55 protein-coding genes and 2 pseudogenes are annotated in these 56,772 nt (G+C 53.2%); 29 read left to right on the top strand and 28 right to left on the bottom strand.

Translation table 11 applies throughout. The features are described from left to right. Positions 1-79: 79 nt before the first annotated feature. From ACRPFF_RS03350 to ACRPFF_RS03260, 19 genes are all read left to right on the top strand, one after another. Complete coding sequence (locus ACRPFF_RS03350; protein WP_432673782.1) at positions 80-880, top strand: competence/damage-inducible protein A; 801 nt, start codon at positions 80-82, stop codon at positions 878-880. A 39-nt stretch (positions 881-919) separates the two neighbouring features. Next, a complete protein-coding gene (locus tag ACRPFF_RS03345; protein ID WP_432673781.1) occupies positions 920-1,906 on the top strand; it encodes a S49 family peptidase in 987 nt (328 codons plus the stop codon). A gap of 482 nt (positions 1,907-2,388) precedes the next feature. Further along, positions 2,389-2,745 carry an NADH-quinone oxidoreductase subunit A gene (locus tag ACRPFF_RS03340; RefSeq protein ID WP_002215607.1) on the top strand — a complete coding sequence of 119 codons (357 nt, stop codon included), beginning with the start codon at positions 2,389-2,391 and terminating at the stop codon, positions 2,743-2,745. Further along, complete coding sequence (locus ACRPFF_RS03335; protein ID WP_002215610.1) at positions 2,736-3,218, top strand: NuoB/complex I 20 kDa subunit family protein; 483 nt, start codon at positions 2,736-2,738, stop codon at positions 3,216-3,218. Before ACRPFF_RS03340 ends, ACRPFF_RS03335 begins: the two co-directional genes overlap by 10 nt. 12 nt (positions 3,219-3,230) lie before the next feature. Beyond that, positions 3,231-3,824, top strand: coding sequence for an NADH-quinone oxidoreductase subunit C (locus ACRPFF_RS03330; RefSeq protein WP_050895681.1), 594 nt, complete (start codon positions 3,231-3,233; stop codon positions 3,822-3,824). Further along, positions 3,814-5,070, top strand: coding sequence for an NADH dehydrogenase (quinone) subunit D (nuoD, locus tag ACRPFF_RS03325; protein WP_009310869.1), 1,257 nt, complete (start codon positions 3,814-3,816; stop codon positions 5,068-5,070). Before ACRPFF_RS03330 ends, nuoD begins: the two co-directional genes overlap by 11 nt. Next, positions 5,070-5,543, top strand: coding sequence for an NADH-quinone oxidoreductase subunit NuoE (nuoE, locus tag ACRPFF_RS03320; protein WP_004467713.1), 474 nt, complete (start codon positions 5,070-5,072; stop codon positions 5,541-5,543). Before nuoD ends, nuoE begins: the two co-directional genes overlap by 1 nt. A 116-nt stretch (positions 5,544-5,659) precedes the next feature. Then, a complete protein-coding gene (locus ACRPFF_RS03315) occupies positions 5,660-6,235 on the top strand; it encodes an excalibur calcium-binding domain-containing protein (protein WP_304671930.1) in 576 nt (191 codons plus the stop codon). Positions 6,236-6,296: 61 nt separating this feature from the next. After that, entirely contained in the window at positions 6,297-6,419 is a 123-nt protein-coding gene (locus ACRPFF_RS03310) for a hypothetical protein (RefSeq protein WP_257618636.1), read from the top strand. After that, complete coding sequence (gene nuoF, locus ACRPFF_RS03305) at positions 6,395-7,690, top strand: NADH-quinone oxidoreductase subunit NuoF (RefSeq protein WP_049335752.1); 1,296 nt, start codon at positions 6,395-6,397, stop codon at positions 7,688-7,690. Before ACRPFF_RS03310 ends, nuoF begins: the two co-directional genes overlap by 25 nt. 58 nt (positions 7,691-7,748) lie before the next feature. Beyond that, positions 7,749-10,010 carry an NADH-quinone oxidoreductase subunit NuoG gene (gene nuoG, locus ACRPFF_RS03300; protein WP_432673780.1) on the top strand — a complete coding sequence of 754 codons (2,262 nt, stop codon included), beginning with the start codon at positions 7,749-7,751 and terminating at the stop codon, positions 10,008-10,010. Positions 10,011-10,012: 2 nt separating this feature from the next. After that, positions 10,013-11,089 carry an NADH-quinone oxidoreductase subunit NuoH gene (gene nuoH, locus ACRPFF_RS03295; RefSeq protein ID WP_002233452.1) on the top strand — a complete coding sequence of 359 codons (1,077 nt, stop codon included), beginning with the start codon at positions 10,013-10,015 and terminating at the stop codon, positions 11,087-11,089. 80 nt (positions 11,090-11,169) lie between these two features. Next, positions 11,170-11,649, top strand: coding sequence for an NADH-quinone oxidoreductase subunit NuoI (gene nuoI / locus ACRPFF_RS03290; protein WP_002216341.1), 480 nt, complete (start codon positions 11,170-11,172; stop codon positions 11,647-11,649). 11 nt (positions 11,650-11,660) lie between these two features. Continuing rightward, positions 11,661-12,332 (top strand): NADH-quinone oxidoreductase subunit J, encoded by a 672-nt coding sequence (locus ACRPFF_RS03285; protein ID WP_432673779.1) that lies wholly within the window; start codon positions 11,661-11,663, stop codon positions 12,330-12,332. Further along, complete coding sequence (nuoK, locus tag ACRPFF_RS03280; RefSeq protein ID WP_002215628.1) at positions 12,329-12,634, top strand: NADH-quinone oxidoreductase subunit NuoK; 306 nt, start codon at positions 12,329-12,331, stop codon at positions 12,632-12,634. Before ACRPFF_RS03285 ends, nuoK begins: the two co-directional genes overlap by 4 nt. 2 nt (positions 12,635-12,636) lie before the next feature. Next, positions 12,637-14,661, top strand: a complete 2,025-nt coding sequence (gene nuoL / locus ACRPFF_RS03275; protein ID WP_432673778.1) for an NADH-quinone oxidoreductase subunit L — start codon at positions 12,637-12,639, stop codon at positions 14,659-14,661. A gap of 95 nt (positions 14,662-14,756) precedes the next feature. Continuing rightward, positions 14,757-16,253: an NADH-quinone oxidoreductase subunit M gene (locus ACRPFF_RS03270; RefSeq protein ID WP_411712583.1), complete on the top strand. Its 1,497-nt coding sequence runs from the start codon at positions 14,757-14,759 to the stop codon at positions 16,251-16,253. A gap of 9 nt (positions 16,254-16,262) precedes the next feature. Then, a complete protein-coding gene (gene nuoN / locus ACRPFF_RS03265) occupies positions 16,263-17,705 on the top strand; it encodes an NADH-quinone oxidoreductase subunit NuoN (RefSeq protein WP_411712582.1) in 1,443 nt (480 codons plus the stop codon). A 115-nt stretch (positions 17,706-17,820) separates the two neighbouring features. Then, on the top strand, positions 17,821-18,120 hold the full coding sequence (locus ACRPFF_RS03260; RefSeq protein WP_411712581.1) for a DUF2818 family protein: 300 nt from the start codon (positions 17,821-17,823) through the stop codon (positions 18,118-18,120). Between the two features lie 93 nt (positions 18,121-18,213). Here ACRPFF_RS03260 and ACRPFF_RS03255 read toward each other — a convergent pair whose 3' ends face one another. The 13 genes from ACRPFF_RS03255 to ACRPFF_RS03195 all read right to left on the bottom strand — a co-directional run bounded on the left by ACRPFF_RS03255 (position 18,214) and on the right by ACRPFF_RS03195 (position 28,430). Beyond that, positions 18,214-19,710 (bottom strand): subtype B tannase, encoded by a 1,497-nt coding sequence (locus ACRPFF_RS03255; protein ID WP_411712635.1) that lies wholly within the window; start codon positions 19,708-19,710, stop codon positions 18,214-18,216. Between the two features lie 143 nt (positions 19,711-19,853). After that, positions 19,854-20,750 (bottom strand): polyprenyl synthetase family protein, encoded by an 897-nt coding sequence (locus tag ACRPFF_RS03250; protein WP_432673777.1) that lies wholly within the window; start codon positions 20,748-20,750, stop codon positions 19,854-19,856. Next, on the bottom strand, positions 20,734-21,042 hold the full coding sequence (locus ACRPFF_RS03245) for an exodeoxyribonuclease VII small subunit (RefSeq protein WP_003676973.1): 309 nt from the start codon (positions 21,040-21,042) through the stop codon (positions 20,734-20,736). The genes ACRPFF_RS03250 and ACRPFF_RS03245 overlap by 17 nt, the downstream gene beginning before the upstream one ends. Before the next feature lie 27 nt (positions 21,043-21,069). Continuing rightward, on the bottom strand, positions 21,070-21,936 hold the full coding sequence (gene rsgA / locus ACRPFF_RS03240) for a ribosome small subunit-dependent GTPase A (RefSeq protein ID WP_432673776.1): 867 nt from the start codon (positions 21,934-21,936) through the stop codon (positions 21,070-21,072). Between the two features lie 61 nt (positions 21,937-21,997). Continuing rightward, positions 21,998-22,489 carry a surface-adhesin E family protein gene (locus tag ACRPFF_RS03235; protein ID WP_349273047.1) on the bottom strand — a complete coding sequence of 164 codons (492 nt, stop codon included), beginning with the start codon at positions 22,487-22,489 and terminating at the stop codon, positions 21,998-22,000. Position 22,490: 1 nt separating this feature from the next. Continuing rightward, entirely contained in the window at positions 22,491-23,138 is a 648-nt protein-coding gene (locus ACRPFF_RS03230; protein WP_432673775.1) for a hypothetical protein, read from the bottom strand. 125 nt (positions 23,139-23,263) lie between these two features. Continuing rightward, entirely contained in the window at positions 23,264-25,120 is a 1,857-nt protein-coding gene (locus ACRPFF_RS03225; RefSeq protein ID WP_432673786.1) for an ABC transporter ATP-binding protein, read from the bottom strand. Between the two features lie 25 nt (positions 25,121-25,145). Next, complete coding sequence (locus ACRPFF_RS03220; protein ID WP_432673774.1) at positions 25,146-25,283, bottom strand: hypothetical protein; 138 nt, start codon at positions 25,281-25,283, stop codon at positions 25,146-25,148. Continuing rightward, positions 25,283-25,867, bottom strand: coding sequence for a Holliday junction branch migration protein RuvA (ruvA, locus tag ACRPFF_RS03215; RefSeq protein ID WP_432673773.1), 585 nt, complete (start codon positions 25,865-25,867; stop codon positions 25,283-25,285). Before ruvA ends, ACRPFF_RS03220 begins: the two co-directional genes overlap by 1 nt. An 81-nt stretch (positions 25,868-25,948) precedes the next feature. Next, positions 25,949-26,275 (bottom strand): PepSY domain-containing protein, encoded by a 327-nt coding sequence (locus ACRPFF_RS03210; protein WP_025458240.1) that lies wholly within the window; start codon positions 26,273-26,275, stop codon positions 25,949-25,951. Positions 26,276-26,328: 53 nt separating this feature from the next. Continuing rightward, positions 26,329-27,048, bottom strand: a complete 720-nt coding sequence (locus tag ACRPFF_RS03205; protein WP_411712576.1) for a septal ring lytic transglycosylase RlpA family protein — start codon at positions 27,046-27,048, stop codon at positions 26,329-26,331. A gap of 127 nt (positions 27,049-27,175) precedes the next feature. After that, entirely contained in the window at positions 27,176-27,640 is a 465-nt protein-coding gene (gene trmL, locus ACRPFF_RS03200) for a tRNA (uridine(34)/cytosine(34)/5-carboxymethylaminomethyluridine(34)-2'-O)-methyltransferase TrmL (RefSeq protein ID WP_432673772.1), read from the bottom strand. A gap of 64 nt (positions 27,641-27,704) precedes the next feature. Beyond that, positions 27,705-28,430, bottom strand: coding sequence for a ComF family protein (locus tag ACRPFF_RS03195; RefSeq protein ID WP_432673771.1), 726 nt, complete (start codon positions 28,428-28,430; stop codon positions 27,705-27,707). Between ACRPFF_RS03195 and bioH the strand changes: the two genes are divergently transcribed. From bioH to ACRPFF_RS03180, 3 genes are all read left to right on the top strand, one after another. Beyond that, complete coding sequence (bioH, locus tag ACRPFF_RS03190; protein WP_309485648.1) at positions 28,429-29,172, top strand: pimeloyl-ACP methyl ester esterase BioH; 744 nt, start codon at positions 28,429-28,431, stop codon at positions 29,170-29,172. The two genes, ACRPFF_RS03195 and bioH, sit on opposite strands and share 2 nt — an antisense overlap. A 1-nt stretch (position 29,173) precedes the next feature. Further along, positions 29,174-29,962, top strand: coding sequence for a class I SAM-dependent methyltransferase (locus ACRPFF_RS03185; RefSeq protein ID WP_432673770.1), 789 nt, complete (start codon positions 29,174-29,176; stop codon positions 29,960-29,962). An 81-nt stretch (positions 29,963-30,043) separates the two neighbouring features. Beyond that, positions 30,044-31,540: a gliding motility protein gene (locus ACRPFF_RS03180; protein WP_432673769.1), complete on the top strand. Its 1,497-nt coding sequence runs from the start codon at positions 30,044-30,046 to the stop codon at positions 31,538-31,540. Between the two features lie 36 nt (positions 31,541-31,576). Here ACRPFF_RS03180 and recQ read toward each other — a convergent pair whose 3' ends face one another. The 4 genes and pseudogenes from recQ to murJ all read right to left on the bottom strand — a co-directional run bounded on the left by recQ (position 31,577) and on the right by murJ (position 37,397). Further along, positions 31,577-33,877, bottom strand: a complete 2,301-nt coding sequence (recQ, locus tag ACRPFF_RS03175; RefSeq protein WP_432673768.1) for a DNA helicase RecQ — start codon at positions 33,875-33,877, stop codon at positions 31,577-31,579. A gap of 64 nt (positions 33,878-33,941) precedes the next feature. Continuing rightward, the gene (trpC, locus tag ACRPFF_RS03170) at positions 33,942-34,724 is read right to left on the bottom strand and encodes an indole-3-glycerol phosphate synthase TrpC (protein ID WP_432673767.1); all 783 of its coding nucleotides are present in this window, start codon (positions 34,722-34,724) and stop codon (positions 33,942-33,944) included. A gap of 50 nt (positions 34,725-34,774) precedes the next feature. Then, positions 34,775-35,731 carry a YheT family hydrolase gene (locus tag ACRPFF_RS03165; RefSeq protein ID WP_432673766.1) on the bottom strand — a complete coding sequence of 319 codons (957 nt, stop codon included), beginning with the start codon at positions 35,729-35,731 and terminating at the stop codon, positions 34,775-34,777. A 131-nt stretch (positions 35,732-35,862) separates the two neighbouring features. Further along, a pseudogene (gene murJ, locus ACRPFF_RS03160) lies at positions 35,863-37,397 on the bottom strand (murein biosynthesis integral membrane protein MurJ). Between the two features lie 203 nt (positions 37,398-37,600). Here murJ and ACRPFF_RS03155 point away from each other — a divergent pair. Further along, a complete protein-coding gene (locus ACRPFF_RS03155) occupies positions 37,601-38,323 on the top strand; it encodes a thiol:disulfide interchange protein DsbA/DsbL (protein WP_432673765.1) in 723 nt (240 codons plus the stop codon). 32 nt (positions 38,324-38,355) lie between these two features. Here ACRPFF_RS03155 and amgK read toward each other — a convergent pair whose 3' ends face one another. Continuing rightward, entirely contained in the window at positions 38,356-39,360 is a 1,005-nt protein-coding gene (gene amgK, locus ACRPFF_RS03150) for an N-acetylmuramate/N-acetylglucosamine kinase AmgK (protein ID WP_432673764.1), read from the bottom strand. Positions 39,361-39,429: 69 nt separating this feature from the next. On the opposite strand from amgK, the gene ACRPFF_RS03145 reads away from it, so the two are divergent. After that, positions 39,430-41,838 (top strand): LPS-assembly protein LptD, encoded by a 2,409-nt coding sequence (locus ACRPFF_RS03145; RefSeq protein WP_432673763.1) that lies wholly within the window; start codon positions 39,430-39,432, stop codon positions 41,836-41,838. 101 nt (positions 41,839-41,939) lie between these two features. Next, the gene (locus ACRPFF_RS03140; protein ID WP_432673762.1) at positions 41,940-42,935 is read left to right on the top strand and encodes a peptidylprolyl isomerase; all 996 of its coding nucleotides are present in this window, start codon (positions 41,940-41,942) and stop codon (positions 42,933-42,935) included. Between the two features lie 510 nt (positions 42,936-43,445). Here ACRPFF_RS03140 and ACRPFF_RS03135 read toward each other — a convergent pair. Together ACRPFF_RS03135 and ACRPFF_RS03130 are read right to left on the bottom strand one after the other, a co-directional pair. Next, positions 43,446-43,610, bottom strand: a complete 165-nt coding sequence (locus ACRPFF_RS03135) for a hypothetical protein (protein WP_432673761.1) — start codon at positions 43,608-43,610, stop codon at positions 43,446-43,448. After that, positions 43,600-45,480, bottom strand: coding sequence for a ribonuclease catalytic domain-containing protein (locus tag ACRPFF_RS03130; protein WP_432673760.1), 1,881 nt, complete (start codon positions 45,478-45,480; stop codon positions 43,600-43,602). The genes ACRPFF_RS03135 and ACRPFF_RS03130 overlap by 11 nt, the downstream gene beginning before the upstream one ends. A gap of 155 nt (positions 45,481-45,635) precedes the next feature. Between ACRPFF_RS03130 and ACRPFF_RS03125 the strand changes: the two genes are divergently transcribed. From ACRPFF_RS03125 to ACRPFF_RS03115, 3 genes are all read left to right on the top strand, one after another. After that, positions 45,636-46,268, top strand: a complete 633-nt coding sequence (locus ACRPFF_RS03125) for a TIGR00730 family Rossman fold protein (protein WP_432673759.1) — start codon at positions 45,636-45,638, stop codon at positions 46,266-46,268. A gap of 71 nt (positions 46,269-46,339) precedes the next feature. Beyond that, the gene (gene purB, locus ACRPFF_RS03120; protein ID WP_432673758.1) at positions 46,340-47,710 is read left to right on the top strand and encodes an adenylosuccinate lyase; all 1,371 of its coding nucleotides are present in this window, start codon (positions 46,340-46,342) and stop codon (positions 47,708-47,710) included. 80 nt (positions 47,711-47,790) lie between these two features. Continuing rightward, complete coding sequence (locus ACRPFF_RS03115; protein WP_432673757.1) at positions 47,791-49,662, top strand: acyltransferase family protein; 1,872 nt, start codon at positions 47,791-47,793, stop codon at positions 49,660-49,662. 228 nt (positions 49,663-49,890) lie between these two features. On the opposite strand, the gene ACRPFF_RS03110 is transcribed toward ACRPFF_RS03115, so the two are convergent. The 8 genes and pseudogenes from ACRPFF_RS03110 to ACRPFF_RS03075 form a co-directional block, all read right to left on the bottom strand. Next, positions 49,891-50,505 (bottom strand): tellurite resistance TerB family protein, encoded by a 615-nt coding sequence (locus ACRPFF_RS03110; RefSeq protein ID WP_432673756.1) that lies wholly within the window; start codon positions 50,503-50,505, stop codon positions 49,891-49,893. Positions 50,506-50,540: 35 nt separating this feature from the next. Then, on the bottom strand, positions 50,541-52,691 hold the full coding sequence (dinG, locus tag ACRPFF_RS03105) for an ATP-dependent DNA helicase DinG (RefSeq protein ID WP_432673755.1): 2,151 nt from the start codon (positions 52,689-52,691) through the stop codon (positions 50,541-50,543). Between the two features lie 28 nt (positions 52,692-52,719). Next, a complete protein-coding gene (locus ACRPFF_RS03100; protein WP_432673754.1) occupies positions 52,720-53,022 on the bottom strand; it encodes a hypothetical protein in 303 nt (100 codons plus the stop codon). Between the two features lie 77 nt (positions 53,023-53,099). Then, a pseudogene (locus ACRPFF_RS03095) lies at positions 53,100-53,270 on the bottom strand (IS5/IS1182 family transposase); the annotation flags it as partial. Between the two features lie 135 nt (positions 53,271-53,405). Continuing rightward, complete coding sequence (locus tag ACRPFF_RS03090) at positions 53,406-54,137, bottom strand: hypothetical protein (protein WP_301667579.1); 732 nt, start codon at positions 54,135-54,137, stop codon at positions 53,406-53,408. 24 nt (positions 54,138-54,161) lie between these two features. Beyond that, entirely contained in the window at positions 54,162-54,560 is a 399-nt protein-coding gene (locus ACRPFF_RS03085) for a hypothetical protein (RefSeq protein WP_432673753.1), read from the bottom strand. Between the two features lie 13 nt (positions 54,561-54,573). Then, complete coding sequence (locus tag ACRPFF_RS03080; RefSeq protein WP_314169840.1) at positions 54,574-55,161, bottom strand: hypothetical protein; 588 nt, start codon at positions 55,159-55,161, stop codon at positions 54,574-54,576. A 14-nt stretch (positions 55,162-55,175) separates the two neighbouring features. Next, a complete protein-coding gene (locus ACRPFF_RS03075; RefSeq protein WP_308032202.1) occupies positions 55,176-56,090 on the bottom strand; it encodes a lysozyme inhibitor LprI family protein in 915 nt (304 codons plus the stop codon). 121 nt (positions 56,091-56,211) lie between these two features. Here ACRPFF_RS03075 and ACRPFF_RS03070 point away from each other — a divergent pair, with 121 nt between their 5' ends. Further along, positions 56,212-56,616, top strand: a complete 405-nt coding sequence (locus ACRPFF_RS03070; protein ID WP_196428296.1) for a helix-turn-helix domain-containing protein — start codon at positions 56,212-56,214, stop codon at positions 56,614-56,616. Positions 56,617-56,772 lie beyond the last annotated feature (156 nt).

Below are 56,772 nucleotides of genomic sequence, written 5' to 3'. Positions count from 1 at the left end.
CTAACCCTCTCCCACGGGAGAGGGAACAAATCACAGCACCATCGACATTTTCAGACGGCATCGGTAAAGAAACCCATCTATGAACGCGTTCAACCTTATCATCATCGGCGACGAAATCTTACACGGCAGCCGCCAAGACAAGCATTTCGTCTTTTTCAAATCCCTGCTCGAATCCAAAGGGCTGAAGCTCAATCAGGTGCAATATCTGCCCGACGAACCCGATTTGCTGGTCAGGCAACTGCGCCGCAGCTTTTCAGACGGCATACCGACGTTCGTTACCGGCGGCATCGGCGCCACGCCCGACGACCACACGCGCCAAGCCGCAGCGGCTGCTTTGGATTTGCCCGTCGTCCGCCATCCTGAAGCCGCCAAGTTTATCGAAGGCGTAACCCTGAAACGCGGCGAGCCGCTTGATTCGCCGGAACACGCCCAACGCCTGAAAATGGCAGATTTTCCCGAAGGCGCGGAATTGGTGCCCAATCCGTTCAACAACATCGCCGGATTTTCCATCCGCGAGCATTATTTCTTCCCCGGCTTCCCCGTGATGGCGCACCCGATGGCCGAATGGGTTTTGAATACTTATTACGCCGACCGCTTCAACCAAACCGAACGCGGCAGCCGCAGCGTGTATGTGTTTGAGCAGCCCGAATCGCGCATTACGCCGATTATGGAGCATATCGAGCAAACTTATCCCGGCGTGCGTTCGTACAGCCTGCCCAGCGTCGGTTGGACGCATTCAGACGGCACGCACGTCAAACCGCACATTGAGTTCGGCATCAAAGCCGAAGGAGAAGCCGTCAACCTTTTGGACGCGGCGTGGGCGGAAGTGTTGCACAGCTTGGACGGATTGGGAGCAGAGCTGAAAAATCGGGTAAACTGAAAACCGTTTGCCCAAATCGGACGATATTTAAGGAAAACCATGCAATACCGAATCAGAAGAGAAAACGAAGCACCCGAAGCAAAAAATGCGGGGGAAACCTTATGGGAGCGCGACATTATGCGCGAAGTGCTGCTGTCCGCCTATCGGGACAGGCGCAGGGAGCGGATGTGGAAAAACATCTGGCGCGCCGTTAGCACCCTGATTCTGGTTGCCCTGATTGCAGGCATTTTCCAAAAAGACGAAGGCGCATTGCAGTTGACGGGCAATACGCCGCATACGGCAGTCGTCAACCTGTACGGCGAAATCGGCAACGGCGTAGAAGACCAGGTCAAAAAACTCAAAGACGGTATGGAGGCCGCCTATAAAAACCCGCAGGCAAAAGCCATCATCATCCGCGCCAACAGCCCCGGCGGTTCTCCCGTCGTCTCCAACACCGCTTTTGAAGAAATACGCCGTCTGAAGGCGCAGCACCCCGGCATCCCCGTTTATCTCGTGGCGGAGGATATGTGCGCGTCCGGCTGCTACTACATCGCGGCGGCGGCGGACAAAATCTATGCCGACCCGTCCAGCATCGTCGGCAGCATCGGCGTTATCGGCAGCAGTTTCGACGCGACCGGCCTGATGGAAAAAATCGGCGTGAAACGCAGGGTTAAAATTGCGGGCAGCAACAAAGGCATGGGCGATCCGTTTTCTCCCGAAACGCCCGAACAGTCGAAAATCTGGGAAGAAATGCTGACCGGCATACACGGCGAGTTCATCAAAGCCGTCAAAACCGGACGCGGCGGCCGCCTCAAATTCCGACAATATCCCGACGTGTTCAGCGGCAGGGTGTACACGGGTGCGGATGCGCAGAAAGTCGGGCTGGTGGACGGACTCGGCAATATTTACAGCGTGGCGCGAGACGTGGTCAAAGCCCCTGATGTGGTGGATTACACTCCGAAGGACGATTTCGGCAGAATCTTGGGCAGACGCTTCGGCGCAGAACTCAAAGCAAGCGTTTCGGAAGCCCTGCAATCCCTCCGATAACGCTTTCCGCCGGATATAGTGGTTTAAATTTAAACCACTATACCGATGCCGTCTGAAAGGTTTTCAGACGGCATTTTTTTGCATGGTAGGGTGATATTTGTGAAACGGTAATATGAAAACAGAACGCTTGTCGCGCGGTTTGTACCGTGCCGGTCTGTACGATGGCAGCAATATAGTGGATTAACAAAAACCAGTACAGCGTTGCCTCGCCTTGCCGTACTATTTGTACTGTCTGCGGCTTCGTCGCCTTGTCCTGATTTTTGTTAATCCACTATAAAGATAGAAACGTTTTGTTTTTATAGGATTGGCACGAAATAGACGGTCCGGCGTTCGTGAAATCAAATAAGAATCGTTATCATAATATAATTGTATTTATTGGGTTTTTTTGGGCGTTTTGCCGATATTTACCTTTTAATGGTTTTTGAAATTCGCTAAAATACGAAATTATTGTAGAAATTTTGTTAACGGATTTGGGTGTAACCATGTTGTCCGCTTACTTTCCCGTCTTTGTCTTTATCCTCGTCGGCCTCGCGGCCGGCGTACTGTTTATCCTGCTCGGCACCATTTTGGGCCCGAAACGCCACTACGCCGAAAAAGACGCGCCTTACGAATGCGGTTTTGAAGCCTTTGAAAACGCGAGGATGAAGTTCGACGTGCGCTATTACCTCGTCGCCATCCTCTTTATCTTGTTTGATTTGGAGGTCGCGTTTATGTTGCCGTGGGCAGTCGTGTTCAAAGATTTGGGCGCGTACGGCTTCTGGTCTATGCTGGTGTTTATCGTCGTTCTGACGGTAGGCTTTATTTACGAATGGAAAAAAGGTGCGCTGGAATGGGAATAGAAGGCGTTTTGAAAAAAGGTTTCATCACCACCAGCGCGGATACGGTGTTGAACTATATGCGTACCGGTTCATTGTGGCCGGTTACTTTCGGATTGGCCTGCTGCGCCGTGGAAATGATGCATGCGGGTATGGCGCGTTATGACCTTGACCGTTTCGGTATCATTTTCCGTCCGTCCCCACGTCAGGCCGACCTGATGATTGTGGCAGGTACGCTGACCAACAAAATGGCGCCAGCCCTGCGCCGTGTATACGACCAGCTTGCCGAGCCACGCTGGGTATTGTCTATGGGCTCGTGTGCCAACGGCGGCGGTTATTATCACTATTCTTATTCCGTTGTGCGCGGTGCCGACCGCGTCGTGCCGGTAGACGTTTATGTGCCGGGTTGTCCGCCGACTGCGGAAGCCCTGATTTACGGCCTGATTCAGCTCCAACAAAAAATCAAGCGCACTTCCACCATCGCGCGTGACGAGTAAGGGGAGGACGATATGGCAAGTATTCAAAACTTATACGAAACCGTCAGCCGCGTTTTAGGCGATCGGGCAGGCAAAGTTATTTCCGCTTTGGGAGAGATTACCGTCGAGTGTCTGCCCGAACACTATATTTCAGTCATGACCGCATTGCGCGACCATGAAGAGCTGCATTTCGAGCTTCTGGTCGATTTGTGCGGTGTCGATTACAGCACTTACAAAAACGAAGTATGGCAGGGCAAACGCTTTGCCGTCGTCAGCCAGCTTCTTTCCGTTAAAAACAATCAACGCATCCGCGTACGCGTCTGGGTTTCAGACGACGACTTCCCCGTAGTCGAATCTGTAGTTCCCGTTTACAACAGCGCGGATTGGTACGAGCGCGAAGCCTTCGATTTGTACGGCATCATGTTCAACAACCATCCCGACTTGCGCCGCATCCTGACCGATTACGGTTTCGTCGGACATCCGTTCCGCAAAGATTTCCCGATTTCCGGCTATGTGGAAATGCGTTACGACGAAGAGCAAAAACGCGTGATTTACCAACCTGTTACCATTGAGCCGCGCGAGATCACGCCGCGTATCGTCCGTGAGGAGAACTACGGTGGCCAATAAATTAAGAAACTACACCATCAACTTCGGCCCGCAACACCCTGCGGCGCACGGCGTATTGCGTATGATTTTGGAGTTGGACGGCGAACAAATCGTCCGTGCCGACCCGCATATCGGCCTCCTGCACCGAGGCACCGAAAAACTGGCGGAAACCAAAACCTACCTGCAAGCCCTGCCTTATATGGACAGGCTGGACTACGTTTCCATGATGGTCAATGAGCAGGCGTATTGTTTGGCAGTAGAAAAACTTGCCGGTATCGATGTGCCTATTCGCGCCCAATATATCCGCGTGATGTTTGCCGAAGTAACGCGCATCCTCAATCACTTGATGGGCATCGGTTCGCACGCCTTCGACATCGGCGCGATGACCGCTATCCTTTACGCCTTCCGCGACCGCGAAGAGCTGATGGACTTGTACGAAGCCGTGTCCGGCGCGCGTATGCACGCAGCCTACTTCCGTCCCGGCGGTGTTTACCGCGACCTGCCCGACTTCATGCCCAAATACGAGAGCAGCAAATTCCGCAACGCCAAAGTATTGAAGCAGCTCAACGAATCCCGCGAAGGCACCATGCTCGACTTCATCGACGCCTTTTGCGAACGCTTCCCCAAAAACATCGACACACTCGAAACCCTCCTGACCGACAACCGTATTTGGAAACAGCGTACCGTCGGCATCGGCGTCGTCTCCCCCGAACGCGCCATGCAAAAAGGCTTTACCGGTGTGATGTTGCGCGGTTCGGGCGTGGAATGGGACGTGCGTAAGAAACAGCCGTATGAAGTGTACGACCAAATGGATTTCGACATCCCCGTCGGCGTCAACGGCGACTGCTACGACCGTTACCTCTGCCGTATGGAAGAAATGCGCCAATCCGTACGCATCATCAAACAATGCGCCGACTGGTTGCGTGTCAATCCGGGTCCGGTCATTACTACAAACCACAAATTCGCTCCGCCCAAACGTACCGAAATGAAAACAGGCATGGAAGACCTGATTCACCATTTCAAACTCTTTACCGAGGGTATGCACGTTCCCGAGGGCGAGACCTACACAGCTGTCGAACATCCGAAAGGTGAGTTCGGCGTTTACATCATTTCAGACGGCGCAAACAAACCCTACCGCCTGAAAATCCGCGCACCCGGCTTCGCCCACCTGCAAGGCATGGACGAAATGGCAAAAGGCCACATGCTCGCCGACGTTGTTGCCATCATCGGTACGCAGGACATCGTATTCGGGGAGGTTGACCGATAATGTTATCCGCAGAATCTTTAAAACAAATTGATATTGAGTTGGCAAAATATCCTGCCGACCAACGCCGCTCCGCCATTATGGGCGCATTGCGTATTGCCCAAACCGAAAAAGGCTGGCTTGCTCCCGAGACCATCGCCTTTGTCGCAGACTATATCGGCATCTCGCCTGCGCAAGCCTACGAAGTCGCTACTTTCTACAATATGTACGACCTTGAGCCTGTCGGCAAATACAAACTGACCGTTTGTACCAACCTGCCTTGTGCCCTGCGCGGCGGTATGGCTACCGGCGAATACCTCAAACAAAAACTCGGTATCGGCTACGGCGAAACTACCCCTGACGGCAAGTTTACCCTTGTCGAAGGCGAATGCATGGGTGCATGCGGCGACGCTCCCGTTATGCTGGTAAACAACCACAGCATGTGCAGCTTTATGACCGAAGAAGCGATTGAGAAGAAACTGGCGGAGTTGGAATAAACTGGGGAAATGCCGTCTGAAAACAGGAAAACCGGTAGGGTAGACATTCCCGTCCGCCGTTTCAGACCGATTGGACAAATCAAATCGGGAATAAAGAAAACAGGGAAACCGAATCAATGAAGGGAAAAATCGTCCGATGGCATGATGACAAAGGATACGGATTTATACGTACAGAAAGCGGGGAAGGAGAGATTTTCTGCCATATTTCCGACTTCCTGCAAAGAAATCCGCGGCCCGGGCTTGACGAGCAGGTTTCTTTTGAAGTGGTTTCAGATGGCAAGGGAAGATTTTCTGCAAAACAGATACGCTATCTGAATCGGGAGCGAGCAGTTTCTCCCGGATACCGCAAGCAACATCGAAAAGACGAGGAATCTCTCACTTCGATTGTTCAAGTTGTGCTGTCTTTGTTGGTCGGTTTGCTGCTTGTTTCGGTAATCGGCTATAAGGCGTATCAATATGCGTCAGAGAAGCTGACTCCGAAACAGGAAAATACGCCGGTTAAAACGCAAGTATTGCCCGAAATAAAACGGCAGCAGCCCGATAGCAGCCCATACCGTTGCGACGGCAGGCAACATTGCTCACAAATGACTTCGTGCGAAGAAGCCAAATGGTTTGTAAGGAACTGTTCCGATACCAAGATGGACGGCGATGGCGACGGCATTCCGTGTGAAAATATGTGCAGCGGATGGTAATTTTGATTGATGACGGGAAGAACAAACACAGGTTTGGTTCAGATTAAACGAAGACAGGAAAATGCCGTCTGAAAACAGACAAACCGTTTCAGACGGCATCAGGAACATTGAGACGGCAGGCAGCCGCAAACGATACGAAAACAAACAGGCACACCAAAAATGGCTATTTACCAATCAGGCGTGATTTTTGACCAAGTGGATACCGCCAATCCCGATTGCTGGACATTGGACGAATACGTCAAACGCGGCGGTTATACCGCCCTGCGTAAAATCCTGTCCGAAAACATCTCGCAAACCGATGTGATTGACGAAGTCAAAACCTCCGGCTTGCGCGGTCGCGGCGGTGCTGGCTTCCCGACCGGTTTGAAATGGAGCTTTATGCCCCGTTCCTTCCCGGGCGAAAAATATGTGGTTTGCAACACCGACGAAGGCGAGCCCGGTACATTTAAAGACCGTGACATCATCATGTTCAATCCCCATGCCCTGATCGAAGGCATGATTATCGCCGGTTACGCGATGGGTGCGAAAGCCGGTTACAACTATATCCACGGCGAAATTTTTGAAGGCTACCAACGCTTTGAGGCCGCTTTGGAGCAGGCGCGTGCCGCAGGCTTTTTGGGTAAAAATATTTTGGGTTCGGATTTTGAATTTGAACTCTTCGCCCACCACGGCTACGGCGCATATATTTGCGGCGAAGAAACCGCATTGCTCGAATCGCTGGAAGGCAAAAAAGGCCAGCCGCGCTTTAAACCGCCGTTCCCTGCTTCGTTCGGCCTGTACGGCAAACCGACCACCATCAACAATACCGAAACGTTCTCTTCCGTCCCATTTATTATCCGCGACGGCGGTCAGACGTTTGCCGATAAAGGCATTCCGAATGCAGGCGGTACCAAATTATTCTGTATTTCCGGTCATGTCGAGCGTCCGGGCAACTATGAAGTGCCGTTGGGTACGCCGTTTGCCGAAGTCTTGAAAATGGCGGGCGGTATGCGCGGCGGTAAAAAACTTAAAGCCGTTATTCCCGGCGGTTCGTCCGCACCCGTATTGCCCGCCGACATCATGATGCAGACCAATATGGATTACGACTCGATTTCCAAAGCCGGCTCCATGCTCGGTTCCGGTGCGATTATCGTGATGGACGAAGACGTATGCATGGTGAAAGCCCTTGAACGCCTGAGCTACTTCTACTATGACGAGTCTTGCGGCCAATGTACGCCTTGCCGTGAAGGTACGGGCTGGCTCTACCGCATCGTCCACCGCATTGTAGAAGGCAAAGGCCGTATGGAAGACTTGGATTTGCTGGATTCTGTCGGTAACCAAATGGCAGGCCGCACCATCTGCGCCCTTGCCGATGCCGCCGTCTTCCCTGTCCGCAGCTTTACCAAGCATTTCCGTGATGAGTTTGTGCATTACATCGAACACGGCGGACCTATGAAACCGAATAAGTGGTGCTAAGTTTTCAGACGGCCTCTAAAAGAATTATTTATTAAATACCCGTAACTAGGAACGAACCATGTTACAAATCGAAATCGACGGCAAACAGGTATCTGTGGAGCAGGGTGCGACGGTGATTGAAGCCGCGCACAAGCTCGGTACTTATATCCCGCATTTCTGTTACCACAAAAAACTTTCCATCGCCGCCAACTGCCGTATGTGTTTGGTGGACGTGGAAAAAGCCCCCAAACCTCTGCCTGCCTGCGCTACGCCGGTTACAGACGGCATGATTGTGCGTACGCATTCGGCAAAAGCCCGAGAGGCGCAAGAAGGCGTGATGGAGTTCCTGCTCATCAACCATCCGCTTGATTGTCCGACCTGCGACCAAGGCGGCGAATGCCAGTTGCAGGATTTGGCGATGGGCTACGGCAAAACCACCAGCCGTTATACCGAAGAAAAACGTTCCGTCGTCGGCAAGGACATGGGTCCTTTGGTTTCCGCCGAGGAAATGAGCCGTTGTATCCACTGTACCCGTTGCGTCCGTTTCACTGAAGAAATCGCCGGCGTGCAAGAAATCGCCATGGCCAACCGTGGCGAGCATTCCGAGATCATGCCTTTTATCGGTAAAGCAGTAGAAACCGAATTGTCAGGCAACGTCATCGATTTGTGTCCTGTCGGCGCATTGACCAGCAAACCGTTCCGCTTCAACGCGCGTACTTGGGAATTGAACCGCCGTAAATCCGTTTCCGCTCATGACGCTTTGGGCAGCAACCTGATTGTACAAACCAAAGACCATACCGTCCGCCGTGTGTTGCCGCTGGAAAACGAAGCCATCAACGAATGCTGGCTGTCCGACCGCGACCGTTTCGCCTACGAAGGCCTGTATCACGAAAGCCGTCTGAAAAACCCGAAAATCAAACAGGGCGGCGAGTGGATGGACGTGGATTGGAAAACCGCGTTGGAATATGTCCGCAGCGCGATTGAATGTATCGCCAAAGACGGCAATAAAAACCAAGTCGGTGTTTGGGCCAATCCGATGAATACGGTTGAAGAGCTGTATTTAGCGAAGAAATTCGCCGACGGACTGGGCGTTAAAAATTTCGCTACCCGCCTGCGCCAACTGGACAAACGTCTTTCAGACGGCATTAAGGGTGCGCAATGGTTGGGGCAAAGTATTGAATCGCTGGCGGACAACGATGCCGTATTGGTGGTCGGCGCGAACTTGCGCAAAGAACAGCCGCTCCTGACCGCCCGCCTGCGCCGCGCCGCCAAAGACCGTATGGCCTTGAGCGTATTGGCCAGCAGTAAAGAAGAATTGTTTATGCCGCTTCTGTCTCAAGAAGCCGCACATCCCGACGAATGGGCAGGCCGTCTGAAAAAACTGTCTGGCAATGCGGAACACACGATTACCGCGAGCCTGAAAAACGCTGAAAAAGCAGCGGTGATTTTGGGCGCGGAAGTGCAAAACCATCCTGATTACGCCGCGATTTATGCCGCCGCTCAAGAGCTGGCAGATGCGACCGGCGCAGTGCTGGGTATTTTGCCGCAAGCCGCCAACAGCGTTGGTGCGGATGTCTTGGGCGTGAACTCGGGCGAGAGCGTTGCCGAAATGGCAAACGCGCCGAAACAGGCAGTCTTGCTACTCAACGTCGAGCCGGAAATCGATACGGCGGACGGTGCGAAAGCCGTGGCCGCGTTGAAACAGGCGAAAAGCGTGATGGCGTTTACACCGTTTGTCAGCGAAACGCTGCTGGATGTGTGCGACGTGTTGTTGCCGATTGCGCCGTTTACCGAAACATCGGGCAGCTTCATCAATATGGAAGGCCGTCTGCAATCTTTCCACGGCGTGGTACAAGGCTTCGGCGATTCACGTCCGTTGTGGAAAGTGTTGCGCGTATTGGGCAACCTGTTTGACCTGAAAGGTTTTGAATACCACGATACCGCTGCGATTCTGAAAGATGCGCTGGATGCAGAAAGCCTGCCGTCCAAACTGGACAACCGCAGCACATGGGCAGGGGAGGGCGTTCAGACGGCCTCAGACCGCCTTGTCCGTGTCGGCGGCGTCGGTATTTATCACACTGATTCTATCGTGCGCCGTTCCGCACCGTTGCAAGAAACCAGCCATGCCGCCGTGCCTGCCGCACGTGTAAATCCAAACACTTTGGCGCGCTTAGGCCTGCAAGACGGACAAACTGCTGTCGCCAAACAAAACGGCGCAAGCGTATCGGTTGCAATCAAAGCCGATACTGGTTTGCCTGAAAACGTGGTGCATCTGCCGCTGCATACCGAAAATGCCGCGCTGGGTGCGTTGATGGACACTATTGAACTGGCGGGAGCTTGATCATGCAAGAATGGTTCCAAAACCTCTTTGCCGCAACGCTCGGTCTGGGCGATTTGGGTATTACCGTAGGCTTGGTGGTATCCGTCATCGTCAAAATCGTGATTATCCTGATTCCGCTGATTCTGACCGTTGCCTACCTGACGTATTTCGAACGTAAAGTCATCGGCTTTATGCAGCTTCGTGTCGGCCCGAACGTAACCGGCCCGTGGGGCCTGATTCAGCCGTTTGCCGACGTGTTCAAACTCTTGTTTAAAGAGGTAACCCGTCCGAAGCTGTCAAACAAAGCCCTGTTCTATATCGGCCCGATTATGTCGCTTGCACCGTCTTTCGCGGCGTGGGCAGTGATTCCGTTCAACGAAGAATGGGTGCTGACCAACATCAATATCGGCCTTTTGTATATCCTGATGATTACCTCGCTGTCGGTTTACGGCGTGATCATCGCGGGCTGGGCTTCCAACTCCAAATATTCGTTCTTGGGCGCAATGCGTGCTTCCGCGCAAAGCATTTCCTACGAAATCGCCATGAGTGCCGCGCTGGTGTGCGTCGTGATGGTGTCGGGCAGCATGAACTTCTCCGACATCGTTGCCGCACAAGCCAAAGGTATTGCCGGCGGTTCGGTATTCTCTTGGAACTGGCTGCCGCTCTTCCCAATCTTCATCGTTTATCTGATTTCCGCCGTTGCCGAAACCAACCGCGCGCCGTTTGACGTGGCAGAGGGTGAGTCTGAAATCGTTGCCGGACACCACGTTGAATATTCCGGCTTCGCATTCGCGCTGTTCTTCCTTGCCGAATACATTTTCATGATTCTGATTGCCGCACTGACATCGCTGATGTTCCTCGGCGGTTGGCTGTCCCCCTTCCCGCAAAGCTGGGGCCTTATCGGTACGCCTTCCGCATTCTGGATGTTCGTGAAAATGGCGGCGGTGCTGTACTGGTACCTGTGGATTCGTGCAACCTTCCCACGCTACCGCTACGACCAAATCATGCGTTTGGGCTGGAAAGTGCTGATTCCGATCGGCTTCGCCTACATCGTGATTTTGGGTCTGTGGATGATTTCACCGCTGAATTTGTGGAAATAAGTTTCAGACGGCATCTTGAGGCCGTCTGAACAAAGTGATTTTGAATACCTAACGAAATCCCTGTTGTGAGGGAACAGAATATGGCTAACTTAGTAAAAACTTTCTTGCTCGGCGAATTGGTAAAAGGTATGGGCGTAACGCTCAAAAACTTTTTTGCCCGCAAAGACACAATTTATTTCCCCGAAGAGAAAACGCCGCAATCCGTGCGTTTCCGCGGCCTGCACGCGCAACGCCGTTATCCGAACGGCGAAGAGCGCTGTATTGCATGTAAATTGTGTGAGGCAGTTTGTCCGGCAATGGCGATTAACATCGAATCGGAAGAACGCGAAGACGGCACCCGCCGCACCAAGCGTTACGACATCGACCTGACCAAGTGCATCTTCTGCGGTTTCTGCGAAGAGGCCTGCCCGACTGATGCGATTGTGGAAACGCATATTTTTGAATACCACGGCGAGAAAAAAGGCGATTTGCACATGACCAAGCCGATTCTTTTGGCCATTGGCGACAAATACGAAGCCGAAATCGCCAAACGCAAAGCCGCTGACGCGCCGTATCGTTAAGGAGCAGACGAATGACTTTTTCCGCGATTCTGTTCTATATCCTTGCCGCCATCGTTTTGTACGGTGCGGTTCGTACCGTCACCGCTAAAAACCCTGTTCACGCCGCTTTGCATCTGGTGCTGACCTTCTGCGTGAGCGCGATGATTTGGATGCTGATGCAGGCAGAGTTTTTGGGCGTTACGCTGGTGGTCGTGTATGTCGGCGCCGTGATGGTGTTGTTCCTGTTCGTCGTGATGATGCTGAATATCGACATTGAAGAGATGCGCGCCGGTTTCTGGCGTCAGGCGCCTGTTGCCGGTGTGGTCGGNACATTGTTGGCGGTTGCTTTGATNCTGATTCTGGTCAACCCGAAAACCGACCTTGCCGCGTTTGGTTTGATGAAAGACATTCCAGCCGATTACAACAATATCCGCGATTTGGGCAGCCATATTTATACCGACTACTTGTTGCCGTTTGAATTGGCGGCGGTATTGCTGCTGTTGGGTATGGTGGCGGCGATTGCGCTGGTTCACCGTAAAACCACCAATCCGAAACGTATGGATCCTGCCGACCAAGTTAAAGTACGCGCCGACCAAGGCCGTATGCGTCTGGTGAAAATGGAAGCGGTCAAACCGCAAGTTGAATCTGCCGAAGAAAGCGAAGTTTCAGACGACCTCAAACAGAAAGAGGAGGGCAAAGCATGATTACCTTGACGCATTATCTGGTATTGGGTGCGCTTCTGTTCGGTATCAGCGCAATGGGTATCTTTATGAACCGCAAAAACGTGCTGGTATTGCTGATGTCGATCGAGCTTATGCTCTTGGCGGTGAACTTCAACTTTATCGCCTTCTCGCAACATTTGGGCGATACTGCCGGACAAATTTTTGTATTCTTCGTATTGACCGTTGCTGCTGCCGAATCCGCCATCGGTTTGGCGATTATGGTGCTGGTGTACCGCAACCGACAAACAATCAACGTTGCCGATTTGGACGAGTTGAAAGGGTAATCATGAACGATATGACTTTATATTTGATAATTGCCCTTGTTCCGTTGGCAGGCTCGCTGATTGCGGGTTTGTTCGGCAACAAAATTGGACGTGCCGGTGCGCATACGGTTACGATACTCGGCGTAGCGGTGTCTGCCGTGCTGTCGGCTTATGTGCTGTGGGGCTTTATCGACGGCAGCCGTGCCAAGTTTGACGAAAACGTCTATACCTGGCTGACAATGGGCGGCTTGGATTTCTCTGTCGGCTTCTTGGTCGATACGATGACGGCGATGATGATGGTCGTGGTCACGGGCGTGTCGTTGATGGTACACATCTATACCATCGGCTATATGCACGACGAAAAAGTCGGCTACCAACGCTTCTTCAGCTATATTTCTTTGTTTACTTTCAGCATGTTGATGCTGATTATGAGCAACAACTTCATCCAGCTCTTCTTCGGCTGGGAGGCTGTGGGCTTGGTGTCGTATCTCTTGATCGGTTTCTATTTCAAACGTCCAAGCGCAACATTTGCCAACCTGAAAGCCTTTTTGATCAACCGTGTCGGCGACTTCGGCTTTTTGCTCGGTATCGGCTTGGTGCTTGCCTATTTCGGCGGCAGCCTGCGCTATCAAGATGTATTCGCTTATCTGCCCAACGTGCAAAATGCCACCATCCAGCTTTTCCCCGGTGTGGAATGGTCTTTGATTACCGTAACCTGCCTGCTCCTGTTTGTGGGTGCGATGGGTAAATCGGCACAATTCCCACTGCACGTTTGGCTGCCTGATTCGATGGAAGGCCCGACCCCGATTTCTGCATTGATTCACGCCGCGACGATGGTTACCGCCGGTTTGTTTATGGTGTCGCGTATGTCGCCGATTTATGAGATGAGTAGCACTGCGCTGTCTGTCATCATGGTGATTGGTGCGATTACCGCCCTGTTTATGGGTTTCTTGGGCGTGATTCAAAACGACATCAAACGTGTGGTTGCGTATTCCACCCTGTCGCAACTGGGCTACATGACCGTGGCTTTGGGCGCGTCCGCCTATTCCGTGGCGATGTTCCATGTGATGACCCACGCCTTCTTTAAGGCCTTGCTGTTCTTGGCGGCAGGCAGCGCGATTATCGGTATGCACCACGACCAAGACATGCGCCACATGGGCAATCTGAAAAAATATATGCCGGTTACTTGGCTGACCATGCTGATCGGTAACTTGTCGCTGATCGGTACGCCGTTCTTCTCCGGCTTCTACTCCAAAGATTCGATTATCGAAGCGGCGAAATACAGCACCCTGCCGGGCAGCGGCTTTGCCTATTTTGCCGTCCTCGCCAGCGTGTTAGTTACCGCGTTTTACGCGTTCCGCCAATACTTTATGGTGTTCCACGGTGAAGAGAAATGGCGCAGCTTGCCTGAGCATCATGACGATCATCATGGTGAAGAGCATCACGGCTTGGGCAAAAACGACAATCCGCACGAAAGCCCGCTGGTCGTTACCCTGCCTTTGATTTTGCTTGCCATTCCGTCCGTCATCATCGGCTATGTTGCCATCGAGCCTATGCTTTACGGCGATTTCTTCAAAGACGTGATTTTTGTCAACGCCGACGCGCATCCGACCATGCACATCATGAAGGAAGAGTTCCACGGCGCATTGGCAATGGTGTCGCACAGCCTGCATTCGCCTGTACTCTACCTTGCTATCGCAGGCGTGTTGAGCGCATGGCTTTTGTACGTCAAACTGCCGCACCTGCCACCGAAAATTGCACAGACGTTCCGTCCGGTTTACGTTTTGTTTGAAAACAAATACTACCTCGACGCCCTGTATTTCAACGTTTTCGCCAAAGGCACACGCGCATTGGGTACTTTCTTCTGGAAAGTCGGCGATACCGCCATTATCGACAACGGCATCGTCAACGGCTCCGCCAAACTGGTCGGTGCGATTGCCGCTCAGGTACGCAAAGCCCAAACAGGCTTTATCTACACCTACGCCGCCGCTATGGTATTCGGCGTATTGATACTGCTCGGCATGACCTTCTGGGGATTGTTCCGATAAGAATAAGGTTTCAGACGGCCTTAAACCTTCAGGCCGTCTGAAACGAAGAAATATCCACATAAACACATTTTTATTTTAACCACAGGTTAACCACTATGTTTTCCAACTACCTACTCAGCTTGGCAATATGGATACCCATCGCCGCAGGTGTGCTGGTTTTGGCGACCGGTAAAGACAGCCGTGCGCCGCTGGCGCGTGTGCTTGCCTTCATGGGAGCGCTTGCCGGTTTCTTGGTAACGCTGCCCCTGTTTACCGGTTTCGACCGTTTGAGCGGCGGCTATCAGTTTACCGAGTTCCACGAGTGGATTCCGCTTCTGAAAATCAACTACGCATTGGGCGTGGACGGTATTTCAGTGCTCTTTATCATCTTGAATGCGTTTATTACGCTGTTGGTGGTATTGGCTGGTTGGGAAGTCATTCAGAAACGTCCGGCGCAGTATATGGCCGCTTTCCTGATTATGTCGGGTTTGATTAATGGTGCGTTTGCCGCGCAGGATGCGATTCTGTTTTATGTGTTCTTCGAGGGTATGCTGATTCCGCTGTACCTGATTATCGGTGTATGGGGCGGCCCGCGCCGTGTCTATGCGTCGGTCAAGCTGTTCCTCTATACGCTGATGGGTTCGCTCTTGATGCTGGTTGCCATGGTTTACCTGTACTATCAAACAGGCAGCTTCTCTATTGTCGATTTCCAAAACATCAAACAGATTCCGTTGGGCGTACAGCAGCTTTTGTTTGTGGCATTCTTCCTGTCATTTGCCGTAAAAGTGCCGATGTTCCCTGTGCACACTTGGTTGCCGGATGCCCACGTTGAAGCCCCGACCGGCGGTTCGATGGTGTTGGCGGCCATTACGCTGAAACTGGGTGCGTATGGTTTCTTGCGCTTTATCCTGCCGATTATGCCGGATGCGGCACGCTATTTTGCCCCTGTAATCATCGTGTTGAGCCTGATTGCCGTGATTTATATCGGTATGGTGGCTTTGGTGCAAACCGATATGAAAAAACTGGTGGCGTATTCGTCCATCAGCCATATGGGTTTTGTAACGCTTGGGATGTTTTTGTTTGTTGACGGCCAATTGAATGACTGGGCATTGAAAGGCGCAATCATTCAAATGATTTCCCACGGTTTTGTGTCCGCCGCGATGTTTATGTGCATCGGTGTGATGTACGACCGCCTGCACACGCGCAATATTGCCGATTATGGCGGCGTGGTCAATGTGATGCCTAAGTTTGCGGCGTTTATGATGTTGTTCGGTATGGCCAATGCCGGTCTGCCTGCAACTTCCGGCTTCGTGGGCGAGTTTATGGTGATTATGGGCGCGGTTAAAGTGAATTTCTGGGTAGGCGCGCTGGCGGCTATGACGCTGATTTATGGCGCGTCTTATACCCTGTGGATGTACAAACGCGTTATTTTTGGTGCGATCCACAATCCGCACGTTGCCGAAATGAAAGACATCAATTGCCGCGAATTTGCGATTTTGGCGATTTTGGCGGTTGCTGTATTGGGCATGGGTCTGTATCCGCAAGCGTTTATCGAAGTGGTGCATCAAGCGGCAAACGATTTGATTGCCCATGTGGCACAAAGCAAGATTTGAGGTGTGTAAATGAACTGGTCTGATTTGAATTTAATGCCCGCCATGCCCGAAATCGTGCTGCTTGCGCTATTGGGTGTCGTATTGCTGGCAGACTTGTGGATTTGCGATAAAAACCGCTATTTGACCCATCTGATGAGTTTGGGAACGGTCATTGTCGTGGCCATTACCCAATTGGCGGTATGGGAGCAGGGCAGTGTCGATGCCTTTCACGGTATGTATATTGCAGACGGCATGTCCCGTTTGGCAAAGCTGGTGCTGTATGCACTGACGTTTGGTTTGTTTATTTACAGTAAACCGTACAACCAAGACCGCCAAATCTTTAAAGGCGAGTTTTATACCCTGTCGCTGTTTGCCCTGTTGGGTATGAGCGTCATGGTCAGCTCGGCACATTTCTTGACCGCGTATATTGGTTTGGAATTGTTGTCTTTGTCGCTGTATGCCATGATTGCCCTGCGCCGCGATTCCGGCCGCTCTGCCGAGGCCGCGCTGAAATACTTCGTATTGGGTGCGTTGGCTTCTGGCCTGCTGCTCTATGGTATTTCCATGGTTTACGGAGCCACCGGTTCTCTTGATTTTGCTTCCGTCTTGGCTTCTGCTTTCAATGAGCAGGCCAACGAGTGGTTGTTGAAATTGGGTATGGTGTTTATTGTGGTCGCCATTGCATTTAAATTGGGTGCGGTTCCATTCCATATGTGGGTGCCCGATGTGTACGATGGCGCGCCGACCTCTGTTACCGCCTTTGTGGGTACGGCTCCGAAAATTGCCGCCGTTGTCTTTGCGTTCCGTATCCTTGTTACCGGTATGGGTACCATACATTCAGACTGGGCACCGATGTTGGCTATCCTTGCCGTTGCTTCTTTGGTGGTCGGCAACCTTGCCGCCATCATGCAGACCAATATCAAACGTATGCTTGCCTATTCCACCGTATCGCACATGGGCTTTATCCTGTTGGCGTTTATGGCAGGCGCAGTCGGCTTTACCGCTGGTTTGTATTACGCCATTACCTATGCTGTGATGGCAGCAGTCAGCTTCGGTGTTTTGATGGTATTGTCCACCAAAGACATTGAGTGTGAAAACATTAAAGACCTCGCGGGTCTTAACCAACGCCATGCATGGTTTGCCTTCCTGATGTTGCTGTCTATGTTCTCCATGGCGGGTATTCCGCCGCTGATGGGTTTTTACGCCAAATTCGGCGTGATTATGGCACTCTTGAAACAAGGCCATGTTTGGTTGTCTGTATTTGCCGTTATCATGTCTCTGATTGGCGCGTTCTACTACCTGCGCGTGGTCAAAGTCATCTACTTCGATGCACCTGACCATGACCAGCCGGTCGGCAGCAACTATGCCGCCAAATTTGTCCTGACGGTCAATGCCTTCCTGTTGCTCCTCTGGGGTATCATGCCGCAAACCGTTATCGACTGGTGCGCCAAGGCGCTGGAAAATACGCTGTAATATTCGGTATCATCACGGCAGCCGTATCAGAGGTTGCCGTTTTATTTAAGGTTGCCGCCGTATTCCAGACGGCATGGGAAACGGCTATGCCGTCTGAAAGCGGAGAAAGAAGATTATGACCGCATCTATGTACACACTCTTGCTGCTTACCTTAATTTTTGCCAATGCTCCGTTTCTTACGGTCAGGCTGTTCGGTATTGTTCCGCTCAAGCGCAAACATTTCGGACATCACCTGATCGAGTTGGCGGTAGGTTTCGCACTGACCGCCATTCTTGCTTATATTCTCGAATCCCGTGCAGGATCGGTACACGATCAGGGTTGGGAGTTTTACGCCACAGTCGTCTGTCTGTACCTGATTTTTGCGTTTCCATGTTTTGTGTGGCGGTATTTCTGGCATACGCGCAACAGGGAATAGGGTAACAATAATGCCGTCTGAAGCCTTGTTCAGACGGCATTTTTCCAATTAAAACGGGATGCCAAATCTCATCTCAATCTATGTTGCGAACAATTATTTTGCAGAGTTGCTAACTTGTTTCATCCAGGCAAACAGTTCGTCCAAGTCATAATCGCCACCGTGGCCGACATCCCAAGGTAGGGCGTAGTCGACGGTTTGGCCGTTGTTTTGCAGTTTGGCGGCTAAGACGGCGGAGACTGCCAGTGAGGTGTCGCGGTCGTTGGTGCCGACGCGGATGCGCCAGTTTGGCGGCAGGCTTACGCCCGGTTTGCCGATGTAGTTGAGTGGGTTCATGATTTTGATGGTTTCTTCATCTGCGATTTCGGCGTTGGCGGCGGTGTTGTGTTGCATGGAGAACGCGGTAAAGTGGCGTTTATCGACGGTATTGTTACCGAAAAGCTGGTTTTCGCCCGCGCTCAAATCTACGCCGTCAAAGGCGGGCGGTGTTTTTTGCCGTCCTGCGGCTTTGGCGTAGGCATCGAAATCGACGGAGACGACTTTGCCGTTGCGGACGGTCAGCCATGTGCGGTCGCTCAGGTCTTTGCCTGCATCAAGCTGGGCTTGTGCAGATTTGGCAATTAAACCGGCAATATGGTTTTTAAAGCTGCCGTTGCCTTGGGCATCCAGCGTCAGGGGTTTGCCTTCGGGAGATTTCAGGTTCAGGCTGTTGAGATAGGCGGGGTACAGCGGTTTGAGGAGGTCGGACAGTTTTTTCTCGTCGTCGGTCAGCGTGCCGGCGACCAGCTCGCGTTTGACGCGGTAGTCGAGCATGGAAATGTTCATTTTCTTGTAGTCGTTGATACCGTTGAACTGCCATTCGTAAGCCATGTCGGCATGATCCAAATCGATAATCGGGCAGTAGGCGGATACGGCGAAAACTTTGTCGCTGCCGTCTGCCGCGCCTAAGGCTTTGAGGTGGTTTTCGTAATCTTTTTGATCGGCTGTTGCGCCTAAGAGGGCGGACATCGCGCCGCCCGCGCTTGTGCCGTTGGAAATGATTTTTTCGGCATCGCCGGGCATGACTTTGTCGTTGGCTTTCAGGTAACGGACGGCGGCTTTCAAATCGACAATGGCGGCAGGTGCTTTACCGGTGGGTTCTGTCCGGCCGCGTGCGCCGGGGGAGGCGACGACGTAGCCTTTGGAGAGGGCAACCAGGGCGGCGTTGGGCGATTTTTGGCCGTTTTCAGGCTCGCCGCGTTTGCCTTCTAAAGCAGGTTTACCCGGTTCGGCAGACATATAGCCGCCGATTTGGTTGGGCAGGAAAATCGGTGCGGTTTCGGCGTTGAAACCGTCTATCTCGCCGCCGTTGTAATAGGCTTCGGGTACATAAATATTGATGATTTCGTAACGGGTATCAACAGGATTGCGGACGTACACCACGCCTTCATAAGCGCGGAATTTGATGGTTTGACCGTTCACTTCGATGCTTTGTTCGGTGTATTTTTGTTTGGAGAAGTCTAGGTCGTAGGTGTCTGCGGTTTTGACGGAAGCGCAGGCACTCAATCCCAGAGCGACAGAAACGGATAAGATGGTTTTGTTTAGGGCATTCATCATCATACTTTCTGAAGAGGTACACGGATATGATAAGCAATACTAGAGACCTTTGTAAAACTCCAAAAATCCCCTAAATGTCTTGATGGGAATTTAGGGGATTTGGGGGAATTTTGCAAAGGTCTCGGCATATCCGAGTCTGCTCAGTATTTGCGCGCAATCGTAAATTCGGCAAGCTGCCTGAGCCGTAATGCCTTATTGCCGAAGGGTTCGAGCAGCGAGACTGCTTCGTCGGTCAGTTGGTACGCGTATGCCCGCGCACCGTCCAAGCCCATCAGTCTTACATAAGTCGGCTTGTCGTTGTCGGCATCTTTGCCCGCTGTTTTTCCCAAGGTCGCCGTGTCTGCCTCGCAGTCCAACACATCGTCGATGACTTGGAACGCCAGCCCCAGTTTTGCCGCATAATCATCCAATACCGCCAGACTGTTTTCAGACAGATTCGGGCAAGACATCGCCCCCAATAAAACCGCCGCACGAATCAACGCCCCTGTTTTCAGGCTGTGCATCTGTTCCAAATCAGTTTGGGCCATCTGCTTGCCGACATTAGCCAAATCGATAGCCTGACCGCCCGCCATGCCCCTGCTTCCGCCTGCTTTTGCCAAAACCGACAACATCGCCAGCTGCCGCGAAGCAGGCAGGCCGGACGGACGCGCCAATACATCGAAGGCTTGGGTCTGTAAAGCATCACCGGTCAGAAGGGCGGTTGCTTCTCCATACTTCACATGGCAGGTCGGTTTGCCCCGACGCAGGCTGTCGTTGTCCATTGCCGGCATATCGTCGTGAACCAACGAATAGGCATGGATCATTTCGATTGCTGCCATTGCCTGTTCTACTGCTTCATGCACGGCTTCGCCTAATTCCGAAGCTGCCAGAACCAGCATCGGCCGCAGACGTTTGCCTCCGTCCAAAGCCGCATAACGCATCGCTTCGTGCAGTGTGTGCGGTATTTCCCCCTCGGGCGGCAAAAACCGTTCAAGCAGCAGCTCCGTTTGCGCCTGCGCCCTCTGTTGCCACGTTTTCAAATCATTCGTCGGATTCAAGGTTTAACTCCTTCAGCCCGTCTGTGTCTAAAACCTGTAGCTTTTGTTCGACTTGGGCCAACTTGGTTTGGCAGTATCTGACCAGTTCGTTGCCTTCCTGATATGCCGCCAGTGCATCTTCCAACGGCATTTCCCCCTGCATGGACTGGGTCAGTGATTCAAGGCGCGACAGGGCCTCTTCAAACGATTTCGGGGTAATTTTCTTCATGGTGTCGGGAGTTTCTGTAAAAACGGAATTGTAGCATTTCTGAAAACCGGATGCCGTCTGAAACAGCAGGATTTCAGACGGCATGGTTTTTGTCCTGCAAACGGCAAGAGGTTATTTGAGCAGATCGTCGGTAATGCGTTGCAGGAAGGTCAGCCGTTCGGTGCGGATTTCACCGGTTTGTGCGGCGGCTTTGACGGCGCAGCCGGGTTCGGCGCGGTGGGTGCAGTTGTGGAAGCGGCATTGCCCGACGAGATGGCTCAGGTCGGGGAAGTATTGCAGTAGGTCGGCGGCTTCGAGGTGGTGCAGGCCGAATTCTTGCAAACCCGGGGAGTCGATTAATTGGGTTTCTTCGTTTAAATCGTAAAGCTGGGCGTGGGTGGTGGTGTGTTTGCCGGAATCGAGCGCGGTGGAAATGTCGCCAGTGCGGGCGGTTTGGTTGCCCAAGAGGGCGTTGGTCAGGGTGGATTTACCCATGCCGCTTTGTCCGAGCAGAATGTTGCTATGCCCTTGCAGGACGGGGCGCAGGATGTCGGCGTTTTCCAGCGCGCGGGTTTCGATGACGAGATAACCGAGCGTTTCGTAGAATTTGAGTTTTTCACGCCAGAGGGCGGTTTCAGGCAGGTCGGCTTTGTTCAGGATGATGACAGCTTGGATGCCCGCGGCTTCAGCGGCCAGGAGGGCGCGTTGCAACAAGGCTTCGCTGGGCGAGGGAACGGCGGCGGTAACGATAAGGAGCTGGGTAACATTCGCAGCGATAAGTTTGGTTTTCCAAGCGTCTTGGCGGTAGAGCAGGCTTTCGCGCGGCAGGTAGTCTTCGATGACGGCTTGTTCGGCGTTGATGTTTTGGATATGCACGCGGTCGCCGCAGGCGAAATCGACCCGCTTTTTGCGCGTGCTGGCTTCGTAGGTTTTGCCGTCGGGCGTGCGCACGATGTAGCGGCGGCCGTAGCTGGTGATGATTTGGGCGGTATTGGTCATGGTTTTGACGGGTGGGGGAACGGGAAGGCTGTCTGAAAATGTTTTCAGACGGCCTTGAGATTTATCTTTTCCGACCTTTCTTTTGCTCCATTTTATCCAACGCTTTTCCCATATCTTCTAAAGCATTCGGATTACCACCAAAATCATGACCTCCGACACTACACACAGCAGCAGATAGTATACTCATCATCGAAATCTCTTTCATTTCAAACCGTTCAGATTCCCTTGGGATCTCATGCAATAATTTCCCCTTTCCAAAATGACGACTGTATATCTTTGCCGGCTCCGGATTCATAATATCAATCCTGTTCAGACAATCCAGATAGTGCTTCTCTATCATGGAAATACCTGCCAAATCTTTATCCGTATCATCAAAATTAGTTATCACATCATATACTAACAAATTTGGATTGTGAGGATGATTCTTGATACTTTCCATATCTGCATAAACACGACTCTGAGCATCCTCCAGCATCGGCAAAAATCTTGGCTTATCGGCAAATACTGAGATTGGTAAACAAATTGTCATTAAAAAAACAGCTAACTTTTTCATTTTACTTTCCCCCGATTAGATCAAGTCGTTCACGACGAATCAGTTTATCATTCGGATAACCCTGAATAGTACAGATGAGAGAAGTTTTACCGTCACTCTCTTCCAATATCAGCGATTTTTCTACTGTATTTTTTGCAGGCATCGAACCAGACGTTGCTTGCATATTTGGCTGCCAACGCAAAGACTTATGACTATTAATAATAATTTGCGGAGAAGTCACAAAATACTCTCCCATCGGTTTCAATCCCCATTGAGGGAACTTTGCTACCACATCAGCAGCCTGAGCTTTTTTAAGCTCGAACCCCCAGAAATAAAAGACAGGATTTTTACCCGTCTCATTAACCGGCAGTTCCGAATATGCTGCCGAAAAACTACTAAAATGTATGCCGTTTACTATTATCGGTTTATTGAAGATAACCTGTCTTTTCCCATCTTCATCGGCACTACCTAACTGAAAACGTGCAGTCTTTCTTACTTTCTCAATCGGAGCATATTTACTCAATTGCTCCTGCTTGTTTTTCAAGATATCAAACATAGATGCATCACATTTTACAAATGCATTCAGCAACTCTTCTTCCGCACTTCCTGCCCATGCATTTGCTGCAAGTGCAAATACAGCCATACTCAAATATTTGATAGATCGTTTCATATTGTCTTTCTAAAGTTAGCGTAAATTATCGTTGAATTACATAACCATTTTAATTCATGACATCAAATTAAGCACGATCTAAATTATTGTTTTTTCAGACGGCCTTTTATCTTCTTTCCAAGCGTTTAATTGTTTTCCCACTCAACATGTTCACTCAAGAAGCCGCCACTTTGGTGCGCCCAAAGTTTGGCATACAGGCCTTGTTTCTCGAGCAACTCGGTATGGCTGCCTTCTTCGATGATGCGGCCTTTGTCTAAGACGATGAGCCTGTCCATCGCGGCGATAGTGGAGAGGCGGTGGGCGATGGCGATGACGGTTTTGCCGTCCATCATTTTGTCGAGACTTTCTTGGATGGCGGCTTCGACTTCGGAGTCGAGCGCGCTGGTGGCTTCGTCAAGCAACAGAATCGGCGCGTCTTTGAGCATAACGCGGGCGATGGCGATGCGTTGGCGCTGGCCGCCGGAAAGTTTCACGCCGCGTTCGCCAACGTGTGCGTCATAGCCGCGTCGGCCTTTGGCATCGCTTAAGTTAGGAATAAAACCGGCGGCCTCGGCGCGTTCGGCGGCGGAAATCATCTCGGCTTCGGTCGCATCGGGACGGCCGTAGATAATGTTGTCACGGACGGAGCGGTGCAGCAGGGAAGTATCTTGCGTCACCAAACCGATTTGGGCGCGCAGGCTTTCTTGGGTAACGCTGTCCACGTTTTGGCCATCGATCGAAATCGTGCCGCTTTGCGGTTCGTAAAAGCGCAGGAGCAGGTTGACGATGGTGGATTTTCCTGCGCCGCTGCGGCCGATCAAGCCGACTTTTTCGCCGGGTTTGATGTTCAGATTAAAGCCGTTGAGCAGCGGTTTGCCTGCTTCGTAGGAAAAATCGACGTGATCAAACTTGATTTCGCCTCGGGTAACTTTCAGCGGCAGGGCGTGCGGTTTGTCGAGGATGGTGTGGGGTTTGGACAGGGTCGCCATGCCGTCGTTGACGGTGCCGATGTTTTCAAACAGCCGCGCGGATTCCCACATAATGTATTGCGACAGCCCATTGACGCGCAACGCCATCGCGGTGGCGGTGGCGACCGCGCCCACGCCGACCTGTCCGTTGTGCCAGAGCCAGATGCCCAGTGCGGTCGTGCCGGCGGTCAGCGAGCTGTTGACGATGAAGCTGCAGGTGTGCAGAAGCGTTGCCAAACGCATTTGGGCGTGTACCGTCACCATAAATTCTTCCATCGACTGCTTGGCGTAGGCCGCTTCGCGCGCGCCGTGGGAGAAGAGTTTGACGGTGGTGATGTTGGAATAGGCGTCGGTAATGCGGCCGGTCATCAGCGAGCGGGCATCCGCCTGCCGCGCGGCGGTTTGCCCCAATTTGGGAATCAGCAGGCGCATTACCGAAGCGAAACCGATTATCCAGCCGATAAAGGGCAGCAGCAGCCATGAGTCGAGCGAGGCGAGAATCACGCCCGAAGTGATGAAATACACCGACACATAAACCACCATATCGGCAACCGTCATCACCGCGTCGCGCAACGCCAGCGCGGTCTGCATGACTTTGGCGGACACGCGGCCGGCAAATTCGTCCTGATAAAAACCGAGGCTCTGGTTCAGCATCAGGCGGTGGAAGTTCCAGCGCAGGCGCATAGGGAACACGCCCTGAAGGGTTTGCAGGCGCACGTTGGACGCGGCAAACGCCCACACGACCGAAAACACCATCATGGCCGCCATTGCCGCCAACTCCCAACCTTTTTCGGCAAACAGTTCGGCGGGCGCGTATTTGCCGAGCCATTCCACGATTTTGCCCATAAATTGAAAAATCAGGGCTTCCATAATGCCGATGCCGGCGGTCAGCGCAGCTAGGGCGGCTATCCATTTCCGCACGCCGGTCATACTGCTCCAGACAAACCGCCACAAGCCTTTTTCTGGCGTTTTCGGCGCGGCTTCGGGGTAGGGGTCGATTCGGGACTCGAACCAGGAAAATATTTTGTTCAACATTGTTTTCGATTTCGGTAAAACAGTTTCAGACGGCATCAAACACAATGCCGTCTGAAAGGAAGGACAATAACGCCATTTTACGGGAAAAGCCGTCGGGAAGACAGCGCGGGGTGGAAACGCAGGATTTCGTCAGGGCAAACGCCGCGCCGCCTTCAGACGGCATTATTTCAGCAGGTTTTTCAAAGCAAGGCGCACGCCTTCGCCCACGTTCGTCCCTTTCGGAACGCCTTTGACCGCCGCTTTTGCCTCGCGTTCGCTGTAACCCAGCGCAAGCAGCGTGCTGACGATGTCATTGGTTTCGTCATTCTCGGACGGGGCGGCAAACAGCCCGTCTGTTACCGTATGCGCGACCAGCTTGCCGCGCAGTTCCAAGACCATGCGTTCGGCGGTTTTTTTGCCGATTCCCGGAGCGGAGGAGAGGCGTTTGACATCTTCTTCTGCAACCGCCTGCGCCAGTTCGTCGGCAGTCATTGCCGATAAAATCCCCAAGGCGGTTTTTGCCCCGATGCCGCTGACCTTAATCAGTTGGCGGAATGTTTTGCGCTCTTCCGCAGTGGCAAAACCAAATAAAAGATGTGCGTCTTCCCGAATGATAAGCTGGGTAAACAGTTGTACGCTTTCACCCACGGGCGGCAGGTTGTAGAAGGTCTGCATCGATACGTCGGCTTCATAACCGACACCGTTGACATCGATGACGATTTGCGGAGGGTTTTTTTCAACCAGTTTGCCGGTCAGTCTGCTGATCATGTGTGCCGAATCCTGAAGTGTCGGGTGCAAAATGCCGTCTGAAACCGGTTCGGGCTTCAGACGGCACGGATTGTATCAAATTCAGTCGTCGTGGCGGGAGGAAATCACGCGGCCGGTATGGGCATCGACAACGACTTTGTATTCCTGTCCGTTTTTGACGATTTCGACATCATAGTGCGGACGGCCGTCGTCGTGTTCGAGATCGATGTCGGTGATTTTGCCGCCGACACGCGCCAACGCTGCTTTTTCGGCTTGGGCGCGGCTGATGATTTTGTCTTGTTTGTTGTGTTGGTGTGCGGCGTGTCCGTGGTCGTCATCGCCGTGTCCGTCGTGGTGGGCGAGTGCGGGGGCGGAAATGCCCAGCAGTGCGGTTGTGGCGGCGGTCAAGAGAAGGCGTTTGAAGTTCATGTTTTGTTCCTGCGAAGTATCTGGTGGTATTTGAAGGACGTAAAGGCGGGACATCAACCGGCGGTCAATGCCGTCTGAATCATACCGCGTGCCTGAGCTTCGGCTTCGGCGGCACGTTCCTGCGAGGAAAACGGCCCCATTTTGACGACATATTCGTAATGGCGTTTTTCAACCGATAGGTTCGGGTTTGATGCTGATGAAGCCAGGTTTTGGGCGGCTTGGTTCAGATAGGCTTGTGCTTCGTGTTCCGTACCGAAAGATTTCAAGTCGATAAAGATGTCTTTGTTTTCGGCAACCGGTGCGGATTGGCCCGGGACGATTTGTTCGATTTTGACATGTGCCGTACCTTGGCTGACAAAGCCCAATTGTTGGGCCGCCGCTTTGGATACGTCGATGATGCGGTTGCTGTGGAAGGGGCCGCGGTCGTTGATGCGGACGACGACGCTTTTGCCGTTTTTTGTATTGGTTACGCGCACATAGCTGGGAATGGGCAGTGTTTTGTGGGCGGCGGTGAAGGCGTTCATGTCGTAGCGGTCCCCGCCGGAGGTTTTGCGCCCGTGAAATCTGCCGCCGTACCACGAGGCGTTGCCGGTTTGCGTGAACTCGGCGACTTGGTTTATCGGCGTGTAGCGTTTTCCGGCGACTTTGTAGCTGCGGTTGGCGGAGGCGTGCAGTTTTTCTGCCTTGACCACTGCGTCGGCGGATGCCGTCTGAAAGGAATGTATGCCGAATGCGGCGGTGAGGAGGAAAAGGGTTTTTCGGGTTAAAGTCAAAACGTGTTCCGTTCTTGAGTTGAAGATGAATGGGCATCATGCCCTACGGACACATTCCGAACCGCCGCACGCTGCGGCAGCGGTTCGGAATGCGTCCGAACGGTTTTCAGACGGCATGAACTTGCGTTCAAACGCCGCCTGCGTAACCGTGTTGCCGCCATGCTTCGAAGAGAATCACGGCAACGGTGTTGGACAGGTTCATACTCCGGCTGCCGGGCTGCATCGGCAGGCGGATTTTTTGCGCGGCGGGCAGGCTGTCGAGGATGTCGGCAGGCAGTCCGCGCGTTTCCGGCCCGAACAGTAAAACGTCGCCTTTTTGAAACACGGTTTCATCGGGGCGCGCCGTGCCTTTGGTGGTCAGGGCGAAAATACGTCGGCCTGCCAGCGACTTGAGGCAGTCGTCGAAGTTTTCGTGCACCGTCAGGCTGGCGAACTCGTGGTAGTCGAGCCCGGCGCGTTTCATTTTGGCGGAATCCAATGGGAAGCCGAGCGGTTTGACAAGGTGCAAATCCGCGCCGGTATTGGCGCACAGGCGGATGATATTGCCNGTATTCGGGGGGATTTCCGGCTGGTATAAAACAATGGTAAACATAAATATCAATCACTTATAGGCGCGTAACCTTGCCATAAGGCGGCATGGGTGTCAAAAAATTTAGTTATTTTTTCATTGGCGTGCGTGCCAGCGTCCAGCAGCAGATGCGGTTTGCGCCTGANTTTTTCAGCNTCTTCGCCAGNTCGCCCAGCGTCGCGCCGGTGGTAAAGACATCGTCGATTAACAAAATATTACAGCCTTTCGGCAGCGGTTCGCGGATTTCAAAGGCATTTTTGATGTTTTTCAGTCGGTCGCCGCCTTTGAGCGTGCTTTGAGGCGGGCGGTGGTGTCGGAATACGGTGTGTCGGGGCAGTATCTGCCAGCCGTAGCGTTGCGCCAGCAGCTCGACGATACTTTCGCTTTGATTGAAGCCGCGTTGAAGCAGCCGTTCTTTGCCCAGCGGTACGGGCAGGACGAAATCGAAACATTCGTCTGAAAGCCAGTTGGGCGGGTTTTGTACCATCAGGTTTGTCAACGGGCGCGCCATACTCAAATCTGCCAAGTGTTTCAGCGCGCGTATCATATTGCTGACGGGCGGTTCGTAATACAGCGAAGCCCACATCCGGTCGAATGCGGGCGGTTCTTTCTGGCACGCGCCGCACACCGATCCGCCTTGGATGTGTCTGAAACACAGGGGGCAGCTGTTTGCCGCGTCGGTGCGGTATGCTGCCAAATCGTCGCGGCAGCCGGCGCAGATGCCGTCTGAAACGCCGGACGAACCGTGGCATAATACGCAACGCCTGATAGTGGGCGCGTCTGCGATGCGCTGCCAACAAGAGAGAAAATCCATGCCTGATGCCGTCAAAAAAGTTTACCTGATACACGGTTGGGGGGCGAACCGCCATGTGTTCGACGATTTGATGCCGCGCCTACCCGCAACGTGGCCGGTGTCCGCCGTCGATTTGCCCGGACACGGCGACGCGCCCTTCGTGCAACCCTTCGATATTGAGGCAGCCGCCGATGCTGTTGCCGCCCAAATTGACGCGCCCGCCGACATTCTCGGCTGGTCGCTCGGCGGATTGGTCGCGCTGTATCTGGCGGCGCGCCATCCTGACAAAGTCCGTTCGCTCTGCCTGACGGCGAGTTTCGCCCGGCTGACGGCCGCCGAAGACTATCCCGAAGGGCTTGCCGCGCCTACATTGGGCAAAATGGTCGGCGCGTTCCGAACGGATTATGCCAAACATATCAAACAGTTTCTACAATTACAGCTTCTGCACACGCCTGATGCCGCCGAAATCATAGGCAGAATCCTGCCCGATTTGGCGCGCTGCGGCACGCCCTCCGCCTTACAGGAAGCTTTGGACGCGGCGGAAAGGGCGGATGCGCGGCATTTGTTGGACAAGATAGATGTTCCGGTACTGCTGGTGTTCGGCGGCAAAGACGCGATTACGCCGCCGCGCATAGGCGAATATCTGCACCGCCGTTTGAAGGGCAGCAGGCTTGTTGTGATGGAAAAGGCGGCACACGCGCCGTTTTTGAGCCACGCGGAAGCGTTTGCCGCGCTGTACCGCGACTTTGTGGAAGGGGTTTGAGATGAACCATCAGGACGCACGCTGGCAGGTTCACCGCCATCTTGCCGAACATACCGACCAACGCCTGACACTCGTCCGCAACGTGCCCGGGCATATCCTGCTTGCCGGTGCGGATGCGGACATCAGCCGCAGCCTGCTGGCGAAACGCTATCCGCAGGCGGTATTTGAAGAATACGATTCCCGTGCGGATTTTTTGGCGGCTGCCGCAGCCGCGCGCAAGGGCGGTTTTTGGCAGAAACTGACGGGCAGGGGCGTGGTGCAACACTGCCAATCCCCGACCGTGCCGCTGCCCGAAGCGTGTGCCGATATGTTGTGGTCGAACCTCGGACTGTTGGCGGCGGAACAAATCCTTCCCGTGCTGCACAACTGGGCGCGCGCGCTGAAGACGGACGGGCTGCTGTTTTTCACCTGCTTCGGGCGCGATACCTTGGCGGAACTGAAATCCCGTCTGAAAGAAAACGGCATTGAAAGCCGCAGCGTGATGTTTCCCGATATGCACGACTTGGGCGATATGCTTGCCGAAAACGGCTTTTACGACCCCGTTACCGATACGGCGAGGCTGGTGTTGGATTACAAAAAGGCGGAAACGTTTTGGGCGGATATGGACACGCTGGGCGTTTGGCGGGCGATGTCGTGGAACGATGAAAACGCCGCGCGTTCGTGTGTCGGGACAATATTTGAACGGGAAGGCGGTTTGGGCATTACGCTGGAAACGGTGTACGGACACGCCGTGAAAAAACTGATGCTGCCGCAAGGGGAGAACGTGGTGCGTTTTTTTCCGAAGAGATGATGTGCAGATGCCGTCTGAAGCCGTTTCCAAGCTTCAGACGGCATCTGTCTGTGAAAACCGACAGAAATAAAGGAAATGCCGATGTATGCCGATGCCGGAGACGTATATTGCGTCTATAACTTCAGACTGAAGCAGTACACTGCCTGCCAGGTTACCCGAGTTGAAGAACACGGTGGCAAAAAAACACGTGCAACCCTGCTGGCTTTGGACTGGCAGGGCAACAAACCGCTTGGGGCGGCGGAACTGGCGGATTTGAAACCGCTTTACAAAGACTTTATGTATTGGGAACGCGGTCTGCACATGTATAAGGCAAGTGCCGTCGTGCCGACGGGATATGTACGGGTTGGGAATACCGCGCCGCTGGTCGGCGAAGACACGCAGCAGTATGCCTCTTTTTGGGGCGACGGCTACGACGTGTACCGTCAGTTGAGATGGCAGCAGATACCCGAAAAACAGAGAAAGGCATTCAAAAAAGCCGCCAAAAGTAAAAAGACCGTGATGTTTGCCGGACGGGAATACGGCATATCCAAACAGAATTTGAGCGATGTTTGGGACGATTTTGAAGACGCGATGGAACTGAAGGCGTTTCCCTGCCTGTCTTCGCTGTTTCTGACCAAATGGCATAAAAATCTATATGAATATCTGGAGGAATATCCGTTTATCACCCGATTGTGTCTGGAAAACCACGGTCAGACCGTGCTGGATTTCAGCAATACGCGCATAACCGACCTTTCTGTCGATATGACCGGCGTGGAATCGCTTTATTTGAACGAAGACTTGGACAGCCTGAACCTGAAAGGCGAAATCAAGGAAAACTGCAAGGTCTGTACCGCCGGAAAGGGCGCGGGTCTGATTTTGGAAGTGGGCAAAAGCGTTCCCAAAGTGCGGGGTTTGGAAAACCTGACCGCCGTCAACGTCATGGGCATTGCCGATTTCGATATGCAAAACCTGTCGGAAACGTATCCCAAGCTCAAAACCATACGGCTGTGGGGCAAACCGGGCAATATCGCCAATTTTTCCGCCGTATCGGGATTTGAGGATTTGGAAGTGTTCACTACCGTAGATTTGTTCGGTTTCGGCGCGGACGACATCCCGCATCCCGACCGGCTGCCGAAGCTGCACAGGCTGTGGATGAGCAGCCTGCCCGAAGAGGCGGCGAAGGCAGTGAAGAAACTTTATAAGAAACGGAAGGAAGACGGTCTAGACCTGTGGATAGAAAAAGCCCGAAAACCCGAATGGCTGGCGCAAAATTTCGACAACCCCTTCCGCGATTGGGACGGCGCGGAGCATATCCCGAAAAGCCAAGCCAAAAAAGCGGCGGAGCTGTACCGGAAAACCCGTGCCGGCGTGGTCAAACTGCTCGGCAATCCGCCTGAAAACATAGGAGAGGAGCTGGCAGAGGCGGTCAAAGCCTATACCGGAGGTTTCAACAAAATGGACAAAAAACTCTTTATCGACACGGTAGAGCGGGAAGATATTGCCGAGGCGTTGGAAACGATATTGAACCTGATACCGGAGGGGTCTTGTGCTGACAAGGAAAAACTGTTTGAAATATTTGATAAAAACAGGAATTTTTAAATAGAGGCAATGCCGTCTGAAACTTGGTAACGGGCTTCAGACGGCATTTTGTCCCAACACTGCCAACACCGCCGCACCGTAACGTGCGGCTTTTTCTTCGCCCACGCCGTATACGGCGGCAAGCTCCGCCAAATCTTCCGGCTGTTTGGCGGCAATGGCGCGCAGGGCGGCTTTGCTGAGAATGCGGTAGGGTTCGGACTGTTCGTGTTTTGCCGTTTCGTTGCACCATTGAATCAGGGCGCGCATCAGGCGGCGTTTGTGTTTGGCGGCTTCATCGATGCCGTCTGAAAACGGACGGCAGACGGTGAGGATGTCCCGTCCGTATTTGGTGGCGCGTACGCTGCCCAAGCCGTGCACACCTTCGAGGTCGGTTTCGGTTTCGGGCGTGGCGGCAAGCATATCGGCAAGGCTTTCGTCGGAGAGGACGGCATGCAGGGCGCAGTTTTCCGCCCTTGCCTGTTCATACCGCCAGGCTTCGAGTTTTTGACGCAGTTGTTGTTCGCGTTCGGTTTGCGGACGGATGACGGCATCGTGGCTAAAGTCGGCAGCGTTTTGGCAGACTTTGAGTATGCCGTGTCCGAAACGGTCGATTTTGGCTTCGCCCAAGCCGTAGATGTCGCGCAGATCGTTGAGGTCTTGCGGCATTTTTTCGACAAGGTCGCGCAGGGTTTTGTCGCCGAAAATCATATAGGCGGGGATGCCTTCGGCTTCAGCCTGTTTCATGCGCCAAACGCGCAATGCCTGCCACAGGCGTTCTTCGCGTTCGGTACGCAGCCAGTTGTCTTTGAGGGTGCGGGTGGCGGGCTTGTCGCGCTTGAGCGGGCGCAGCATCACTTCGGTTTCGCCTTTGAGGACTTTTTTGGCGGCTTCGGTCAGTTGCAATGCCTGATATCGGGCAATGTTGACGGTGAGGTAGCCGAGGCTGATGCACTGGCGGATGACGCTGCGCCATTCTTTGTCGGACAACTCCGCACCGATGCCGAAGGTGGACAGTTGTTCGTGCCGGTTGCCGCGTATCCAATCGTCGCTTTTGCCGCGCAAAAGGTTGGTGATATAACCGGCGGCAAAACATTGTCCGGCGCGGTACACGCAGCTTAGGAGTTTTTGCACCAACACTGTGCCGTCAAACCGCACGGGCGGATGCAGGCAGTTGTCCCAATGGCTGCAGGGTTCGGATTCTTCGCCGAAATGTTTGAGCAGCAGTACGCGGCGGCAGGCGGCGGTTTCGCAGACGGAAAGCATGGCATCGAGTTTTTGCATTTCGATTTGCTTTTGCACATCGTCGCTGTTGCCTTCGGCAATCCGTTCGCGCAGCAACACCCAATCGTTCAGGCCGTAACACAGCCAGCTCGCGGCAGGCAGCCCGTCCCTGCCGGCGCGCCCCGACTCCTGATAGAAATGTTCGATACTCTGGGGCATATCGAGATGGGCGACAAAGCGCACGTCGGGTTTGTCTATGCCCATGCCGAACGCCACGGTCGCCACCACAATAATATTGTCTTCATGCGTAAAGCGGCGTTGGTTTTCCTCGCGTACGTCCATACCCAAACCGGCATGATATGGAATCGCGTTTAATCCGTTTTCACGCAAAAACCGCGCCACATCTTCCACCTTTTTGCGGCTTAAACAATACACAATGCCGCTTTGTCCCGCCATTTCTTTGCGGATAAATTCAAGCAGTTGTTTTTTGCCGTTATTTTTTTCGATAACCTGATAATAAATATTCGGGCGGTCAAAGCTGGAGACAAATTCGGGCGCATCGTCCAAGTGCAGATAATGCTTGATGTCGGCGCGCGTGGCCGCATCGGCGGTGGCGGTCAGGGCGATGCGCGGGACGTTCGGATAGCGTTCGGCAAGCATGCCGAGCTGTTGATATTCAGGGCGGAAATCGTGTCCCCATTGGCTGACGCAATGCGCCTCATCAATGGCCAACAGGCTGACGGTTTGTTGATCGAGAAAACGTAAAAAGCGGTCGGTAACCAAGCGTTCCGGTGCGACATAAAGCAGTTTCAGGCGGCCTTGGGCAAGCTTGTCGGCAATCTCGTGCGCCTCATCTGCCGATGTGCTGCTGTTGACTGCCGCCGCTTCAATCCCGGCCACATGCAGGCTGGCCACTTGGTCGTTCATCAGCGCAATCAGCGGCGATACGACAACCGCCACGCCTTCGCGCATCAGCGCCGGAATCTGGTAACACAAAGACTTGCCCCCGCCCGTCGGCATCAGCACCATCAAACTCTCGCCGCCGGCCAAAGCATTGACGATAGCCTCCTGCTTGCCGCGAAATTCGGGATAACCGAATACTTCGTGCAAAATCTGTTTGGCGGTCGGTCGGTGCATGATGGTTCCGTGCTCGGTAAGGGTGTTGATCGGTCGGCGGCAATATGCCGTCTGAAATCGGGATTTAGAAGAGTTTGCCCACTTCTGCCTCAATATCGTCGGCACGCATGAACGTTTCGCCGATCAGGAAGGTGTGCACACCGCGCGTCCACATAAATTCCACATCCGCCTTACCCGTAATGCCGCTTTCGGTAACGACGGTTTTGCCTTCCAGCGCGTGCAGCAGCGACAGGGTTTGGTCGAGGGAGACTTCAAAAGTCCTCAGGTTGCGGTTGTTTACGCCCCACAACGGCGTGGTCAGGTTGCGGCATTTTTCCAATTCGCTTTCATCGTGCAGCTCGAGCAGGACGGTCATGCCCAATTCGTGTGCCACCGCTTCAAAGCGTTCCAATTGTTCCCGTTCCAGTGCGGCGGCAATCAGCAGGACGGCATCCGCCCCCCAGGCGCGCGCCTGATAAACCTGGTATTCGTCGATGATGAAGTCTTTGCGCAGCACGGGCAGCGATACGGCTTCGCGCGCCTGTTTGAGGTATTCGGGTGAGCCTTGGAAATAGGATTCGTCGGTCAGTACGGACAAACACGCCGCTCCGGCGTTTTCATAGGCGCGTGCAATCTCGGCCGGTCGGAAGTCCGGACGGATCAGTCCTTTGCTCGGGCTTGCCTTTTTGATTTCGGCAATGACGGCGGGCAGGTTTAGGCGGTGTTTGCCGCGTATCGAATCGATGAAGCTACGGACGGGCGCGGCTTCTGCGGCAAGTGCGCGGATGTGTTCGGCGTTGACGGCGGCTTTTTGAGCGGCAACTTCCTGTGCTTTGGTGGCAAGGATTTTATTGAGGATGTCGGTCATGTCGGGTTCCGTATTCGTCTGGGGAAAGGAGGAATATTAGCATCAAACCGTTAACGCCTGTTTGTGCGGAAGCTGTCGAAATAGGACAGGATGGTCTGCGGCAGCCATTGAAGGTGCAGCCTGCCGCCGGTGCTGCTGACAAAGCCGACATGACCACCGTGTGCAGGTTGGAACAGGGTAACGGCTTCGGACACTTCGTCTGCGCGGGGCAGGGCTTCGGGCGGCAGAAAGGGGTCGTTGGCGGCATTGAGCAGGAGCAGCGGTTTGGCAACGTGTTTGAGCAGCGGTTTGCAGGAAGTTCGGCGGTAGTAGTCGTGCCGGTCGGCAAAGCCGTGCAGCGGTGCGGTGAAGCGGTCGTCAAACTCGCCCAGTGTTTTGCACCCTGCGGCAAATGCCGTCTGAAAACCTTGGAGCGACCGTGCTTTGGGTATCAGGGTGCGGAGGAAGTAGCGCGTGTAGAGCAGCCGCGTGATGCCGCTGTCGAAGCGTCTGCCTGCCGCCTCTGCATCGACGGGGGCGGAGATGACGGCGGCGGCTTGCGGCAGCGCGTTTTCGCCCTGTTCGCCCAAATATTTTGCCAGTGCGTTGCCGCCCAGCGATACGCCGACGGCGTATATTTCACGGTAACGCGCGGCGAGCGTGTCCAAAGTAAAGGCGATTTCGGCGGTATCGCCCAAGTGGTAGAACACTGGGGCGGTGTTCGCTACGCCGCCGCAGCTGCGGAAATGGACGACTACGCCGTTCCAACCCCGATCGCGTACCGCAAGCATTAGTTCAACCGCGTAATGGCTGCCACTGCCGCCCTCCAANCCGTGAAACAGCACGACCAGCGGCGCATCGGGCGAAATGCCGTCTGAAAAGTCGTAGGCGACTTTGGTTTTACCCGTGCTGTCGGGAAGCAGCTCGCGGCGGTATGCGGGTGCGGGGCGTTGCAGGAATTTGGCGGCAATCGTGTCGGCATTGCCGTTGCGGAGGAAAAGGGGCGTGTCCGGCGGTGTCAGAATCATAAGGTATCGGTTTTCTTGTTTTCAGACGGCATTGATGATGCGGCAGCCCGTCCGGCTGGTGCGGACGCGGGGGATGCGCGCTCGGATATAGGCGCGGAAAAAGCGTTTTCCGGCAAAAGGCGGTGCATCGGTCAGCTTTCCACCCGTTTGAAATGGCGCGGACGGAAGCCCAGTGCCGCCAGTGATGCGAAATACAGGCAGCCTCCGATGACAATCAGGATGAAGAGCCGGGCGGCCTTTTGCATTCCGCCGGTGTGTGTCCAGTCGAACGGCAGCCAGATTTGGGCGGCATACAGGCCGCCTCCCATCACGGCGAGCGCGAGCAGCATTTTTGCCAAGAACGCCGCCCAACCCTTGCCGGGCCGGTAAATACCATGTTTGCGCAACAGGTAAAACAACAATCCGGCATTGATACACGCGCCCAGACCGATGGCAAGCGAAAGTCCGACGTGTTTCAGTGGGCCGATAAAGGCAAGGTTCATCAACTGCGTGCAGATGAGCGTAAAGATGGCGATTTTGACGGGCGTTTTGATGTTTTGCCGCGCATAAAAGCCGGGTGCCAACACTTTAATCATGATCAAACCGATTAAACCGAAAGAATAGGCAATCAGCGCGTGTTGCGTCATCTGCGCGTCAAACAGCGTGAATTCTCGGTACATAAACAAGGTTGCCACCAGCGGGAACGACAACACCGCCAGTCCGACCGCCGCCGGCAGCGTCAGCAGCATGCACAGGCGCAAACCCCAGTCGAGCAGGGCGGAAAACTGTTCCGTATCTTGGTTTGCCGAGTGCTTGGACAAAGTCGGCAGCAAAATCGTACCGAGTGCCGCCCCCAGCACGCCGCTGGGCAGCTCCATCATGCGGTCGGCGTAATACATCCATGAAACGCTGCCCGATTGCAGATAAGACGCGAAAATCGTGTTAATCACCAAAGAAATCTGCGCCACGCTCACGCCCAAAATCGCAGGCGCCATCTGTTTCATCACGCGGTTGACCGCCGCATCTTTGAAATTCAGTTTGGGCAGTTTCAAAAAGCCCAGTTTCGCCAACCAAGGGAGCTGAAAGCTGAGCTGCAAAATACCGCCGACAAAAACCGCCCAAGCCAGCGCGGTAACGGGCGGATCGAAATACGGCACGAAAAACAGCGCGAATACGATAAACGACACGTTCAGGAACGTGGGCGTAAACGCCGGAATGCTGAATTTATGATAGGAATTGAGTACCGAGCCGACAAAAGAGGAAAGTGAAATCAATAAGATATAAGGAAACGTAATCCGCAGCAAATCGATGGAGAGCTGAAATTTGTCGGCATCTTTGGCAAAACCGGGCGCGGAAACATAAATCACCCAAGGCGCGGCAAGTATGCCCAGCGCGGTAACGATGACCAGTACAAACGACAGCATCCCCGCCACATGGCGGATAAAAGCCTCCGTCGCCTCTTTAGAACGCGTTTCCTTATATTCCGCCAAAATCGGCACAAACGCTTGGGCAAACGCCCCCTCCGCAAACACGCGGCGAGCAGGTTGGGCAGTTTGAACGCGACAAAAACGCATCCGTCGCCATCCGCGCCGAATGCCCGCGCAATGACCGTATCGCGCACAAATCCCAAAACGCGCGACACCATCGTCAGGCTGCCGACTTTTGCCAAAGCTCCAAGCATATTCATCATTGTTCCTCAACAGTCGTACCCGTTTGGGGCAACGGCGCGTATTGTACGACAGAAACCGCTTCGGATGGCATCGGGTTTGATGCCGTCTGAAGCGGTTTCCCGAAACGAAAACGTCCTTTTTCGGAGGCAAACTGTATCAACACGCGAAAATACAATAAAATACCAATATCCGATTTATTTCCAACATCACGGAGAGCTGTATGAAATCCAGACACCTGGCCCTCGGCGTTGCCGCCCTGTTCGCCCTTGCCGCGTGCGACAGCAAAGTCCAAACCAGCGACCCCGCCGACAGCGCGCCTGCCGCTTCGGCAGCCGCCGCCCCGGCAGGGCTGGTCGAAGGGCAAAACTATACTGTCCTTTCCAACCCGATTCCCCAACAGCAGGCAGGCAAGGTTGAAGTCCTTGAGTTTTTCGGCTATTTCTGCCCGCACTGCGCCCCCCTCGAACCTGTTTTGAGCAAACACGCCAAGTCTTTTAAAGACGATATGTACCTGCGTACCGAGCATGTCGTCTGGCAAAAAGAGATGCTGCCGCTCGCCCGCCTTGCCGCCGCCGTCGATATGGCTGCCGCCGAAAGCAAAGATGTGGCGAACAGCCATATTTTCGATGCGATGGTTAATCAGAGAATTAAGCTGCAAGAGCCGGAAGTCCTTAAAAAATGGCTGGGCGAACAAACCGCCTTTGACGGCAAAAAAGTCCTTGCCGCCTACGAATCTCCCGAAAGCCAGGCGCGCGCCGACAAAATGCAGGAGCTGACCGAAACCTTCCAAATCGACGGTACGCCCACGGTTATCGTCGGCGGCAAATATAAAGTCGAATTTGCCGACTGGGAGTCCGGTATGAACACCATCGACCTTTTGGCGGACAAAGTACGNGAAGAACAAAAAGCCGCGCAGTANGCCCGTTTGAAAAATGCCGTCTGAAACTTGGTTTTCAGACGGCATTTTGATTGGGTTTAGAACGTAAAGCCCGTTTCCAGTTCTTCATCGCCGACCAGTTCGACCAAGAGCGCGTAGAGCGGGGCGAGTTCAGCATAACGGCGCGATACGCGGCGCAGATAGTTTAAGAAACGCGGGATTTCCGGACGGTATTTGTCTTTGCCGTCGCGGTAGTACAGGCGTGCGAAGATGCCTGCAACCTTCAAGTGCCGCTGCACGCCCATCCATTCGAACCAGCGGTAAAACTCGTCAAACGCTTCGGGGACGGGCAAGCCGGCAGTCCGCGCCTTTTCCCAGTAGCGGATAACCAAGTCCAAGACAAATTCTTCTTCCCATTCGATAAAGGCATCGCGCAACAGCGACACCAAATCGTAGGAAATCGGGCCGTAAAGCGCGTCTTGGAAGTCTAAAACGCCCGGCCTGCCGCGCGTCAGCATCAGGTTGCGGACGATAAAGTCGCGGTGCACATAGACTTTGGGCTGCGCCAACAGGGGCGGCAGCAGTGTATCGACGGTTTGCTGCCAAAGTTGGCGTTGTTTGAATGTTAATTCGCGCCCCAATTCTTTTGCGACAAACCATTCCGGGAACAGGTTGATTTCGCGCAACATCGTTTCACGGTCATATTCGGGCAAAACCCCTTCACGGCTCGCCTTCTGCAATTCGACCAGCTCGCTGATAGCCTCCAGCAGCAGCGCTTTGTGCGCCGCTTCGCCCTGCTCCTGAAGCATCGCAGTTAAAAACGTCGTATTGCCCAAGTCGTTCAATACCACAAACCCCAAATCCGTGTCCGCGTGCAATATCTGCGGCACATTGACCATGTCAAACAGTTTCTGCACTTTCAAATAAGGTGCGACACTCATCTTGTCGGGCGGCGCATCCATGCAGACGACACTGCTGCCGTCTGAAAACGTTGCACGGAAATAGCGGCGGAAATCAGCATCCGCCGCCGCAAAGGCCAGTTCGAAACTGCGGTTGGGATAGACGGTCTGAAGCCAATTTTTCAGTTCGATTTGTCGTTGCATAACAGTACTAAAGCATTTCAGGTTACAATAAACGCTATTCTAACTGGCAAACCGACCTGAGGGGCAATTTTGGCTCGTTTATTTTCACTCAAACCACTGGTGCTGGCATTGGGCTTCTGCTTCGGCACGCATTGCGCCGCCGCCGATGCCGTTGCGGCGGAGGAAACGGACAATCCGACCGCCGGAGAAAGCGTTCGGAGCGTGTCCGAACCCATGCAGCCTGTCGGCCTGAGCCTCGGTTCGACCTGCCTGTTTTGCAGTAACGAAAGCGGCAGCCCCGAGAGAACCGAAGCCGCCGTCCAAGGCAGCGGCGAAGCATCCATCCCCGAAGACTATACGCGCATTGTCGCCGACAAGGTGGAAGGACAGTCGCAGGTGCAGGTGCGTGCCGAAGGCAACGTCGTCGTCGAACGCAACCGGACAACCCTCAATACCGATTGGGCGGATTACGACCAGTCGGGCGACACCGTTACCGTAGGCGACCGTTTCGCCCTCCAACAGGACGGTACGCTGATTCGGGGCGAAACCCTGACCTACAATCTCGAGCAGCAGACCGGCGAAGCGCACAACGTCCGCATGGAAACCGAACAAGGCGGACGGCGGCTGCAAAGCGTCAGCCGCACCGCCGAAATGTTGGGCGAAGGGCATTACAAACTGACGGAAACCCAATTCAACACCTGTTCCGCCGGCGATGCCGGCTGGTATGTCAAGGCTGCCTCTGTCGAAGCCGATCGGGAAAAAGGCATAGGCGTTGCCAAACACGCCGCCTTCGTGTTCGGCGGCGTTCCTATTTTCTACACCCCTTGGGCGGACTTCCCGCTTGACGGCAACCGCAAAAGCGGTCTGCTCGTTCCCTCCCTGTCCACCGGTTCAGACGGCATTTCCCTTTCCGTTCCCTATTATTTCAACCTCGCCCCCAACTTCGATGCCACCTTCGCCCCCGGCATTATCGGCGAACGCGGCGCGGTATTCGACGGGCAGTTCCGTTACCTGCGTCCCGATTACAGCGGACAGGCCGACCTGGCCTGGCTGCCGCACGATAAGAAAAGCGGCAGGAACAACCGCTATCAGGCGAAATGGCAGCACCGGCACGATATTTCCGACACACTTCAGGCGGGTGTCGATTTCAACCAAGTCTCCGACAGCGGCTACTACCGCGACTTTTACGGCGGCGAAGAAATCGCCGGCAACGTCAACCTCAACCGCCAGGTATGGCTGGATTACAGCGGCAAGGCGGCTGGCGGCATTTTGAACGTCGGATTGTCGGCACAAAAATTCCAGACGCTGGCCAACCAAAACGGCTACAAAGACAAACCGTATGCCCTGATGCCGCGCCTTTCTGCCGATTGGCATAAAAACGCAGGCAGGGCGCAAATCGGCGTGTCCGCACAATTTACCCGCTTCAGCCACGACAGCCGCCAAGACGGCAGCCGCCTCGTCGTCTATCCCGACATCAAATGGGATTTTAGCAACAGCTGGGGCTACGTCCGGCCCAAGCTCGGGCTGCACGCCACCTATTACAGCCTCAACCGCTTCGGCAGCCAAGAAGCCCGACGCGTCAGCCGCACTCTACCCATTGTCAATATCGACAGCGGCGCAACCTTCGAGCGGAATACGCGGCTGTTCGGCGGCGAAGTCCTGCAAACCATCGAGCCGCGCCTGTTCTACAACTATATCCCGACCAAATCNCAAAATGACCTGCCCAATTTCGACTCNTCCGAAAACAGTTTCGGCTACGGGCAGCTGTTCCGNGAAAACCTCTATTACGGCAACGACNGGATTAACGCCGCCAACAGCCTTTCCGCCGCCGTGCAGAGCCGTATTCTCGACAACGCGACCGGAGAAGAACGGTTCCGCGCCGGCATCGGTCAGAAGTTCTACTTCAAAAACGACGCAGTCATGCTTGACGGCAGCGTCGGCAAAAATCCGCGCAACCGTTCCGACTGGGTGGCATTTGCCTCCGGCAGCATCGGCAGCCGCTTCATCCTCGACAGCAGCATCCACTACAACCAAAACGACAAACGCGCCGAGAACTACGCCGTCGGTGCAAGCTACCGTCCCGCACAGGGCAAAGTGCTGAACGCCCGCTACAAATACGGGCGCAATGAAAAAATCTACCTGCAGGCCGACGGTTCCTATTTTTACGACAAACTCAGCCAGCTCGACCTGTCCGCACAATGGCCGCTGACGCGCAACCTGTCTGCCGTCGTCCGCTACAACTACGGTTTTGAAGCCAAAAAACCGATAGAAATGCTTGCCGGTGCAGAATACAAAAGCAGTTGCGGCTGCTGGAGTGCCGGCATGTATGCGCAACGTTATGTTACCGGCGAGAACACCTACAAAAACGCCGTCTTCCTTACCCTGCAATTAAAAGACTTGAGCAATATCGGCAGGGTTCCCAAAGGCACAATGGACATTGCCGTACCCGGCTATATCCCGAATCTGGACCTTTCAGGCAGGCGCAAAACGCAGCCGTAAACAGACCGAATCCCCGTCCTGTTCCAACGAACCTGCCGTCCGACGAACAACCCCGATTCCGCCGAACCCAAGTGCGGAATCCAACCGATAAGGAAATATCGATGAAGATAAAAACCCTGATGATAGCCGCCGCACTGCTGAGTGCCTCCTACAGCCAAGCGGCACCCCGTGCGGCAAACCCCGCACCTGCCGCCAAAGCCGCCAAGCCGGCGGAGACGGCACGCCAAGAAGCCGCCCAACAGGAAGGCGGCATACACTTTTCAGACGGCATCGCCGCCGTTGCCGACAACGAAGTCATCACACGCCGCAGGCTGGCACAGGCTGTTGCCGATGCCAAGGCAAACCTGCCCAAAGGCGTACAAATCAGCGATACGGCATTGACCGAACAAGTACTGATGCAGCTGGTCAACCAATCACTGATCGTACAGGCGGGCAAACGCCGCAACATTCAGGCAGGCGAGGCAGAAATTGCCGCCGTCGTCGCGCAAAACCCCTCGCTTAAAAACCTGTCTGCCGAACAACGCCGCGAGCTTGCCGACAACATCATTGCCGAAAAAGTCCGCGAGCAGGCAGTGATGCAGAACAGCCGGGTAAGCGAGGCAGAGGTCGACCGCTTTATCGAACAGGCGCAGAAACAGGGCATTACCCTGCCCGAAGGCGAGCCGATGCGCCAATACCGCGCCCAACACATCCTGATTAAGGCCGACAGCGAAAACGCCGCCGTCGGCGCAGAAAGCACCATCCGCAAAATCTACGGAGAGGCACGCAGTGGCACAGACTTTTCCAGCCTGGCGCGCCAATATTCGCAAGACGTGAGCGCGGGCAACGGCGGCGACTTGGGCTGGTTTGCCGACGGCGTAATGGTTCCCGCCTTTGAAGAAACCGTCCGCAGCCTCAAACCCGGCCAAGTCAGCGCGCCCGTACGCACCCAGTTCGGCTGGCACATCATCAAGCTGAACGAAGTACGCGAGGCCGGCACGCCTCAGGAACGCGTCCGCAACGCCGTGCGCCAGTATATTTTCCAACAGAAGGCGGAGCGTGCGACCGCCGACCTGTTGCGCGACCTGCATTCCGGCGCGTACATTGACATCCGCTGAAACGGTTTGAATCAAAAAGCCATACCGATCGGCAAAAATCCGGGCGGTATGGCTTTTTTGAATTTCGAGTTACTTTTACACCGTCATTCGTCATTCCCGCGCAGGCGGGAATCCGGTTATTTAAAACCGCAGAGATTTATCCGAAGCAACAACAATCTTTCCATCGTCATTCCCGCGCAGGCGGGAATCTAGCAACGAAAAGTAACAGGAATTTATCGGGAATGGCCGGAGTTTAAAGGTCTGGATTCCCGCTTTCGCGGGAATGACGATTCAGAAGTTACACGAAACTCAAAAAAACGAAACCAAACGAACCGGATTCCCGCTTTTACGAGAATGACGGGATTTTGGGTTGTGGTAATTTATCGAGAAAACAGAAACCCCTATGCCGTCATTCACGCGCAAGCGGGAATCCGGTTATTTAAAATTGCAGAAATTTATCCGAAGCAACAACAATCTTTCCATCGTCATTCCCGCGAAAGCGGGGATCTAGTAACGAAAAGTAACAGGAATTTATCGGGAATGGCTGGAGTTTAAAGGTCTGGATTCCCGCTTTCGAGGGAATGACGGCATATCGGTTTCGGTGAGGACAGACTTAGACTCCCATCTGCGCGTGAAGGACGGGATTTCAGGTTTCTGTTTTTGCGGGAATTTGCCGTATCGGGCTTCAGACGGCATTGCCTGCCGTTTTGCCTGCTGGTGCGACTGCCTTGATGTAGTTGAGCGAGATAAACTGCTTCTCGGCATCCAATTCAGTGATTTTGAACAATGCCTGCGATTTGGGCAGCGCGTCAAACGGAATACCGGTCGCGCGCGTGACCAGCGGCAGGCCTTCGATGCGGACGAGGTCTTCTTTGAGGATGGTGGCCGTCAGCTCGCTTGTGCCTTGCTGTTGCAGGTACACGAGGCTCCAGTAGGCTTCCATTTGGCGTTGGAAGTCGGCGTAGGCTGTATAGGCGGCATCAAAGTCGCGCAGCGCGGCGAAGAGTTCGGCATCGCTTTGCTGGAAGAGCGGTTCGGCAGTGTCGTCTATCAGGCTGATCAGCTGCTTTTGGTTGATGTAGTCGGCGGCACGGCGCAGCGGCGAAGTGAACCAGCCGTAATGCTGCACGCCCATGCCGATGTGCGGCTCGGATTTGGTGCTCATGCGCACTTTTCCGGCGGGTTGGACGCGGAAGAGGCCGGGCAGGTCGTTGTCGTGGAGCATTTGCGCCCAAGTGCTGTTGGCCAAAATCATCATTTCGCTGACCAGCGTATCAATGGGCGAACCGCGTTCGCGGCGGACGACGGATACCTTGCCTGCTTCATCCAATTCGATGCTGTAATCGTATTGCGGCGCACGGTCGGGCTCGTATTTACCGCGTGCTTTTTGTAAGGCGACGGCGAATTGATAAAACCAAATCAGGTCTTGATGGTGGGCGAACATCATTTCGCCGGCTTCGTCCAAGCCGGCTTCGGCGTTGAAATGCGGCTCGATGGCTTGGATACGCAGGTTTTCGGAAATGTTGACGGCTTCGATTTTGCAGGTTGGCGTGCCGACGTTGAACTCGCCGTCCACATCGAAATAAATGCTGACGGCAGGACGGTATGCGCCTGCATCAAGGCTGAACGCGGCAATCCAGTTTTCGGGCAGCATAGTGATTTTGCCGTTGGGAAAATAAACCGTACTCAACCGCTGCATAATGACTTGTTCCATTTTGTCGCCCGGTTTAACGGCAAGCGACGGCGCGGCAATGTGGATGCCGACGCGCTTCGTGCCGTTGCCCAAGTCGGTCAGGCTTAAAGCATCGTCCACTTCGGTGGTCGATTCGTCGTCAATGGAAAAGGCGGTAACATCGGCTTTGGGCAGGTCGGGCATTTCAGGAAGGGGAAGGTCGGGGAAGCCTGTTCCTTTGGGGAAGTATTTGATTTCAAAACCGTCTTGCAGGTATTGGGGAATGGACGTAATGCCGCCCGTTTTTTTCGCCAATTCGTAGGCGGAGGTTTTCAATGCGTCGGCGGCTTTGGTAAAGGCTTTGTAGGTCAATGATTGCTTGTCGGGCGCGTGTAAGATAGTTTTCAAATCCGCCGCGATTTCAGACGGCATCTCGCCGCGTTTCAAGGCTTCCGCCCAAGCGTCGATTTGCGCGTCTTGTTGTTTTTTGCGTTCGATGGCGGCAAGCGCTTGTTTTAAGGTTTCTTCGGGCGCGGCTTTGAACACGCCTTTGGCTTTTTTGTAGAAATACACCGGCGCGGCGTACAGCGCAATCAAAGTCGCCGCCAGCTCGGTTTTGGTCGGCGCATGGCCGTAATATTCTTCGGCTATGGCTTCAGCGGTAAATTCCTCTTCGCCGCACACTTCCCACAATAAATCGGTGTCGATGTCCGCCGCCTGCGCCTGCGCGTTTTCCAAAAACGCCGCCATATCGCCGTCAAACTCGGTAAAGACGTTGTTCGCCTTCACTTTGGTGCGTTTGCCGTGTTGGGTATCGACTTGGTAGGTGGCGTCGTTTTTTTGGACGACGGCGGCGACTTTGAATTGGCCGGACTCTTCGTAAAAAATATTCATTTTTCGGATTTTTCTGTGGAAACTCAAGCGGGCGATTTTAGCAGATTACCGAAAATGCCGTCTGAAAAAAGGTTTGGGGAGGGTTGGCGCGTCTTTGCGGTGCTTGCGTTACGTTTTTGACGGGGTACAATCGCCGTTTTTAAACGGAGGACGGAATGGGGAATACAAACCGTGTGGCGGAGCAGACACGTTATGATGCCGAACGCAGGCAGGCAGACGAAGCATTGGTGGGCGTGTTTCCGGCAGTCAGTATTTTCGGCAGCGCGCGCACGCCGCAGAATCATGCGGATTATGCGTTTGCCTGCCGTCTGGCGCGGCGGCTGTCGGATTCGGGCATTGCCGTCATTTCGGGCGGCGGGCCGGGGATTATGGAGGCGGCAAACAAGGGCGCGTTTGCAGGGAAGTCGGTTTCGGTGGGGCTGAACATCGTTTTGCCGCACGAGCAGAAACCGAATCCGTATCAGGACATCGCCTTGCGGTTTTCCCGTTTTGCCGAACGCAAGGCAGTGTTTTTCCGCTATTCCCAAGCATATGTCGTGATGCCGGGCGGCTTCGGGACGCTGGACGAATTGTTTGAAATCCTGACCTTGGTGCAGACGGGCAAAGTGCCGCCGCGTCCGGTCGTTTTGGTTGGGAAGGCATTTTGGTCGGGCTTGGCGGAGTGGATAAACGCGCAGCTTTTGGCGCGCGGTCTGATTTCCGAAGGGGCCGCTTCTTTGTTCTCCATATCGGACGACGAAGACGAAATCATTGCGTATCTGTCGGAACACGGGCTTCAGACGGCATAGCGTCCTGAGAGTGATGTATAATTGCAAACAATTTAACAATTTTTGATGTCTTTTCCGAACAGGATGCCGATATGATCAACCCCATCGCCTCGCTTTCCCCCCTAGACGGCCGTTATGCCCAATCCGTTGAAGCATTGCGCCCGATTTTTTCAGAGTACGGCCTGATGAAGGCGCGCGTCAAAGTCGAATTAAACTGGCTCAAAGCCCTGGCCGCCGAGCCGAAGATTGTCGAAGTACCGCCCTTTAGTGCCGGAACGCTTGCCGAAATCGACAAAGTCATCGAAAACTTTTCATTGGAAGACGCGGCCGCCGTCAAAGCCATCGAAGCCACCACCAATCACGATGTCAAAGCCATCGAATATTGGCTGAAAAAACGTTTTGCCGAAGTGCCGGAAGTCGCTGCTGCCAGCGAGTTCATCCACTTCGCCTGCACCAGCGAAGACATCAACAACCTGTCCCACGCCCTGATGCTGCAGGAAGCGCGTGAGGCTGTTTTGCTGCCCAAACTTGCCGAAATCATCGAGAAGCTGACCGCTATGGCGCACGACCTTGCCGCCGTCCCGATGATGAGCCGCACCCACGGCCAGCCCGCCACGCCGACCACTTTGGGCAAAGAAACCGCCAATGTCGTGTACCGCCTGCAACGCCAGTTCAAAATCCTGCAAGCGCAAGAATTCCTCGGCAAAATCAACGGCGCGGTCGGCAACTACAACGCCCATATGGTCGCCTATCCTGATGTAGATTGGGAAACCCACTGCCGCAACTTCGTCGAAATCAGCCTCGGTCTGACCTTCAACCCCTACACCATCCAAATCGAACCGCACGACTATATGGCGGAGTTTTTCCAAACCCTCAGCCGCATCAACACGATTCTCATTGACTTTAACCGCGATGTTTGGGGCTACATTTCTTTGGGTTACTTCAAACAAAAAGTCAAAGCGGGCGAAGTCGGCTCTTCCACGATGCCGCACAAAGTCAACCCCATCGACTTTGAAAATTCCGAAGGCAACCTCGGTATGGCCAACGCCGTATTGGGCTTTTTGGCGGAAAAACTGCCGATTTCCCGCTGGCAGCGCGACCTGACCGACAGCACCGTCTTACGCAATATGGGCGTGGGCGTGGGCTATGCCGTGTTGGGGTTCGCCGCCCACTTGCGAGGTCTGAATAAGCTCGAACCCAACCCTGCCGCGCTGGCCGCCGATTTGGATGCCACTTGGGAGCTGCTCGCCGAGCCGATTCAAACCGTAATGCGTCGTTACGGCGTGGCCAATCCTTACGAGAAGCTGAAAGACCTGACGCGCGGTAAAGACGGCATTACGCCCGAAGTGCTGAAAGTCTTCATCGAATCGTTGGAAATTCCGGCAGAAGCCAAAGCAAAATTGCTTGAGCTGACCCCCGCACTGTATGTGGGCAAGGCTGAAGCGTTGGCGAAACGGATTTGAGCGTTTACTGAAACCGATGCCGTCTGAACGCGCGTTCAGACGGCATTTTTAAGATAACGGGACATACGGGGGCGATATTTATGCAAGCTGTCCGATACAGACCTGAAATTGACGGATTGCGGGCCGTCGCCGTGCTATCCGTCATTATTTTCCACCTGAATAACCGCTGGCTGCCCGGAGGATTCCTGGGGGTGGACATTTTCTTTGTCATCTCAGGATTCCTCATTACTAACATCATTCTTTCTGAAATACAGAACGGTTCTTTTTCTTTCCGGGATTTTTATACCCGCAGGATTAAGCGGATTTATCCTGCCTTTATTGCGGCCGTGTCCCTGGCTTCGGTGATTGCCTCTCAAATCTTCCTTTATGAAGATTTCAACCAAATGAGGAAAACCATAGAGCTTTCTACGGTTTTTTTGTCCAATATTTATTTAGGGTTCCGATTGGGGTATTTCGATTTGAGTGCCAACGAGAACCCCGTACTGCATATTTGGTCTTTGGCAGTAGAGGAACAGTATTACCTCTTGTATCCTCTTTTGCTGATATTTTGCTGCAAAAAAACCAAATCGCTACGGGTGCTGCGTAACATCAGCATCATCCTGTTTCTGATTTTGACTGCCACATCGTTTTTGCCAAGCAGGTTTTATACCGATATTCTCAACCAACCCAATACTTATTACCTTTCGACACTGAGGTTTCCCGAGCTGTTGGCAGGTTCGCTGCTGGCGGTTTATGGGCAAACGCAAAACGGTAAACAGCAAACAGCAAATGGAAAACGGCAGTTGCTTTCATTACTCTGCTTCGGCGCATTGCTTGCCTGCCTGTTCGTGATTGACAAACACGATCCGTTCATCCCGGGAATGACCCTGCTCCTTCCCTGCCTGCTGACGGCGCTGCTTATCCGGAGTATGCAATACGGGACACTTTCGATCCGCATCCTGTCGGTAAGCCCTATCGTATTTGTCGGCAAAATCTCTTATTCCCTATACCTGTACCATTGGATTTTTATTTCCTTCGCACATTACATTACAGGTGCGAAGCAGCTTGGATTGCCTGCCATATCAGTGGTTGCCGCATTGACGGTTGGATTTTCCCTGTTGAGTTATTATTTGATTGAACAGCCGCTTAGAAAACGGAAGATGACCTTCAAAAAGGCATTTTTCTGCCTCTATCTCGCCCCGTCCCTGATACTTGTCGGTTACAACCTGTACGCAAGGGGGATATTGAAACAGGAACACCTCCGCCCGTTGCCTGGCGCGCCCCTTGCTGCGGAAAATCATTTTCCGGAAACCGTCCTGACCCTCGGCGACTCGCACGCCGGACACTTGCGGGGTTTTCTGGATTATGTCGGCAGCCGGGAAGGGTGGAAAGCTAAAATCCTGTCCCTCGATTCGGAGTGTTTGGTTTGGGTGGATACGACACTGGCAGACAATCCGTTGTGTCGAAAATACCAGGATGAAGTTGAAAAAGCCGAAGCCGTTTTCATTGCCCAATTCTATGATTTGAGGATGGGCGGCCAGCCCGTGCCGAGATTTGAAGCGCAATCCTTCCTGATACCCGGATTTCAAGCCCGATTCAGGGAAACCGTCAAGAGGATTGCCGCCGTCAAACCCGTATATGTTTTTGCGAATAATGCATCAATCAGCCGTTCGCCCCTGAGGGAGGAAAAATTGAAAAGATTTGCTATAAACCAATACCTCCAACCTATTCAAGCCATGGGTAATATTGATAAGAGCAATAAAGCGGTATTTGATTTAGTTAAAGATATCCCCAATGTGCATTGGGTTGATGCACAGAAATACCTTCCTAAAAACACGGTCAAAATACACGGCCATTATCTTTATAGCGACCAGGATCACCTGACGGAATTCGGTTCCTATTATATGGGGCGGGAATTTCACAAACACGAACGCCTGCTTATTAAATCTTCCCACGGCTGCGCATTGCAGTAGCCTGCCTTCTTGTCGGATATTCTATACCGCCGTTTGCCGTTCGCGGCGGCGGCTTTTATAGTGGATTAACAAAAATCAGGACAAGGCAACGAAGCCGTAGACAGTACAAATAGTACGGCAAGGCGAGGTAACGCCGTACTGGTTTTTGTTAATCCACTATATTTTGCCGTTTTGAGGCCGGGGTCGGGAATAACCGTTTTTGATGATTTTCCCTCCCCGGCTGTGTCATCAAAACCCCAATTGCCTTTCCAAGTTTTCCACTAGATTGTCATCCAGTTTCAAAGCCTGCGACAGGCGGGCGAGGAAGACGGTTTCTTTCCGCGACAAATCGGCACATACCAGTCTTGCCGCCAGATAGGCCTCCGCCGCCAGCGCCTCATCGTTGCCGACGGAGGCGGCGATGTCTTCAATGCTTGCGGGAAGGCGGTATTCGGCGGCGAGCCATGCGGCAGTTTCGGGGTCTGTGCCGCTTTCCTGTTCGATAGTCCGGCGTTCAGCTTCGTCTATCATGCCGTCTGAAGCTGCGGCGGCTATCATGGTGCGCAATACGGTGCGGCTGTATGTTTCTTCAGTTTCTCCGGCAGGTTGGAAATCGCTTTGTGTTACGGTTGCCTGCCCTTTGTTTTGCTGCCACATCTGATAGCCCCGGTAGGCGAGGTAGCCCAAAGCGGCGGTCGAACCGATTTTGGTAATGGTTTTGCGGTTTTTACTGTTCAGCAGCATGGAGGCGACACCGGCAACCATCGCGCCTCCGCCGAATGAATTGAGCGGGCTGTCGGAGAATGTGTTGCCTTTTTTTTGAACCGTGCTTAAGACTTGGTTGAGCAGTCGGGTAAAGTTCATGATTTTTCCTTTCTGTTTCGGGAAGGGCGGTATGTTTACCCTATTCTTTTAAACGGTGGCAGGCCGGCTAATAATTGTTGGCCGTACCGCTGTGTTTTGATGCGGTTGTCGAGGATGGTTACGCGGCCGTAGTCTTGTTCGGTGCGGATGAGGCGGCCGACGGCCTGGATGAGTTTGATGCCGGCTTCGGGGACGGTGATTTCGATGAAGGGGTTGCCGCCGCGTTGTTCTATCCAACGGTTTTGGGTTTTTTCGATGGGGTTGTCGGGCATGGCGAAGGGGAGTTTGGCGATGATGACTTGTACACAGGCGGTGCCGGGCAGGTCGAGTCCTTCGGCAAAGCTGTCGAGTCCGAAGATGATGCTGGCTTTGCCTTCTTCTATGGCCTGGTGGTGTTTTTGCAGGAGGACGGCTTTGGGTAATTCGCCTTGTACGAGTAAGAGCGGCAGGTAGTCTCCGGGCAGGCGTAGGGCGACATCCTGCATTTGTTTGCGCGAGGAAAACAGGACGAGCGTGCCGATGGCTTCGGTGGGCGAAATAAGCTTGGGCAGCCATTCGATGATGGTGGCGGTGTGGGCTTCGGGGTCTTTGGGGCTGGCGTATATGGGGGGGATGTAGAGTTCACCCTGTTTTTCAAAGTCAAAGGGGCTTTTGAGGGCGAGGGTGGGGGTTTCGGGCAGCCATTGCAGCCCGGTTTGGCGCAGCATCAGGTTAAAGTTGCCCAAGGATTGCAGGGTGGCGGAGGTCAACACCGCGCCTGCCGCGCGCCGCCACAGGCTGTTGGCGAGGTGGGACGCGCTGCTGATGGGGCTGGCGTTGAAAATGTAGTCGTTTTTGTCGTCGGCGCGGCGGGTTATCCATTTTGCCAGCGGCTCTTCGCCTTCGAGGGGGACGGTGGAGAGCAAATCCCAAACCGCGCTGATTTGTTCGATACGGGAGATAAAAAGGCCGAACTCGCTGGTCAGGCGGTCAAGGAGCGCGCTGTCCTGTTCTTTTTCGCGGCGTGCGGCAGAAAGCGCATCGTTCAGCCCGATAACGTGTTTGAGCAGGCTGCGCGCAGCAATGGCCGTATTGGAAACGGTGGTTTCGAGGCCCTCGGGGATTTTGCCGTCTTCCCACAGCCAAGTCGGTTCGCTGTTGGTTCGTCTGTCGTTTTCAGATACCCCCAGACTTAAAGACGGCTCTTCCGCCAAATGGAATTGCCATTCATGCAGGCTGTCGAGCAAGGATGCGGCGGCTTCGTCGGCTAGGTTGGCAAGTTCGGCTTTATCGGTAAGCGCGGCAATTTTGCCGGTAAGCTGCGGCAGTTTTTCCAGCGTCCAAACGGCAATATTCCATGAATGTTCGGCGGCAAAACGGCTGAGGGATTTTTTGGGTAGGTGGTGCGCTTCGTCGATGCAATAGAAACTGTTTTCGGGCGCAGGCAGAATCACGCCGCCGCCCATGCTGATGTCGGCAAGCAGAAGATCGTGGTTGGCAACAACGACATCGACGGTTTCCAACATATCGCGTGCCAGGTAAAAAGGGCATTCCGGACGGTTGGGACAGGCGGTTTTCAGGCAGCCGTGGCGGTCGTTGGTAACTTTGAGCCAAATCGCGTCATCGATTTTTTCCGGCCAAGTGTCGCGGTCGCCGTTGAACCGTCGGGCGGAAAATTCGTCGGCGATGTCGCGCAGCAGCTTCAATTCTTCCGGCTTGGGTTTGCTGTCCCACAAGACGGCGGGGGCTTCAAAGCCGAGCAGGTTTTGCTGGGCGTTGCTTTGCGTTAGGTGGTAGAGTTTGTAGGGGCAGAGATAGCGACCGCGCCCTTTGGCAAGCGCGAAGGTCAGTTCCAAACCGCTTTTTTCGACCAGAAACGGCAGGTCGCGGTCTACCAGCTGCTCCTGCAAGGCAACCGTCGCGCTGCTCACAATCAGCCGCTTGCCGCGTGTTTGCGCCATGATGCCACCGGCCAAAAGGTAGGCCAACGATTTACCCACGCCGGTCGGCCCTTCGATCACGGCAATGCTCTCGCCTTCGCGCTTGGGCGGCTCGCCGCCTTCTTCGCGCGTCAACGTCCGCGAAAATGCGTTGGCAACCGCCGCAATCATTTCCCGCTGCGAAGCACGCGGACGGAAACCGGGCAGGTTTTTGCCGATATTTTGGTAATGGTTGCGGATGGCGTTTTTTTCTAAATCGGTGAGCATGGCGTTTTGTACGGCGGTAGAAGTGGGGTTATTTTAACATTGCACGGAAGCGGTACAATATCGTTGTCGGAATGGGGGTGAGGTGAATCGTGCGGACGTGGTGGGTTTTTTGGTTGCGGCGTTTGAAATACCCGTTGTTGCTTTGGATTGCGGATATGCTGCTGTACCGGTTGTTGGGCGGCGCGGAAATCGAATGCAGCCGTTGCCCTGTACCGCCGATGACGGATTGGCAGCATTTTTTGCTGGCGATGGGAACGGTGTCGGCTTGGGTGGCGGTGATTTGGGTATATCTGATTATTGAAAGTGAAAAAAACGGAAGATATTGAGTCATTCGGACACAATGCCGTCTGAAACGGAAGTTCAGACGGCATTTGTTTTAGGTTGCCGTACCGCTTAGGGAATACCGGCGACAGGATAAGCGGGACGGCTGCGATGGCCTCTAAGGTAACGGGTTCTTTGGCTATTCAGGTACTGCTTGATTGGCTGCCAATCAATCACCTGATCCAACTTCAATAGTGGGAAGCGGTCGATGTGTTTGGCAATCATGGCTTGGGCGGTTTGCCGGAAGAAGGTGCTCATGAGAAATCCCCTAAATGTCTTGGTGGGAATTTAGGGGATTTCGGGGGGATTTTGCAAAGGTCTCATGCTGTCTGTTGGTTTTGGCAACCCAAACTATGCTTGCTGTGAAACCTGCCCCAACTATTAAATGCTGTTTTACTCCCTGCCGACCAGCAACTCCGCCAGTCTTTCGCCGAATTTCTGCAAAGATTCGTTACTGTTCAAACCGTGAGAACCGCTCGGGAACGGCAATACTGCCAGCAAAGTGTCGTTTTGATTGCGCTTCCATTTTAATTTTTTTCCGACGATTTCTTCCTGACGAAAACCTGAAAGGCCGTCTGAAAACGCAACGTTAAACTCCTTATCGTAAGATGTGCCGAATCCGATAATCAGGCGCGGGCGGTATTGTTCCGCCCATTGGTTCATTTGGGCAAAGCGGTATTTGTTGCAGAAATTGACGTATTCCTGCTTGTCGGCAAAACCCGTAATCTCGGAAAACTCCTGCTGCCAAAGGCTGGCATCAGTGTTTTTAAACGCAATCGGATACAGGTTCATTTTGAAATAGCCCGAATCCGCTTTGTGTACAAACGGCTGCACTTCTTCGGCAAAGCGGCGGTAATTCTCTACCTGCCCGCCGTTTAAGGCGCACAACAGTTTGCAGACGCTGATGTTGTAAGGATAGGCAACGCATTCCTGCCAGTCTCCAAAACCGAACTCCGTGTCGCCCGTGTACGGCTCTGCCGCAATCTGCCGCAGGTTTTCAACGGTGTGCCCGCCGCCCCATTCGATGCCGCATACCCATACAGACGGTTTCTCAGGAGAACCGATGTCGCCGCCGTCGCAGCCGTGAAAGTCGCGCAGCCAGTCATAGTTTTGTTTGATATTCATTTAATTCCCCTAGTATCAAAATATCTATCCATTTCCACGAGTTACATCATCTGTTATGTCATAAATCTCAAATTCTATTTTTCCACCTTCTTTCCAGAAATCTACATTCATATAGCCTGTGGTTTTACGCTTTCCGCTCTGCACTTTCATGCCATATCCGCAATCAATATGGCCACCACTTTCAACTGACCCAACTATTTCATAAATTTTACCTTTATACATTAGCCGACTCTTCCCAGTTTTTCCAAGCCAATTCGTAATATTCTTTTGGGAATCAATATATATCCCGATATTAGGATCAGAGTTAATCAACGCAATTGCTTGATTACTGCAAAATTCCGTTGCTACTTTGTTATTTTTAACAACGGCACCTGCATTTAAACTCATACAACCCAATACAACCGAGAAAATAAATTTCTTCATTTCAAACTCCTTATTAGTATCCAATATACATCCAACGCTCCGTTTCAGGAATCAACCTTAATCTAACAGTATGACTCAAAACATTTCCTTTATCACTTTCAAAATAAACAGTTGCATCAGTTACATATCCCGAATAATTTCCAACTTGGATCTGAGCAACATGGTAACAATCCTGTTGAATATATTTCTCAGAATTGATTTTTCGAGAAAAAACCAGAGCCAAAATTGGAACGGTTGCCTGCTCTCCATAATAATCGTTATCAGCAACCCATTTGAAATCAATATGGGTTTCTTGCTTCAAATCCTGATAACTCGCATTACAAGCAAGAGAACCGATAAGCCGGCTCAATACGGGTTTGACACCCCTCCAATCCGAATAACTCACTTCTTCCGGCCGGGCTTTATCCAACAGTCGGTTTACATCGGCCTGTGTTTTTTCCTGAATAAAATAAGGAGAATTAAGCAAGGATACAGTTTGCTGGGTTGCGGTACCCTGTTGCAGTTTCTGATTCAAATCATCCAAATAAGCATTAACGTAAGGCTGCACAGATTCGCAAGCCGTCAGCATCAATACCAGACAAGAAAGCAATAATTTCTTCATATGATACCCCTTGATCAGTTTGATAAAAATTGAGTACGCTCACCTGTCATCCGCGCATAACACTGATGAAAACGGATAGTCTGTTCATTTTTATCAGCCTCACTCAGCGACTCGGCCTTACATTTGTTTTCGCGTTCTTTAAGCCACGCTCTTTGCAACGGTAAAATTTCCTGCCTTGCTTCCTTATCCAAACCATTCCAAACCAAATTCAGTTTGTCATCAGACAGCTTCGCCAACGACTTAGCCTGAGCAACACGTGCTTCGGCTTCCTTTTCCTGTGCCGCAGCCAACTCGGCCTGCCTTTGCCATTCAGCCTCCTGAGCCTCTCTTGCAGCCTGTTCTTCTTCCTGTTGTATTCTTTGGGCTTCGGCTTCTTCCTCCTGCGCCTGTTTCTTAGACATGGCCAAAGCAAGCAGTTGGGTTGGTGCTTGAATTACGTCGTCCTGATTTGCCTCAATTTCGGCAAAAATTACTTTCTTATTATCGCTGGGCTGCAAGTTGTACAACAACGTGCCTTCAAAACCGTTAGCCGACTGCTTGGATTTTTTAAACGCGTACGAATCCAAGAAATCCTCCAAACTGTTTGCATTGCCACGGATTTTCAACACCGTTTCGGCATCTTTCACAGTTTCTACTGACGGTGTGATGCGGAATGTAGCCTGACAAAAAACTTTCGTACTGTTTGGGTCTTCTTTGGAGGTGCGGATTTCTTCAAAGCTCATCGGTAAAGCAGCAATTGAAGCCCTAATATTGGCCAAATCAAACAACCCTTGATTTTTTAAAGATTTTTCAATTTCTTCCCCAACCAAACTGCGCAGAACCTGAATACCATTTTCATCCGAACAGGCAACTTTACCTCCGCCGATGTCGCACGCATTCAGTGCAAAAACAGAAGCTGCCGCAACGCTGATCAATTTTATTTTTCCCATTTGAAATTAAACCTTTTAACAAAATTTTTCGTATAGTGCAGAAAATTTGTATGATAAACTTCCGCCCATGCCGACAACACCAACCCGCAGTATCGGCAATACCAACCAATAAGGAGGCTGGATGGAAGTTCATGAAAAAATCCGTAAGATTCGCGAGTTGAAAAACTTCTCGCAGGAAAACATGGCCGAGCAGTTGCAGATGTCGGTTAACGGCTATGCGAAAATCGAGCGCGGGGAGGTGGGTTTGCAGATGGACAAGCTGGAAAAAATCGCCGATGTGTTGGGCATGGACGTGGTGGATCTGCTCACGGTTGAGAAAAATCTGGTGTTTCTGAATATGGAAAACAGCACCAACTCCGCCAACTATTATGCATCGCAGGAGCAGTATGTGATCGAAATCGAAAAGTTGAAGCAGCAAAACGGCTATTTGCAGGCTATATTGATGGAAAAAGAAAAACTGATTACTTGGCAAAAGCAGCAGCTTGACAGTCTGAACGAACTGATTAGAACAATCGGGCGCGGATAGGAAACCGGCGGTTTTGATGGGTACGCCAACGTCTCAATACACGGGCATTCTTTTTAATCACGACCAAGATGGGGTTTTCTGCCTTCATTACTTCCATAAAACTTCGGTCGTCAGCTTCAGACCTGTCTCTTATACACATCTCCGAGCCCACGAGAC

Source organism: Neisseria sp. SLRRB23 (assembly GCF_050896295.1).
Classification (GTDB): Bacteria; Pseudomonadota; Gammaproteobacteria; order Burkholderiales; family Neisseriaceae; genus Neisseria.
Note: the sequence above shows the minus strand (reverse complement) of the source record. Positions and strands in the feature narration are given on the sequence as shown.

Coding starts and splice junctions, on each gene's coding strand:
- ACRPFF_RS03350 (WP_432673782.1), top strand. CDS start 80: ATGAACGCGTTCAACCTTATCATCATCGGCGACGAAATCTTACACGGC.
- ACRPFF_RS03345 (WP_432673781.1), top strand. CDS start 920: ATGCAATACCGAATCAGAAGAGAAAACGAAGCACCCGAAGCAAAAAAT.
- ACRPFF_RS03340 (WP_002215607.1), top strand. CDS start 2,389: ATGTTGTCCGCTTACTTTCCCGTCTTTGTCTTTATCCTCGTCGGCCTC.
- ACRPFF_RS03335 (WP_002215610.1), top strand. CDS start 2,736: ATGGGAATAGAAGGCGTTTTGAAAAAAGGTTTCATCACCACCAGCGCG.
- ACRPFF_RS03330 (WP_050895681.1), top strand. CDS start 3,231: ATGGCAAGTATTCAAAACTTATACGAAACCGTCAGCCGCGTTTTAGGC.
- nuoE (WP_004467713.1), top strand. CDS start 5,070: ATGTTATCCGCAGAATCTTTAAAACAAATTGATATTGAGTTGGCAAAA.
- ACRPFF_RS03315 (WP_304671930.1), top strand. CDS start 5,660: ATGAAGGGAAAAATCGTCCGATGGCATGATGACAAAGGATACGGATTT.
- ACRPFF_RS03310 (WP_257618636.1), top strand. CDS start 6,297: ATGCCGTCTGAAAACAGACAAACCGTTTCAGACGGCATCAGGAACATT.
- nuoF (WP_049335752.1), top strand. CDS start 6,395: ATGGCTATTTACCAATCAGGCGTGATTTTTGACCAAGTGGATACCGCC.
- nuoG (WP_432673780.1), top strand. CDS start 7,749: ATGTTACAAATCGAAATCGACGGCAAACAGGTATCTGTGGAGCAGGGT.
- nuoH (WP_002233452.1), top strand. CDS start 10,013: ATGCAAGAATGGTTCCAAAACCTCTTTGCCGCAACGCTCGGTCTGGGC.
- nuoI (WP_002216341.1), top strand. CDS start 11,170: ATGGCTAACTTAGTAAAAACTTTCTTGCTCGGCGAATTGGTAAAAGGT.
- nuoK (WP_002215628.1), top strand. CDS start 12,329: ATGATTACCTTGACGCATTATCTGGTATTGGGTGCGCTTCTGTTCGGT.
- nuoL (WP_432673778.1), top strand. CDS start 12,637: ATGAACGATATGACTTTATATTTGATAATTGCCCTTGTTCCGTTGGCA.
- ACRPFF_RS03270 (WP_411712583.1), top strand. CDS start 14,757: ATGTTTTCCAACTACCTACTCAGCTTGGCAATATGGATACCCATCGCC.
- nuoN (WP_411712582.1), top strand. CDS start 16,263: ATGAACTGGTCTGATTTGAATTTAATGCCCGCCATGCCCGAAATCGTG.
- ACRPFF_RS03260 (WP_411712581.1), top strand. CDS start 17,821: ATGACCGCATCTATGTACACACTCTTGCTGCTTACCTTAATTTTTGCC.
- ACRPFF_RS03255 (WP_411712635.1), bottom strand. CDS start 19,710: ATGAATGCCCTAAACAAAACCATCTTATCCGTTTCTGTCGCTCTGGGA.
- ACRPFF_RS03245 (WP_003676973.1), bottom strand. CDS start 21,042: ATGCCGTCTGAAATCCTGCTGTTTCAGACGGCATCCGGTTTTCAGAAA.
- rsgA (WP_432673776.1), bottom strand. CDS start 21,936: ATGACCAATACCGCCCAAATCATCACCAGCTACGGCCGCCGCTACATC.
- ACRPFF_RS03235 (WP_349273047.1), bottom strand. CDS start 22,489: ATGAAAAAGTTAGCTGTTTTTTTAATGACAATTTGTTTACCAATCTCA.
- ACRPFF_RS03230 (WP_432673775.1), bottom strand. CDS start 23,138: ATGAAACGATCTATCAAATATTTGAGTATGGCTGTATTTGCACTTGCA.
- ACRPFF_RS03225 (WP_432673786.1), bottom strand. CDS start 25,120: ATGTTGAACAAAATATTTTCCTGGTTCGAGTCCCGAATCGACCCCTAC.
- ACRPFF_RS03220 (WP_432673774.1), bottom strand. CDS start 25,283: ATGCCGTCTGAAGGCGGCGCGGCGTTTGCCCTGACGAAATCCTGCGTT.
- ruvA (WP_432673773.1), bottom strand. CDS start 25,867: ATGATCAGCAGACTGACCGGCAAACTGGTTGAAAAAAACCCTCCGCAA.
- ACRPFF_RS03210 (WP_025458240.1), bottom strand. CDS start 26,275: ATGAACTTCAAACGCCTTCTCTTGACCGCCGCCACAACCGCACTGCTG.
- bioH (WP_309485648.1), top strand. CDS start 28,429: ATGCCTGATGCCGTCAAAAAAGTTTACCTGATACACGGTTGGGGGGCG.
- ACRPFF_RS03185 (WP_432673770.1), top strand. CDS start 29,174: ATGAACCATCAGGACGCACGCTGGCAGGTTCACCGCCATCTTGCCGAA.
- ACRPFF_RS03180 (WP_432673769.1), top strand. CDS start 30,044: ATGTATGCCGATGCCGGAGACGTATATTGCGTCTATAACTTCAGACTG.
- recQ (WP_432673768.1), bottom strand. CDS start 33,877: ATGCACCGACCGACCGCCAAACAGATTTTGCACGAAGTATTCGGTTAT.
- trpC (WP_432673767.1), bottom strand. CDS start 34,724: ATGACCGACATCCTCAATAAAATCCTTGCCACCAAAGCACAGGAAGTT.
- amgK (WP_432673764.1), bottom strand. CDS start 39,360: ATGCAACGACAAATCGAACTGAAAAATTGGCTTCAGACCGTCTATCCC.
- ACRPFF_RS03140 (WP_432673762.1), top strand. CDS start 41,940: ATGAAGATAAAAACCCTGATGATAGCCGCCGCACTGCTGAGTGCCTCC.
- ACRPFF_RS03135 (WP_432673761.1), bottom strand. CDS start 43,610: ATGCCGTCTGAAGCCCGATACGGCAAATTCCCGCAAAAACAGAAACCT.
- ACRPFF_RS03130 (WP_432673760.1), bottom strand. CDS start 45,480: ATGAATATTTTTTACGAAGAGTCCGGCCAATTCAAAGTCGCCGCCGTC.
- ACRPFF_RS03125 (WP_432673759.1), top strand. CDS start 45,636: ATGGGGAATACAAACCGTGTGGCGGAGCAGACACGTTATGATGCCGAA.
- purB (WP_432673758.1), top strand. CDS start 46,340: ATGATCAACCCCATCGCCTCGCTTTCCCCCCTAGACGGCCGTTATGCC.
- ACRPFF_RS03115 (WP_432673757.1), top strand. CDS start 47,791: ATGCAAGCTGTCCGATACAGACCTGAAATTGACGGATTGCGGGCCGTC.
- ACRPFF_RS03110 (WP_432673756.1), bottom strand. CDS start 50,505: ATGAACTTTACCCGACTGCTCAACCAAGTCTTAAGCACGGTTCAAAAA.
- dinG (WP_432673755.1), bottom strand. CDS start 52,691: ATGCTCACCGATTTAGAAAAAAACGCCATCCGCAACCATTACCAAAAT.
- ACRPFF_RS03100 (WP_432673754.1), bottom strand. CDS start 53,022: ATGACTCAATATCTTCCGTTTTTTTCACTTTCAATAATCAGATATACC.
- ACRPFF_RS03090 (WP_301667579.1), bottom strand. CDS start 54,137: ATGAATATCAAACAAAACTATGACTGGCTGCGCGACTTTCACGGCTGC.
- ACRPFF_RS03085 (WP_432673753.1), bottom strand. CDS start 54,560: ATGAAGAAATTTATTTTCTCGGTTGTATTGGGTTGTATGAGTTTAAAT.
- ACRPFF_RS03080 (WP_314169840.1), bottom strand. CDS start 55,161: ATGAAGAAATTATTGCTTTCTTGTCTGGTATTGATGCTGACGGCTTGC.
- ACRPFF_RS03075 (WP_308032202.1), bottom strand. CDS start 56,090: ATGGGAAAAATAAAATTGATCAGCGTTGCGGCAGCTTCTGTTTTTGCA.
- ACRPFF_RS03070 (WP_196428296.1), top strand. CDS start 56,212: ATGGAAGTTCATGAAAAAATCCGTAAGATTCGCGAGTTGAAAAACTTC.